Consider the following 55,095-nt stretch of genomic DNA (forward strand, 5'->3'; position numbering starts at 1 on the left):
GACTGCCCCCAGCTTCACCAGACCGCTGCGACGGCCCGGCGGAGAAGGTCTTCCACCTCCACTCGATTGCGTAGCGCCTCGTGGCGCACACCTGTGACAGCGAACCTTGCCCGGTTGCCACCGAAGATTGACTGACGACGGTTTGTGCCATCGAAGATTGACTGCGCAGGTCAAGGATGCCGCGGCCGGTCTGTTTCGATGACATCCAGTGCGACTACGCCCGGCTGTTCCTCGCCCCTTGGACGCCGTTTTGCCGGAGCGGCAACAGGAGTGGCGTGACCGGGCCACGATGGGTGACGTTGGGCCCGTGACCGACAACATCACAGCGGCATCGCCCGCGTCTGACACTTCCTTGCCTGGCGACGGATACGTCGGAGACCCCGCGGTGCGGGCGGAATGGGACAACCGATATGCCGACCGACAACAGCTGTGGAGCGGCCAGCCCAACGGTGCGCTCGTGGCCGAGGTCGCCGGGCTCACGCCCGGGCGGGTGCTCGACGTCGGCTGCGGCGAGGGCGCGGACGCCGTCTGGCTCGCGCGCGGCGGCTGGGACGTGACCGCGCTCGAGGTCTCGGGCGTGGCACTGGAGCGGGCGGCCGGGCACGCGCGGGACGCAGGCGTCGCCGTTCGCTGGGTACACGCCGCGCTGACGGAAGCGGCGCTCCCGCCAGTCTCCTTCGACCTGGTCTCCGCGCAGTATCCAGCCCTGCGGCGCACCCCCGACGCCGCAGCCGAGCGATCGCTGCTCGCAGCCGTAGCGCCCGGCGGCGTGCTGCTGCTCGTGCACCACGCGGGGATGGACACCCAGCAGGCGCACGACAGCGGCTTCGACCCGGCTGACTACGTCTGGCCCTCGATGGTCGCCGCCCTGCTCACCGACGACTGGAAGGTGGAAGTGAACGAGCAGCGACCACGCGTGGCACCCGACGGCAGCGCCGGCGCGCACCATACCGACGACCTGGTGCTGCGTGCGCGACGACTGCGCTGAGCCCCTCCGCTCACAGCAGGGGGATCGCCGAGGTAGGCCCAGCCGCGGACCGCACGGTGACTCACTAGAATTTCAAGATCATCCCGTGGCCCCTTTTGGGCTTACCTCGGCGATCCCCGCATTAGGGTCGGCGGCATGACGACACCCCTTGCCACCAGCGCCTTCGACTCGCTCCGCCTCGACGCCGTGCCCGACCAGGAGACGCTGCGCCAAACCTACGAACTCCCCAACGACGCGGCCGTGCGCAAGCAGATGGCCGAACTCACCGAACAGACCCGGCGGCTGATCGGCTGCTCATCACTGGTCCTGGTCGCCAGCGCGGACGCCGAGGGCAACTGTGACGTCTCCCCGCGCGGCGGCCCCGCCGGGTTCGTCGCCGTCCTGGACGCACGGACGGTGGCGATACCGGACGCGACTGGCAACAAGCGTCTGGATACCCTGCAGAACGTCATCGCCACCGGACGGGCCGGGCTGCTGTTCCTCATCCCGGGGCGCACCACGACGCTCAGGGTGAACGGCCGGGCCTGCGTCTCCACCCGCCCGGAGCTGCTGTCGCAGCTGACCGCCGTGGGCAAGCCGCCGGCCAGTGCGCTGGTGCTGGGGATCGAGGAGGTCTACCCGCACTGCCCCAAGTCGCTCCTGCGCAGCGGAGCCTGGAAGCCGGAGCAGTGGCTGCCGGCGGACGCCCAGCCGACCTCGGCCGAGGTGACGCTGGCCCAGCTGCGGATGCCGGAGCTGACGATCGCGGACATCGAGCAGGCGGAAGCGGACTCGCTGAAGTACCGGTACGAGTAACGAGCCGACCAGCGATTGCCGAACCACCGGGCCTCCCACCGTGAAGGTGGGCACGCGGTTATTGATCACGCGGCGAGCGTGGGTTTAGCGGTTTGGTGTCGGGGTTCGTATTCGTTGGGGCTGAGGTGGCCGTTGACGGAGCGCCGACGGCGAGTGTTGTAGCCGGTCAGCCAGGCGAAGACGGTCCTGCGGCAGGTGTCGGCATCGCCGTAGTCGTGGGCGCCCTGGAGGGTCTCGCGTTTCGTGTTCCTGCAGACGCCGAGGAGCTTCGCAATCGAGGTGACGGTGTTCTCCGGGCTGGCGAGCAGGTGACGGGCGTGGCGTACCTGCTCCTCCGTCATCGCCGGCGGGCGGCCGAGTCGGGCACCGCGGGCGCGGGCGGCGTCTCTGGCCGAATCTCAGTAGTACGTCGGCGAGGGCCTGGGTCCATGACGCAAACCCTTCCCATAGGTGGCTCTCAAAGAGCGTTTCGTCCCGGTGAGGTTGTTTGGTTCGAGGTTCAGGTGTCGCGCCAGTTCGGGGTGGATTCGCGGGTGAGGCGTCGGCTTATGAGGTCGATCATCGCGACGTGGATTATGGCTTCGGAGCGGTGGGGGTGGGTTTCGTAGTCGCGGGCGAGGCGGCGGTGGTGCATCAGCCATCCGAAGGTCCGCTCGACGACGCAGCGTCGGGGGATGACTTTGAATCCTTTGACGCCGGGGGTGCGTTGGACGACTTCGACGTCGATGTCGAGCGTGGCGCCGTGGTCGATGGCTTTGGTGCGGTAGCCGGAGTCGGCCCATGCTTTGGTCACGCGGGGGTTGGTGGTGGCGATGTGGGACATCAGGTGCATGCCTCCGACGTTGTCGGAGACGCTCGCCGCGGTGACCCAGACGGCCAGGAGCAGTCCGAGGGTGTCCACGCCGATGTGGCGCTTGCGGCCTGCGATTTTCTTGCCGGCATCGATGCCCTGGCCGGCCGCGGGCACGTTCGCGGAGGTCTTCACACTCTGCGCGTCCAGCACGCATGCAGTTGGCTCGCCGTCGCGGCCTTCGGCCTCGCGCACCAGGCGACGCAGGAGACCGTTGAGTTGGTCGAAGACACCTTCTTTCTGCCAGCCGGCGAAGTAGCCGTAGACCGTCTCCCACGGCGCGAAGTCATGTGGCAGATATCGCCAGGGAATGCCGGTGCGATCGACGTAGAGGACGGCATCCATGATGCGGCGCAGGTCATGCTCAGGCGGTCGGCCAATGGTCAGGCCCTTGCCTCTGCGCTCGGCCCGCCAAGTGGAGAGCGTGGGTCCGATCAGTTCCCAACGTGCGTCGGAGAGGTCGCTGGGATACGGACGGCGTCGTGTCATGTTTCGGTAGTAGCGTCGAGTAGGCGGTCTCCCCAGGGCGCAAACGGGTTCAAGCGGGGGCGCGTTGGGATCAGACAGGAGCGACCGGTGAGAATCGGCCCTTCGGGAGATGACACCAGTCCCATACGTCACATCGGACTGGTCCGCCTCATGCGCCTCTCGCCAGCTCGCACCCCGAAGCGCCGCCAAACAACCTTGCCGGGACAAAAGCTCTTTCAGACGTTGTCTCATTTGGTGAGTCGGCGGTAGCAAATGAGGGTGCAGGCGATAGCAGTGAAGGCCAGGAAGTGTCCGGCCTTGCGCTCGTAGCAGCGGTGGAGTAGCCGGCAGCCGGCGAGCCAGGCCATGGTGCGCTCGACCGTCCAGCGGTGGCGGCCCTGTCGTGTGGAAGATTTGATGGGGATTCTTGGAAACGACCGGTGTTACTCCTTGCCTCACTTGATCCAGTTCTCAACGACTGGGGAGGGTTGGCAGTTTCACGCCAGCGACAAGCCGGTGCCGCGAGGCTGGTCAGGTGCAGCCCGTGCTCGCGGCCCTGCTCAAGGCTGTACGAGGCTCTTCCGGGCGGACTTACGCCTCTTCCGCGGGAATGGTCGGCCGTGCCGCGTAGCGGCTGCGCATCGCGTCGCTGGCTGCGGGGCCCGCGGTGAAGACATAGGCAGCGCTGTCGTCGAGTCGGCGGCCGGTTTTGGCGTCGACGACGACGGGCTCAACTTCCTCGCCGCTGTGCGCGTCGACGAGGATCATGCTGCGCTCCGTCGGCGTGAGGCGGGCATTGCCCCACGCGGCCAGAGCGACGATCACCGGGCGCAGCGAGCGCCCGAGTTCGGTCAGGACGTACTCATGCCGGACAGGGTTGGTCTGGTAGGGCCGGCGCTCCAGCAGACCGTCGGCGACCAGGGTCTTCAGCCGGGTGGTGAGCATGCTGGAGGAGATGCCCAGGCTCTCCTGGAACTGGTCGAAGCGGGTGTAGCCGTCGAAGGCGTCGTGGAGGATCAGCAGTGTCCACCACTCGCCGACGTGTTCCACCGTCGTGGACAGCGGGCACTCCCGGTCCTCCAGCCTGATCCGGCTTGCCACGGCGACCATCCCCTCAGTTACTGCTAAAGTCGAAGTTAGTAGCTTCTATTTTAGCAGCCAAGACGGGAGCGGCGCCTCGCATACCCGCGCCCGGGAACGGAGCACAACGTGACCACATCCATCAGCGAATCCCTCGAAGGCCGACGCGCTCTCGTCACCGGCGGCACCAAGGGCACCGGAGCCGCGATCGCCCGACGGCTCGCCGAGGCCGGCGCGACCGTGCTGGTCACCGCCCGCAGCCGCCCCGACGACGTCGAGGAGAAGACGTTCATCGCCGCCGACCTGTCCACCGTCCAGGGCGCCGCCCACGTCGCCTCCGAGGTGGACGCCCGCGTGGGAGGCGTCGACATCCTGGTCAACACCCTCGGCGGCTCCGAGGCACCGGCAGGAGGATTCGCCGCGCTCGGCGAGGACGACTGGGCCAGGGAGCTGAACACGAATCTGCTGGCCGCCGTCCGCCTGGACCGCGCCCTCCTCCCATACATGATCGCCAAAGGCAGGGGGGCGGTCGTACACGTCACCTCGATCCAGCGCCGCATGCCGCTGTGGAACGGAACTCTGGCCTACGCCGCCGCCAAGGCCGCCCTGACGACCTACAGCAAGGGCCTGGCCAACGAGGTCGCCCCCCCACGGCGTCCGCGTCAACACCGTCTCACCCGGCTTCGTCCAGACCTCGGCCGCTGACAACCTCGTCGCCCGGATCGCCCACGACGCCGGTATCACCCAGGAAGCGGCGCTGGGCCGGCTCATGGACTCCCTGGGAGGCATCCCGCTCGGCCGTCCCAACCAGCCCGAGGAAGTTGCCGAGCTCGTCGCCTTCCTCGTTTCCGACCGCGCCTCGGCCATCGTCGGCGCCGAACACGTCATCGACGGCGGCACCACCCCCACCGTCTGAACCCGCCACCACCATCAGGAGCGTCATGCACGACAACCAGCCCCGGACCATCACCCCGGACGACCTGCCCGAGGTGATCACCCGCTACCTCACAGCCCACCGCGCCCACGACACCGCCACCGCGGTCACGACGTTCACCGACGACGCCACAGTGATCGACGACGGCAACACCTACCAGGGCAGCGCCGCGATTGAGCGGTGGTTGGACCGATCCGCCACCGAATTCACCTACACCATCCACCTCACGAAAGCTCAGGAGACCGGCAAGGCCCACTACATCGCCACACACCACCTCGAAGGCAACTTCCCCGGCGGCACCATTGATCTCCGCTATCGGTTCACGCTGCGCGACGACCTCATCGAACACCTCGCCATCGAACCCTGAGCCCGCTCCCACACCACCTGTTGCCCACGAGAAAGACCCCACCCACCCCAGGCCGCCCCCTCCCAGCCCTCGTGCCCACCCAGCTACCCGACCAAGAGCCAGCCCTCAAGTTCGGCATCCACCCGCAGATCAGCACTTGCGGGACTGTAAGAAGAACGGCCCTGTCTCATATTCGGTGGTGACGGATCGTGTCGCTATCCGAGGAGGATGCGGTGGCGGAGCAGGGTGAAGCCTGCTCGTCCGTGCATCTGGCGTGCGATCCGCTTGGTCTTGGTGTTGACGCCCTCGGTGGGGCCGTTGCTGTACGGAAGCGTGAGCGCGGCGATCACGGCGTCGCGGTCTCGATCCAGACCGCGGGTGAAAGCGTGCAGATGAGGCAGATCGGCTGTGCGGACCTGGGTGATCCAGGGATCGAGCTGGGCGGCATGTTCTGGGCGAGGAGTCAGGAGTTCGGCGAAGTCGCCGATGCAGGCGGCCAGTTCTGTCATTTCATGGCAGGCGGCGGTGAGCCGGGCCAGAAGATCGCGATACTCGGTCTTGAGGTTGTCCGGCCGGGTGAGGATCATCCGAGCGAGGCGGCGCGGGGAGATGTGGCTGCGGTCGGCGTCCGCACGGCCCTGGTTGATGTACTTGTGCAGGAGGTTGAGGCAGCCGCTGAACCCGAGGGCCTTGATCTCTTCGAAGAGGTGCTGGACGGGGACGCCGGGGTCCTCGGCCCGGCGTTTACGCAGGTGCTCACGGTAGGGATCGACGAGGCTGGCGCGATACTTGGGGACGCGGAGCATGCGCTCGGGCCGATCGGCTCGCGCGTAGCGTTTGACGGTGTTCAGGGCCAGTTCCAGGCGGCGGGCGCATTCGAGCAGGCCCACGCCTTGATCGAGCAGGCCGTGGACCTGGTGCCAGCGTTCCAGGGTCGTCTGCGCGCGGGGTCCCTCGTAGATGGGCGTGCCCAGTATGGTGGCCCAGCAGGTGCTGTGTGCCTTGACCTCGCTCAAGACGGCTTCGCACAGGTTGTGCCACAGATGCCACCGATCACCGACCTGCGTCGCACGGGGCAGGGCACGGCGGATGGCCTCGGCGTAGGTCGCGGAGCCGTCGCGGCACACGACGTCGATGCCCGGATGTTCCCGTAGCCACGCCTCCAGGGTGTCTGCCGTGCGGTCAGGCAGCACGTCTATCCGCTCATGCGTCTCGGCATCGATGATCACGGTGGCGTAGCGGTGACGCCGGCGCAGAGCGAAGTCGTCGACGCCGATCACACGCGGCGTCCGCCCTGCGGGCAGCGGGATGCGCAACAGGGCACGCAGAGCCGTGTGCCGCGAGACGCCCGCCGCGAGTATCGCCAGCAAGCGTGCCCCCGCCCGGCCCGCTAACTCCTTGACCACTGCCTTGACTTGCCTGGTCAGGCGGGTGGTGCGTCGCTGGTATCGGTCCAGGACTCCGGCCACCTGCTCGCGGAAAGTATGTCGGCAGCCGCGAGTGGGGCACACCAGACGCCGCACCCGCACACGGACCACCACCCGTCGGCTGTCGACCGGTACGTCGGCCACCGTCCGCCAGTGGTAGCCGTGCACGCGCCCCGACGACGCCCCGCACACCGGGCAGACCGCCGTGTCCTGCGGCGTTCGTGCCCGCACCACGATCCGCTCGCCCTCGTCACCACATCCTCGATGACCAGCGGGGACAGGCCCGAAAACACCATCTGGACAAGCTCGTTGGCATCCTTCACGTGACTATCAACGACCTTCACGACTCTGCGTCACCACCGAATGTGAGACAGGGCCGTTGATTGGACAGTCCCGAAGCCGCTGGGGTAGTCACAGGGCCGAGGCCGAGGCTGACGGAGCGGAGGACTCTGCACCCCGGCGGTATTCGGCGTTGATGCGCTGGGCTTCTTCGAGCTGGTCTTCGAGGATGACGATGCGGCAGGCGGCCTCGATGGGAGTGCCCTGGTCGACGAGTTCCCGGGCGCGGGCGGCGATGCGCAGCTGGTAGCGGGAGTAGCGCCGGTGTCCGCCCTCGGAACGCAGCGGGGTGATCAGGCGGGCTTCGCCGATGGCACGGAGGAAACCCTGGGTGGTGCCAAGCATCGCGGCGGCCCGGCCCATCGTGTAGGCGGGGTAGTCGTCGTCATCGAGACGGTCGAACGAGTCGTCTGCTGTCATTTGCACCTCTCTGTGGAACACGCTTGAGGGGCCCTGGCGCCATATTGGCACCAAGGCCCCGAAGGAACATCTACACCATCTGCCGACCCTGGAACTGCGTCGGCCTTCTGTGTCCGCCGGCCCGACCTGGAAGTTGTCGGGCTTGCGGGGATCGCGGTTGCTTGACCGGAGACCACCTCACTATCGATGTCCTGCGGTACCCGGGCTCAACACTCCGCCCGGGCGATCCTGATGGCGCTCGTTCCTCCGTTCTTCCCTCGGTATTCGGCTACTTACTAAACGGGGGGACTTGATACTGCTGGTACTGCTCTGCTGCGTGCTGCTCAGTGGCCTGTGACAGCGCCACTGTTCGGCAGCCAGCCCCGTCGCCCATCGTGCATCTGCTCTGGCTTAGAACCCCACTGCCGAACCTCCCGTGCGCGCGCCCGCAGCCGACGCCTTCACCGAGGTACCGCTCACTTAACTTCACTGCTGGGTACGACCAACTGCACTCACGGGAACCGCCCCTGCTGACCGCGGTCCCGCCGGCGGCCCCTGATCACTGCGGGCCACCCGGCCCGGTCGTCAGTCCCGTCGCCGTCCTGCAACGCTCTGGCTTCGGAACTCCACCACCGCACCGTCCTACGCACTGCAACTTCCATACCACTCCCGGCAGTTCGTGCCCGCCGGGCCCTGCTGACTTCTGGCTACGAGAGAAACCATAACCACGCCGCCACCCAATGTCTACTCTGGCCAACACAGATTTTCGCGTGTCTGACGGTGAGGTATTCGTCCCCGAGTAGCGAAGGAGCGAGAGCAAGGCAGTCACCTGCACTGACGACCAAGCTCTTCACACCGATGGCTGCACTGCCGGCCCCGCCCCCGTGGGGGCCTGATCGGAAGCGGCCCGCTCCGCCAGATCCTGGATCACGAAGCACTGCCCGGCCGTAGCCCAAGGCGGGCGCGGTCACGGTGTGCCGATCCGGTCCAGGATTGATGCTCAGGAAGACCCCGGCCGGTCTGGGAGCAATCCGCAGGCACGCCACGCTATGGGTAGCGGGTCAGGCAGGCCGGGGCCGCCGGGCGGAGGTACCCGCCGAGCCCGGCAACGTCATCGCACGCTCCCTCACCTATTCAAACAGCACTGAGCCGCGACGGCGGTCCCCGCGCATTTCCCCTGGACCGGGCAGGGTCAGATGGTCTGGGTGAGATCGGCGCGGCCGAACAGCAGGGCGTATCCGGGCGGGAGTTGGGTGAGGATGCGGTCCAGGAGGGAGGGGCCGGCCAGGTCGCCGATGACGGTGAGCACGACGCCGGTGTCCCAGCGGGCGGTCGCGGGGGTGGCCTCGGTGCGGGCGGACAGGTCCTTGACGAAGCCCCAGCCGGTGAGTGGCTGACACTCGGGGATCTGTCCGGCGAAGACGCGGGCTGCCTCCCCGGGGAGGCAGGCGGCGAGCTCGACGCGTTCGTCGCCGATGAGCTGGCGCCCCAGAACCGTCAGCACGGCACGCATGACGTCCTCGGCCCGCTCCCGGGTGGGATAGGCGCCTTCGTAACGAATCCTCTCCAGCATCTGGCGAAACGTCGCGCCGGGCCGGGCGGCCGGTTCCTGCAGCGGCAGCATGAGGCTGTTGCCTTTCTCGTCCGGGGATCTCAGGGATCTCAGGTGTGCTCGGGGTGGCCGAAGAGGAGGTCGTAGCCCGGGGGCAGTTGGAGCAGGATGCGGTGGGTAAGGTCCTCGCCGGCCGCATCGGCGGCCACGCTCAGCACGGCACTGACGTCCCAGGCCGCGGTCTGTTCGGTGGCTCCCTCGATCCACGCCGCGGTCGCCCGCACGAACCGCTCCGGTGAAAGCGGCTCGGTGGCCTGCAGCGGGTTGAGCAGGATCACGGCGAACGTCTCCGGGAGCCGGGCGGCCAGCTCGGCCCGGACCTCACCCACCAGATGGGCGCCCAGCAGCGCCAGAACGGTGCGCGCAGACCGCTCCGCTTCCCGGGGTGTGGCGTACTGGCCGCGTTCTTGCCCCTGCTCGAGGAATGCGTCCCATCGCATGGCCGCTCAGCCTCTTCTGTCTTGCGAAGTACGGAGGGTGCGGAGGACGGGCCGGGAGGGGGAGATCGACACCCGTCCTCCGCCGTCGGCACGGGCCGGGGAACTGGTTAGGTCACCGCAGCGGCCAAGGGCACCCACGGCGGACGGCCGAAGGTCATCGACGACGACATGCTCACCTTCGCCGTCGCACTCAAGGACAAGGGCGTCCCCGTCCCCGAGATCGCGAAGAAGCTGGTCATCAAGACAGGGAAGAACGCGGGCAAGAACCCCCCGGTCGCCTCGCTCTACCGAGCGCTGGCCGAAGCCGAGGAGGCTGCGGCGGACGACAGCCTGCCGCTGAGGCCCAAGCCCGTCCGCAACCGTCTCCAGGCCCAGTCCCGCCCGAACACGGAGATCCGCAGCTAGACCCCGTGATCAATCTCAGCGCCAACGGCTGTACCGATGTTCCCCAAGGCCGGAGGTGAACATGCGGACCGCCTCATGGGCGATTTCGAAGCGGAGAGCCGCCTTGCGCCGCTGAGCGAGGAGTGGCCTGGTATCCGCCTCCACCGTCCTCCGCCCGCGGTCCGGGAATGGCGTCTCACGCGCGCTCGCTCCACCACCTTCTGTCGGTTGCGCAGCATAGCGAAGACGTCTGGAACTGACGCATGCAGACGTCTTGTCAGTGAATGACACGTCAACTTACTCTGCCGTAAGTAACCAGCGGGTAACCACAGTTCTCCCGTCGCTATTTGGCATGAACGCATCAAGTATGCAGCTCCACACCACGGCTCACGTTCGTAGGTCCTCTTACCTCGTCCCCCCGACCGGCAGGGTCCGGGACGGTCGGCCGCCGATCGGACGGCGGCATCTCCCCCTCCCTTGAAGGAGTTACGCATGCCCACGCCCAGCAGGCGCGCCCTGCTCGCCGGCGCCGCCGGACTCGCAGCCGCCGGCGCCATGTCGCCGACGGCCGCATCACCCGCCTCCGCCGCGCCGACCCGTGTCCGGCTGACCGAAGAAGACCACCGAGTCGTCGTGATCGGATCCGGCTTCGGGGGTGGCGTGGCAGCCCTCCGGCTGGCACAGGCCGGTGTGCAGGTGACCGTCCTGGAACGCGGCCGCCGCTGGCCGACGGGACCGAACGCCGAGACGTTCCCGCATGTCTCTGGGCTCGACAAACGGATGCTCTGGTACGGCACCCTCCCGGCGGCCGTCAGGCCGCTCGCGCGGCTGATCGGCACCCCGCTCGACTTCACTCCCTACACAGGGCTCCTGGAACCCGTGCTCGGCGACAACATCCTGAGCGTCTGCGCGGCCGGGGTCGGCGGTGGATCGCTCGTCTATCAGGGCATGACCCTCCAGCCCTCGGAGCCGGTGTTCAACACCTGGCTGCCCGAACAGCTCGACTACCGGCGCATGGACCGGATCCACTATCCGCGGGTCGCCGCCGTGCTCCGGGTGGCGACAGCGCCCGAGGAACTGATCAGCACCTCCACCTACTACGCGGCCCGGGTGTTCGCCGAGCGGGTGCGCAAGGCCGGATACGACGTCTCGAAGATCCCGATGCCGATCGACTGGGACTACGCCCTGGCCGAACTGCGCGGCGAGATGAAGCCCTCGTACACGAACGGCGACTGCGCACTCGGCGTCAACAACGGCGGCAAGCACTCCGTCGACGTGACCTACCTCCGTCAGGCCGAGGCCACCGGCAAGGTCACCGTGGCGACCCACCACAACGTCACATCCGTGGCGCAGGCCTCCGACGGCCGCTGGGAGGTGCATGTCGATCGCACCGACGACTCGGGACGTGTGCTGGAGCAGAAGATCCTCTCCACCCGTGCCCTGATCATGGCGGCAGGAAGTATCAACACCAGCAAGCTCCTCGTCCGCGCTGGAGCCACTGGCGCCATCCCCGATCTGCCCGACGGGCTCGGTGAGGGCTGGGGCACCAACGGCGACCGGATCTACGCGTGGTCGAACCTTCAGGAGGACTTCGGGAGCGAACAGGGCGGCCCGGTGGTCTTCGGCAGCAAGGCATGGGAGGACCCGGCCACCGCGAACACCGTCATCCAGGCGTCACTCCCGCCGCTGGGCCTCGACACCAGGACGACGATGCTCGTCGGCTTCGGTGTCAGCCCCGACCGCGGCCGGTTCCTGTACAACCCCGCCACCGACACCGTGTCGCTGCACTGGCCCCGAAACGGCGACACCGGCAGTCACCGCACGATCCAGCAGCGGGTTGCCGACATCTCCAAGGGGATCGGTGTGCTGACCGACACGAACTCCCTCGTCAACAGCACCTGGCACCCCCTGGGCGGTGCGCCGATGGGCACGGTGTGCGACCTGGAGGGCCGCGTGCGGGGCCAACGCGGCCTGTACGTGCTCGACGGTGCGCTGATCCCGGGCACGACGGGAGCGTGCAACCCGTCCATGACCATCGCCGCGGTCGCGGAACGGGCGATGGACGCCATCACCGCGCACGACATCGACACATTCATCTGAACTCTCGACGACGAGCGAGGAGCACGCCATGAACCGCAGAGAAGCCCGTTCCCGTTCCGCCCGCACCATCCGCCCCGCCACCCCGTCGACAACACCTCCCACCTGCCGCGGCGTTCCGGCTCGCGTGAGCCTGCTGGCCGGCGTCGTAGCAGGCGCCGTGTGCGTGGGCCTGTCGACGGCACCGGCCTCGGCATCCACCGCGGAGCCCGTCGTGTCCCGCGGCGTCACCATCCCCACGTTCTACAACCCGCCGACCGAACTGCCCGCCGCCAACGGCACGTTGATCCGTACCGAGTCGATGCCGCTCGGGCTCAGCATTCCCGGCCTGGACGGCCGCCCCATGCCGGGCACCGCGACCCGCTTGATGTACAAGTCCACCGACTCCGCCGGGCAGCCCGTCGCGGTGACCGGGGCCTACATCGAGCCCTCGACCACCTGGAAGAAGCCCGGGCCGCGCCCCCTGGTGGCCGTGGCCTCGGGCACCATGGGCCAGGGTGACCAGTGCGCGCCCTCGTTCGCGCTGCAACATCCGCTGACCCTCAACGGCAACACCGTGTCCGTGGGCTACGAGGCCCTCGCCATCTACCGGATCCTGGCCACCGGGGCAGCAGTGGTCATCACCGACTACGTCGGCCTAGGCGCCACCGACCGCCTTCACACCTACGTCAACCGGCTCGACCAGGGGCACGCCCTGTTGGACGCGGCCCGCGCAGCCCGTGTCGTCCCCGGGGCGTCAGTCACCACGGACTCCCCGACCGGCCTGTACGGCTACAGCCAGGGCGGCGGCGCCAGCGCGGCCGCCGCCGAACTCCAGCCCTCCTACGCCCCCGACGTACAACTTGCCGGAACCTACGCCGGCGCTCCACCCGCGAACCTGACGTCAGTCATCAAGGGCATCGACGGCAGCGCACTGGCCGGGGCGCTGGCCTGGTCGATCAACGGCTTCGCCCAAGCCGACCCCGACCTGCGAACCGTCGTGGAAGCCAACGTCAGCGACGCGGGCAGGGCCGCGCTCGAGGACGCGTCAACCATGTGTGTCGGCGACGCGCTGTTCGGCCTCGGCTTCACGCGCAGCAGCACCTGGACCAGCAACGGCAAGTCCATCGGGGACATCATCGCCACAGACCCCCGAGCGAAGGCCGCCCTGGACAAGCAGCGCATCGGCACACATGAGCCGGCCGGACCGGTGCGGGTGGCCACCGGTGTCCAGGACGACATCGTGCCCCACTCGCAGGTCCGACAACTGGCCGTGGACTGGTGCGCCAAGGGTGCCGACGTGACCTACGAGGCCATCAATCTTCCCAACCTCGGCGACAAGATCCTCACCAACCACCTCGTGCCTCTCATCACCGACCAGGGTGACGCGATCTCCTGGCTGACGGACCGGCTCTCCGGCAAGCCGGCCACCTCCAACTGCCAAACGTTGCCCCTCCAGCCCTGACGCGCCCCCCTTCTGCCGGGACAGCGGCCTCCGGCGGAAGGGGGCCTCCCCACAACGAACCGTATGGGGAAGCCCACGCTGCGGATGTCGGCAGCAGAGGCCACATCGACCTCACCGAGTGGCCGGGCACCATCATCGCGCCCCACTGGCAACGCGCCACCGCCGGCCACCAGAATCACGTCATGGACGCAGGACTTGCAGGACGACGCGCGTCTTCGGGCTCGGCATGGTGACGGCGGCCGACCTGAGTGGCGTCGTACCCCACACCCCCGCAGCCGGCTGGACCGTGGCTGCGGCCACGATTGCGACGCTGCTTCGAGGCTGCATCCGCTGGGGCAGGTAGCGATGCCCAGTGGGGGCGCGTAAGGTCCGGCCGCCCCCACCTGCCCCGCCCAAGGTCTTGGGTTCGGGTGGGGCGGGCGTGTTCACCTCATTGGGAGGCCGGGCCGGTCAGCCGTCGGTTCCTGCAACGTCGCCGCCCCCGGTGCCGCCGCAGGGCGAATCCGTCGGCTGCTCCGTCGGCTGCTCCGTCGGCTGCTCCACGGGCGGCGCGGTGGACTCGATCGGCACCTCGGTCGGCATGCCGGGATAGTTCGTGTCGCCCTCGGAGCGCATGCCTGCTCGGAAGCAGGACGGAGGCGACGTCGGCGGCTGACTCGTCGGCGGGCGGGACGTCGGCGGGGGACTCGTCGGGCCGGAGCTGCCACTGCTGCCGAACACGGGGTGCCGTTAACGACCGTGTCACCAGCCCCAAACGAGCTCACGGCCTCTCGGCAGCTGTGATGCGGGTGGCGTAGACCCGGTGAGCCTTGCGCTCGGCGGAACCGGCGGTATCAGCAGCGAGGGCGGCGGCCTGCTGCAGCGCGGTGCGGTGGAGTTCGAGCGGTGCGGTGATCCGGAGGGAGTGGCCCTGGCCGCGGCGGATGGTCCGGCCGGAGGCGAGCGCAGTGCGGACGGTCTCGTCGCCGTCGGCGAGTAGGTGGTCGGCGAGCAGGCCGGGCAGGTCGAGGTGATCCCCGGATCCGGCTGCTGTCAGGCGGCCGGGTCCGGGAGGACGTCGAGCTGCTCGGGCAGTTCACGGGCTCCGGCGGCGTCCAGGACGCGGCGGATCGTCTTCGGGTCGACTTGGTGCTGCCGGGCGAGGGCCGGCTCGCCGCGCTCGCCCCGCTGGACTACCGGCGCGGCTTCCACGGACCTCCCTACCTGAGCCTGGTCGGGCCCGCTCCCGCACCAACCCTTCTCCTGGAGCACGTCCCAGAACCAAAGCAGGCCAAGAACCGCATGCACCTTGACCTCGACTTTGGCACCGCAGACCTGGCGTCCGAGGTCAATCGCCTCGAACGGCTCGGCGCTGCGAATCTCTCTGAAGAACTCAGCGGACACGGCTTTCGTTGGATCGTCGTTGCCGACCCGGAGGACAACGAGTTCTGCGTATTCAATCCCCCGAACAGCACGAACGTTGCGGAGTAGTTACGAGGTCGGGCTGAGGTTCCAATAGCAAGAAGCCCGGGATCGTCACGTGGTCTGCCGCGACTCCCTGCGCGAGCAGCTCGGGGGCGCGTCGGCGGCGGCCAGGGCCTCGGCGGCCGCGGCCGGGTCGGTGCAGGCGGCCCGGGCGAGCGGCGCCCACGCCTGGGTGGTGGGCGAGGCGATGAACCCCGCGGAGGGCGTCCCGTAGATCGAGGCGGCGAGCGCGATCAGGGTCCGCCGCTGCTCGGTGCGGAGCTTCGACGGCCGCCAACGCCGTCCACCGGCATGACCTCACCACTCCAGCAACCGCCGGCCAAGATGCCGACAACGCAGGGCAGCCCAGAGTCCGTCCGCCAGGCGGGAGATGGGCTGGCTTCGTAACCGAGAACCGACACCATGTGTTGACGGGTTTGGGCAGCACTTGTTGATCACAGGGCCGGGAAATGTCGGTGAGAAGTGACACCGCTGCCGGGGTGGGCGGGGCCTGATCCTCGACAGGACAGGATCAGGCCCTCCGGCGCGTCTCTGCATATGTCACCGGCGGACACAGACATCTTCTCGCTCACGGTGTGGACGCCCCCTTGACACCCCGAGTGCCCCATAGGCAAGGTCTTGATCATGAATGCTTCCGCTGATCGCCCGTGCGCGTCCTCCGCGCTGGTGGAGCGGCGCCATGTCGATCTGTGCCGGCAGTCCAGCGCCATCTGTCGCTGATCCCGCAGATCTCTCTCGTCTTTCTGGCCTTTCGCAGGCTCCTCCTGCTTCGTGCCGCGCGCCTACGTACTTATGCGCGTCCGCGCGCACTGACGGGTCGGCCTCCACCCTCGCGCGCTCCACCTACGTTCTCAAGGAACACTAATGTCCTATATGCCGCGCATACCTGACACCTCCCCCTTGTCCTCCGAAGCCATCACGCCCGCCGACGCCCGTGACGGCATCTCCCGGCGCCTGTTCGGCGGGCTCGTCGGCGGTGGCGCCCTGACCGCTGTGGCCGCACCGGCTGCGGCTGCGTCGGGCACGACCGAGACAGGCACAGCCGTGTCCGGCACGACCACCTCCGGCGCCACCGAGGAGAAGCCCTTCCGGGCCCGCGCGGGCGCAGGGCACGGCCGCCGGCCGAACCTGCTGGTCATCCTCGGCGACGACCTCGGCTGGGCCGACCTGTCGTCGTACGGCGCACCGCACATCAAGACCCCCAACCTGGACCGCCTCGCCCGGGAGGGTGTGCGTTTCACCGACTCGTACTCGGGCTCGGCGACCTGCTCCCCGACCCGGTTCAGCCTGTACACCGGCCGCTACCCGGGCCGTACGAAGGGTGGACTCGCCGAACCTGTCGGCGACAAGTCCCAGGGGCTCGACCCCAACCACCCCACTCTCGCCTCCCTGTTGAAGGCGGCGGACTACTCGACCGCGCTCATCGGCAAGTGGCACTGCGGCTGGCTGCCGGACTACAGCCCCACCAAGTCCGGTTGGGACGAGTTCTTCGGCAACTTCGGCGGCGCACTGGAGTACTTTTCCAAGCTCGGGCAGCTCGGCGACTACGACCTCTACGAGGGCGACGCGACCTACAAGGACCTGCGCTACTACACGACGGTCCTGACCGAGCGGGCCGTGGAGTACGTCAGCCGCGACCACGACAAGCCGTGGCTGCTCAACCTCAACTTCACCACCCCGCACTGGCCCTGGCTCGCCGAGGACGACGCGAAGACCGCGGCGGAGATCGCCGCGAAGATACGCGCGGCGAGCAACCAGGGGCAGGTCCTGAGCGCGCTGCTCCACAACGACGGCGGTTCTGTCGAGAAATACGCGGAGATGGTCGAGAGCCTCGACGCCGCGGTCGGCGAAGTGCTGGCGGCGCTGCGGCGTTCCGGGCAGGAGGAGAACACGCTGGTGCTGTTCGCCAGTGACAACGGGGGCGAGCGCTTCTCCCACAACTGGCCGCTCAGCGGCAACAAGTCCCAGCTGCTGGAGGGCGGCATCCGCGTGCCGGCCATCGTGCGCTGGCCTGCTCGGATCGACACGCACCAGGTCAGCCACGAGCCCAACTTCTCCCCCGACTGGACCGCCACCTTCCTCGAACTGGCCGGCGCCCGGCCCCACCCCGCGTACCCGCTGGACGGCACGAGCCTCGCCGGCTACCTGCTGCGGGGCGAGGAGCTGCCCGAGCGCGAGCTGTTCTGGCGCGTACGGGCCAACCGGGCGCTGCGGCGTGGCGACTGGAAGTACTACCAGGACGCGAGCGGCAAGGACCACCTGTACAACCTCGCCCAGGACTCCCGTGAGCAGGCCGATCTGGCACCGGACCGGCCGGAGCTGCTCGCGGAGCTCAAGACGTCCTGGGAGAAGACGGCCGCGGAGCTGCTTCCGTATCCAGCGGCAGGATGACGCCGTCTTCTCGGGCTCGATGGGACCGGTCAGGCATCTGGCCGCTCCCCCGATGCGACATCTCGGATCACGGGGGGGGTTCCTCCAGGACGCACAGCACGTTCCCGGCAAAATCGGTGAACCATGCGATCAGCGGGAGCGGCCGCCGCCTCCACCTGCGCCCCGCCCAGCCAGCTGAACAGCAGCCCCCAACCACCCACAACCCGAGGAACCTTGGAGAACCCGACCACCGCGCCGGGCTCTCACCCATGCCCACCCACCAGCACCATCCCAAACGCACCCGCCCAGTTACTCAGCAGCAGCAAGTGAAACGGCGAGGTTAGCGCCTCGCGGTCGACCCGCCATCCGCCCGCCTCACCATCAACAAGTACCAAGAACTTCGCCCTGGCAGGTATCTCTCACCCGGCTCCGCCAGTCAGCCCGGCATCGTCGGACTGAGGTTGGAAAAGGCTGTGTCCTGCCCGTCAGGAGCCTCGCGAATACGCAACACCTCAACATGCGCGCCTACCAGTCCCGGGGCCAGTGGAGCGCGAACGTTTTCGGTGCTGCGATCTGGGCTTCGCGAAGGGGTGCCATCAATTGGGGTCGGTCGGCCACCGATGGGCCCACGGCGCCGCCCGCTCGAACGCGGCGGCCACGCCCAGGACTTGGGCGTCCGCCAGATGCCGTCCGACGATGTGCAGGCCGACCGGCAGCCCGTCCCGGGTCCAGCCTGCGGGAACACTCACCGCGGGCTGGCCCGTCAGGTTGGCGGGGAAGGTGAAGCCGGTCCAGGCCGTGTCGGGGACCTTCCGGCCGTCGATGACTGTCGGGCCCTGGATACCCACCTCGAACGCCGGCACCGCCGTCGTCGGTGTGACCAGCACGTCGTACGTCGACATGAGGCGTGCCGTCCGGTTGACGACAGCCTTGCGGACCATGTTGGCGTCGGTGAACTCCTCGGCCGTCCAACGTCGTTGCATCATCGTCACCAGGTGCGGCGACATGCGTGCGCCGTGTTCCCCGATCAGGCGACGCATACCGGTCAGGTCGGTCTCGGCGGCGATGAGGGCAGCGAACGCCTCGGCAGGGTCGCCCCACCCGGGGTCGACCGCCTCCACACGGCAGCCCAGATCCTTCTCCAGGACTCCCACCGCCTCGCCCACCACACGGCGTACCTCGGGGTCGACCGCGAGGTACCCCAGGTCGGCGCTGTAGGCGACGCGCAGCCCGGCCACGCCGCCGTCCGCAGGAACCTCGGTCCAGTCCACGTCACCGCACGGGATCGAGTGCCGGTCACGCGGATCCGGCCCCGCCAGGACCGACATCATCAGCGCCGCGTCGGCGACCGTGCGGGTCAGCGGGCCGATGTGCTCCAAGGATTCCCAGCCCGACACCCCAGCGAAGCGCTCGTCCCGGCAGCCCGGCCACACCGGCACCCGCCCCATCGCCGCCTTGAACCCCACCAGACCGCAGTGCGCGGCAGGCACCCGCACCGACCCGCCCCCGTCCGAACCCAACGCCACCGGCCCCAGCGCCGCCGCCACCGCCGCCGCAGAACCCGCACTCGAACCCCCCGGCGTGAGCTGGATGTTCCACGGATTACGCGTCGCCGGAAACAACGGATTGTGCCCCACCGCGCTGTAACCGAACTCGGTGGCATTCGTCTTGCCCAGCACCACCGCCCCCGCCGCCACCACCCGCTCGACCACCACATCGTCCTCGTCCGGCACGAAGTCCTCGTACGCCGGCGAACCCGACGTCGTACGAATCCCCCGCGTCGTAATCAGGTCCTTCACTCCGACCGGCACACCCGCCAGCGGACCCACGTCCTCACCTCGCGCCAACCGCTCACCGATGCGACGGGCGCTGTCGCGGGCGAGGTCGGGGACGGGTGTGCAATAGGCGTTCAGAGTCGCGTCGACGTCTCCCATACGATCGAGTACCGCGTCGACGGCCTCGAGCGGGGAGACCTCCAGCTTCCTGATGCGGATGGCGAGTTCAGTGGCGGGAAGGCGGCAGAGTTCGTCGCGGGCTGCGCGATCCATGCGAGTGTCCTCCTCAAGTGGGTTGCAGGGTCTTCGGGTGGGTGCGAATTACGCCGCCTGGGCGACGGGTGCCGGTGCCGGGCGCTCCACGGCCATGTAGACCCCGCAGGCGATGACCATGCCGATGACCGCGTCGACGGAGCCCGGCAGCAGGTGGTGTGCCAGTGTCGCGGCGCCGGCGCCTGCCGCCCAGGCAACGAGTGCGGACATGCGGTAGGCGCGCGAGGCGCGGCCGGCCGTACGGCGGCGCAGGAACACCTGATCGGTGATGAGGACGGCGCCGATGGGCGGCACGAAGATCCCGAGCAGGTTCAGCCAGTCGAGAAACAGGCTCCACACTCCGGTCAGCGCTGCCGCGAGACCGAGCACACTGAGGGCGATCGCGAGCGGGCGCATGCGGAGCGGGGTGATCGCCGACCAGCCCACGGCGCCGTTGTACAGGCAGTGCGAGGCGACCGAGCCGAGGTTGACGAAGACGAACAGGACCGCGACGGCGGTCAGCAGCGGTCCGTGGCCGGTGAGCAGGCCGAGGAACCCGCCGCCGTTGACCGCGGGGTCGACGGCTCCGCCGACCGCCACGACGAGCCCGCCGATCAGATACGAGACGCTGTTGGCGAAGGGGAACGCGCAGCTCGCCGCGGCGACCGCGGCCCGCCCGCTCTTGGCCCAGCGGGTGAAGTCGGCGGTCATCGTGCCCGAGTCGGAGAATCCGGCGACGACGATGCTGGTCGCGGCGGCGAAGGACAAGGTGTGCCCGACGCCTTCGTACGAGAGGGCGGAGCCCAGCGAGGCGCCGCCGTCGCCGAGCGCGAACCAGACAGCGACGCCCGCCAGGACGACAAAGAGTGGCGTGGCGACGAGTCCGATCAGCGACAGGGCACGGATCCCGATCACGGTCAGGACCGTATAGAACACACCTCCGACGAGGGCCCCGAGCAACGGCGTCCATCCCAGGGCCTCTTGGAGCGTGGTCCCGCTCAGGCCGATCTGGAAGGAATACCAGCCGATGACGACGGTGGAGAGGAATCCCGCCGGGATGCGGGCGCCGAGCGTGCCGAACGTGCGGGCCGCCTGGTGCGAGAAGTTCTCGCCGGTGCGCCCCGCGAGCCAGCTGAGCGCACCGACGTAACCGAAGAGCACCAGGTTGCCGAGGAGAATCGCGGCCGCGCCCGTGAGAAAGCCGAGGTTGTAGACGATAACGCCGCCGAAGACGGCGTTGCCGAGGTTCATCGGGAAGCCGAACCAGACGGAGGAGACGGAAAGCAATCCGCGCCGCGCGTGCGTGGGCACCGGCTCGTGCTCGTACTCCTCGCCCAGCGGTCCGGTCTCGATGTGCTGCTGCTTCCGGTCTGTGCTGCTCGTGGTCGTGGTCACAGGCCCTCCCAGATTTTGGTATACCGTCGCGTGGCTTGGACGGTAGGTTCCGGGTGTTTCGGCCGAAGACACAGTGCGTTACGGGAACGGGACGCGACAGGCGGACATCCCGCCCCGTCCGTGCACGGGGTCAGTGCCCCGCGCGCGGCTGCCTGCGGCCGCCCTCACCCCGTCGCCCCAAACAGGCGTGGGGCAACGGGCTGCCGTCGCCGGGGCGCTGAGCAGGCGGTCCTCGGCCGCTTCTATGCGGCAGGGGCCGCCCCAGCGCTGGATAGTGGGAGCCTAGGGGGCCTGTATGGAGACGTCGCAGCAGCCTTAAACCGCTACCCTCCCATCGCCGAACACGGCCTGGTTGGCCACCTGCAGACCGCCGCGCTCGTCTCGTCGCAGGGCGTCGTCGACTGATTCGCCGCTCCCCGGTTCGACTCGCCCAGCATCTTCGCCGCCCTGCTCGAACACCACGGCGGCGGGTACAAGCGGTTGTCCCCCGAGCACCCCGACACGACCTGCCAGCAGCTCTGCTACCCCGAAACCGCCTTTCTGGTGACTCGGTTCCTGCCGGAGGACGACGTGGGCGAAGTGCACAACTTCATGCCTCCGGACCCCAGACCCGCACGGCCACCGCCTGCGCGGGCCGACTGGGTGAACTCACCCGCTTTCTCAGTTGGTTGGGGAGTCATGGACTCGCCAGTCTGGAACAGATCGATACGCGGCTTTGTACCCGGCCCACCGTCGCTACGTGCTCGACGAGCACGGCGCTGTCGTCGGCGAGCGGAACCACGGAACCAGACGCGCTTCCGCGCAGATCGTCGTCGACGTGGTCAGTTACCGCGAGAGAAGCCGTCTGGGGTCGGCCGCCAGGAGCCGGCGAACCCGGTGTCGCACCCCCGCGATGCACTCTCAGGGAGCCCTGTGAGGGGCCCTGACCCTCGGCAGCTGGAATGCCGAGGGACAGGGCGTTGCCGCGGGTGGGTGGCTACCCCACCTTGGTGGCGAGTCCGACGGACAAGTAGGTCGGCCGGTCGAGCACATCGCCCGGCAGGCCGCCGCGGGGACGGACCCGGGGCCGGCGGGGACGCACTCCCGTCGTGACGGTCAGCGGCCGGCATTCGGGACGGCCCCGTGTCCAGGATTCGGGGTCAAGGTCCGTAGATGCCCCGCAGTCGTACACAGAAACCAGCGGGTTCGCAGAATCCTGAAGGTTGAAGCAACGGGAACCTGTTGCCGGGAGGGTGTCCAGCACTGGATGGCACGTGGGTTCAGTGCGGCAATTGCGTTGTCGATCTAGTGAGGCTGAGGCAGCATTCCGGTCATGGAACAGCCTGCTGACGTACTTCGTTTTGACCAGGTCGAACTGCGCCGATGGCGTCTCGACGACATCGATGCCCTGCATCGGGTGATCACCGAGTCGCGTGATCACCTGCTGCCGTGGATGCCGTTTGCGGCCACCCACGACCGGAAGCAGGGGGAAGGGTTCCTGGCTCACTGCGAGGAGCAGTGGGCCTCGGGGCAGGAATACAACTACGCGGTCACCTCGGGTGGAACGGTGGTGGGCAGCTGCGGCTTGCATCGCCGGATCGGACCTGGCGGTCTGGACATCGGCTATTGGCTCCATCACGGGTGGACAGGGAAGGGGCTGGCCACTATGGCCGCGGCTGCCCTCGTTCAAGCAGGACGCGAGCTTCCGAGTATTGATCGCATCGAAATCCACCACGACGAGGCCAATTCCGCGAGTGGCGCCATCGCCCGCCGCTTGGGCTTCACTGAAGTTGAGCGTGTCGGGGTGTCGGATGGGCCGGGAGCACCCGCCGAGACGGGCGTCCATGTGAGATGGCGCCTTCAGATACGGGCCGAACAAGACCAGGGGTGAGCAACGCCAAGCGGCGGCGACTTCCTGAATCCCGTATAGCCTCGCAAGTTGCGGGCAGAACTCATCACCCTGATGACCCGGAGGATCACCCGCAGCGGTCCTCGCAAGGACTGGTCGAAAAGGGACTCACCGGCATAAGAGCTCGCAGAGGATGCTTGGGCCTGAAGAGCGGCAGCACCACCTCGGGTGCTGCCAAAAAATAGATCGCCAGGACGGACCAAGCCTTCTACCGTTCCGCCATGCAAATTGTTGTGACGCTGGACTGTGTCGACACCGAAGCGCAAGCGAACTTCTGGCTCGCCGCGCTCGCCCCGCTGGACTACCGGCGCGGCTTCCACGGACCTCCCTACCTGAGCCTGGTCGGGCCCGCTCCCGCACCAACCCTTCTCCTGCAGCACGTCCCAGAACCAAAGCAGGCCAAGAACCGCATGCACCTTGACCTCGACTTTGGCACCGCAGACCTGGCGTCCGAGGTCAATCGCCTCGAACGGCTCGGCGCTGCGAATCTCTCTGAAGAACTCAGCGAACACGGCTTCCGCTGGATCGTCGTTGCCGACCCGGAAGGCAACGAGTTCTGCGTATTCAATCCCCCGAACAACATCAACGTTGCGCGGTAGTTACGTGGTCGGGCCGAGGTTCCACCATGGCCTGGGAAGCCTGTCCGTCGATTACCGCCACTTGCAGAGGGCCTGGGCCTCTAGCGCCGGTGTCCCGCCTTTCCAGACACTCACTCAGCAGGCACGGACCACTGCCCGCCCACTGGCGCGTACCCGGCAGGCCCGCAGGCGACGTCGACGCGAAAGCCGCGGCCGACGGAGACAGCGAGGGTCAGGAGCAGCGCGACCAGGACGACGAGGACGCGGGGCGCTGAGGGGTTGTGCTGCGCGCTCTGCGGTGCGGGCTGTGACGAAGCGCTCTGGTGTGCTGGCCCGCATCGCAACCATCCCTCTCAGCTCTGCTCCTGGCCGGTGTGCCGGGCCTGTCACTCTCGGCGCGCGGCGTCGAGGTCGCGGCGCTGGCGTTGTTCGTCGGCGAGAACGGCCCGCAGGACGTCGCGGTCGGTGTGCTGGTCGACAACGTCGAGGACCAGTCGGTGTAGCACGTCGGGATCCAGTGCTTCTACCTCCCACTGGACCGGGGCGGCCGGGTCGAGGATGGCGCCGGGCAAAGGCCGGCCACCGCGGATCGCTTACCTTGCCCACCGCCGCGGGCAGTTCAGCAGCTCGGGCCTGATCGACGGTGAGCGCGACGTGCACCACCTGGTCCCAGCAGTTCGTGCGGGCGATCCAGTCCAGCATCGCGTCTTGGCCGCTCGCGTCGGCGTCGCCGCAGTAGGCCAGAACCTTCGGGCGCTGCTCGGTGAGGACGCGTTCGCGCACGGTGCGAATGTAGGACTCACTGCCGTATCCGCGGGAGACGAGGACGGGGATGCCGAGGTCGCTCACCCACTGCTCGAACAACACCGCAGCGAGTCCTTCTCCGAACACAGGTAGAGGCCCACCGGCTGGTTGCGGGTACGGTCGAGGCGGAATATGCGCACTGTGTCGCCGAGGGCGGCGCCAGCGTCCGGCCAACAGGTCAGTACGTGGACATGGCGGGTCAGGTCGACCAACTCAGGACCCTCACCCGCACGCACCACGGCAGCCAACTTCGCCGACAGTTTCCGGTACGCGGCCGGACGGTTCGGGATCACCCCCGCCGCGCGCAACCGGTGGAACAGCCCCGGGTGCTGGCGCAGCGTCACCCGCGACTCGTACTGAGCCGCGATCCGCCGCGCCTGCTCCACCACCCCCACCCACACCAACGCCATACGGGTACTTGTACCCGCGCCGCGGGCCGCGCCCCCTTCTCGCGTCGTCCTGGTGAGGCACGCGAGGCCACGCGGTGACGCGGCATGTGGCACCGTGGCGCCGCGCCAGGACCCCCGTCCTGAAAAGGGGCGCTGCTGCGCGTCGCAGACCATACGCCGTAGGTTGAGGGGCCCTGTCGAGATCATGACCACAAGGAGAGGGCCGCATGGGAGACTGGATGCGGTGCTGAAGGCCGCATTGCACAAGGCCTGGTATGGAGCATCAACCGAGGGAACAAGGCTGCAGGACAGCATTTTCGGCACGGCAACCGCTCGCGCCACACTCGTCTATGACGTCGTCAGGTTCTTCTACGACGAGGCGAAATTCCGCACCCCGGGCCCCTTTGAGGAACGCGACGAACTCGGCACCATCGTCAGTGCCGCGAGCGGCTACGAGGACCGCATGCACGAGCTGATGCGCACCTGGGCCGAGGTCTCCCGCAGCTGACCGCCGAGACAGACCCAGGGGTGGCTTTGTACGCGGGAACGGACAGCGCAGGTCCGTCAGTTTGGGAGGCAGCCGGCATCCGTCGGCGAGTCGAAAAGTTCACGAGTTTCGACAGCGCTGTCGGCGGCGTCTGATGGGTCTTCAGGCAGGCGCGAGCGCGTGCCCGGATCCGTCGCCGTCAGCCGGTGCGCCGGGCGCGGGTCAGTGCCAGGCCGCCAAGAGCCGTGCCGATCAGCCCTAGTGCCAGGGCCATGGCGCCGGCGATTACTCCGTTGCCGGTGCCGGGGCCACCGTCGGCGACGGCCAGGTTCACTACGCCCATGGCCAGGCCGGCCAGTCCCGCCGCCAGGGCCATGATGGCCCTGTTTCGCCTGTTGCCGATGCCGGGACGATCGGTGGAGCGGGCCAGAGCCAGTCCGCCGATGACCACGCCGGCCAGTGCCACGACGGCGGCCGTGGTGCCCACCAGTCGTCCGGAGGTCAGGCCGGTGGTGGCAGCCGACTGGACTGCGATGTGCGCGGCTGCCGGTGCGGCAAGCACGGATTGGACTGCCATGAGAGGTCCCCTTGTCTCCTGCAATTCGATGTCGCCTCAGCGCGATTCGATGTCGGCCCAGCATGTGCGTCGGCCCCGCCGTCCGTCGTCCAGCGGACGCAGACAATTCGCGCTGCTGCCGGTGGTTCATGCGCCTGCTGCGGGTGCGGCAGACGACGCGCGGGTACTGCGGGGGCGGTAGTCGGCCGCTCGTTCGTGAGCCGGACTCGCCCGTGGTGGCGTCCGGCTAGGGTGCGCGTATGGACAGAGGACGGTTCGGTGTCCCGGCCGGTTTCTGGGACTGGGCGGTCGCCGTCGGTGTGGCGGCGCTGCTGGTGGGCACCGGGCTGTCCAGCGAGAGTTCCACGGCGAACAGCGACCTGCTCGGCTTTGCGCTGCTGGCGGGCGGCGGGCTGGCGCTGGCCGCCGGCAGCCGGGCTCCGCTTCTGGTCCTGGCCGTTACCGGACTGTGTGCGGTGGGGTATCAGGCGGCCGGTTTCGACGTGCTCGCCGTCTCGTATCTGGTTGCGGTGTACGGCGCGGTGCGGGCCGGGCACCGCGCCGTCACCGTGGCGGCGTCCGTCGCCATGCTGGTCGCTCTCCACCTCACGGCGCTGGTCTTCCACGCCGAGCCGGTGCGCGAGGCGTTCGGGCGGGGCGGGGGCGTGCTCGAGATCGCCTGGCTGATCGCCGCCTTCGCCGCAGGGGAGGCTGTGCGGCAGGCCGAGCAGCGGGCGGGGGAGGCCGAGCGGACCCGGGAGGAGACCGCGCGGCGTCGCGCCGATGAGGAGCGGCTGCGTATCGCGCGCGAGCTGCACGATTCGCTCACGCATCAGATCTCGGTCATCAAGCTGCAGGCCGAAGTCGCGGTCCACGTGGCCCGCAGACTGGGCGAACAGGTGCCGGAAGCGCTGCTGGCGATCCAGGAGGCCGGACGCGAGGCCAGCCGGGAACTGCGGGCCACGCTGGAGGCGTTGCGCAACGACGAGACGTCTCCGCCGCGCGGGATCGACGACGTCCCGGAACTGGTGGAAAAATCCCGGACGTTGGGCCTGGACGCCACGCTGACGATCGACGGGCAGCAGCACGACGTACCGGCCGCGGTGGACCGGACCGTCTACCGGATCGTGCAGGAGGCGCTCACCAACGTCGCCCGGCATGCCGACGCCACCACCGCGGCGGTCCGCATCGACTGCCTCCCGGATTCCCTCGCCATACGCATCGACAACGACGGCAAGGCGACGCCGGCCACCGCCCCGCTGCCGGGCCTGGGGCTGCTCGGCATGCGCGAACGCGTCACCGCCCTCGGCGGCCGGCTACGCGCCGAACCATGTGACGAGGGCGGCTTCACCGTCCAGGCCGAACTCCCCGTGGAGCGGACCTCATGATCCGTGTCCTGCTCGTCGACGACCAGCCCCTCATTCGCAGTGGGTTCCGCGCCCTCCTCGACCTCGAGGACGACATCGAGGTGGTGGCCGAGGCCGCCGACGGCAGCGAGGGCCTGGAACTCGTCAAGGAGCACCTGCCCGACGTCGCGCTCATCGACATCCAGATGCCGGTCATCGACGGCATCGAGGCAACCCGGCGCATCACCGCGGACCCGGCCCTGGACGGCGTGCACGTGGTCATCCTGACCAACTACGGCCTGGACGAGTACGTCTTCGACGCCCTGCACGCCGGTGCTGCCAGTTTCCTGGTCAAGGACGTGGTGCCGGAGGACTTCCTGCACGCCGTCCGCGTCGCTGCTCGTGGCGATGCCCTGCTGGCGCCCTCGATCACCCGCAAGCTGATCAACCGGTACGTCAACCAGCCGCTCCCCACCGACACCGGCAAGGGGCTGGAGGAGCTGACCAGCCGCGAACGCGAGGCCGTTGCCCTGGTCGCGCAGGGTCTGTCCAACGACGAGATCGCCGACCGCATGGTGATCAGCCCGCTGACCGCGAAAACCCACATCAATCGGGCCATGACAAAGCTCCAGGCCCGTGACCGCGCCCAACTCGTGGTCTTCGCCTACGAGTCCGGCCTGGTGGCCCCACACAACCTATGACTGTGCGCCACGCAACCGTTTCGCATGGTTGGCAGGGGGCGCTCACGGTTGGCAGGGGGTGCTCAACGTCTTCGTCCTGGCCGGGTGCTGTCGTTTCACGTGAACATCGAACACGGTGGAGTTCGAGTGCCTCCCGAAGAGCTGAACATCCGCTGTCGCTACTCGTGAACAGAGCCACCCAGAGGGTCTTTCTACTTTCCGTCGGCCTCCGCGAGCGTGTGGGCGACAAGAGCATTGGCGTGGCCGTGCCCCAGGCCGTGTTCGGCCTTGAGCCAGCCGACCAGCTCCATGTGCTTGGACAGCGGTGACGTACGGATGAGGTTCTTCCACTCGGCTATGGGCCGGCCGTACTTCTTCTCGATCGACGGAAAGTAGCTGGCCGGGCCCTTCACAGGTTCAGTCATGACCGCAGCATGTCACCCACCACTGACAACGCAGTCTGCCCGCCCGTCACAGAACGTCACAGATCAGTAGATCTGACACAGCTTCTCAGCTTGTTCTTTATGGTCTGACCTCGAACGATGCGCCGAACGTGCTCGCTCGAACGAGGATTCCGGGGACGTGAACACGGCCTTCGTCTGATCCTGTGCTCCGACGAAGGATGCACTTGACCAGTACGAAGGCCGTGAGGGGATGATTCTGCTGCATCACGATGTCCGGCGGGATGCGTTCGCGGTGGCGTCACACTTCCGAGACGACTTCTTCGACTCCCTGACCGTGCGCGGGGACACGCTGTTCGAGCTCGCCGACGCCCTGTTGTGTGCGGACGGGCCGGTGAAGACGCCGGTCGACCTCACGCTGACCGCCGAACACCGGCGCGGGCACGGAGCGATGTACGCAGCCTTGAACAAGGAGTTCCGCTTCGCCAAGCCGGATTCCTGGGGAGATCCGGACGCGGAGACCATGCAGGTCACCGACCGCTACGGCACCGCCCCCCCCGGACCCTTGCCACCGCCTTCGGACCCGCCCAGCAGGCAAGGGAACACGCCGCAGTATGAGCGAGCGGGACTTCATCGCACTCATCGACGGCGTTCACCAGTTAGTCAAAGCGCCGATCGTGCTGGTCTGGGACCGCCTGAACACCCATGTCTCCCGCAGGATGCGGGACCTCGTGGCTGAGCGCGAGTGGCTGACAGTCTTCCTGCTGTGGTCACGTCCGCTGGAGTGGTGTATCGACGGCCACTCGGTGATCTCGTTTTGAGGCCATGCGGTGAGTTCGGTGGGCAGAACGGTCTCGTCGGTTTCTGACTCGATGGGGTGGCGGCGGGCCTTGGCGAGTAGGTCGAGTCCCATGTAGCGACGGGCCTCGGTCCATTCGTCGTTTTGCTCGGCCAGGACCGCGCCGACCAGGCGGATCACGGCGGCGCGGTCGGGGAAGATGCCGACCACGTCGGTGCGGCGCCGGATTTCCTTGGTCAGCCGCTCCTGCGGATTGTTCGACCAGATCTGCCGCCAGATCTCACGCGGGAACGCGGTGAATGCCAGGAGATCGTGCTGAGCGCCGTCCAAGTGGGCTGCTGCCTTGGAGAACTTGGCCTCCAGCGCGTCCAGGACGTGTCGCAACTGAGCCTGGACGGCGTCAGTGTCGGGCTGCTCGAACACCGTCCGCAGCAGCGTGGCCACCCACGGCTGAGCCGACTTCGGAACCTGGCTCAGCAGATTTCGGGCGTAATGCGTGCGGCATCGTTGCCACGAAGCTCCGGGCAGGACCGCGCCGATCGCGGCGACGAGGCCGGTGTGGGCGTCGGAGACGACCAGTTGGACGCCGGACAGGCCGCGAGCGGTCAGGGAGCGCAGGAAGGCGAGCCAGCCCGCACCGTCCTCGGCCGTGGCGACGTCGATGCCGAGGATCTCGCGGTGTCCGTCCATGGCCTGCCCGTATTCGGTGTTGCAGATGGCATCAGCCTCGGCAGACATGAGCGCGTCGGCGAACGTTTTGACCATCGCGCGCAGCAGATCGGGACTCGCCGCGGCGAGGTTGTCTTCTGCGAGGGCATGCAGGGGCAGACTGTCTGGTGCGGACATCGTGCTGATCTCCTTCGAGGCTTCGACACTTCGAAGATCAGCCGGTGGCCGTTCGACTATGCGGATCTGATTCCGATGCCGGAGCAAACCCCCGGATCAGGTCGAGCCCGTACACCACTTCCCTGGACGCAACCGGGCGGTGGCGATGGACGCTTAAGGCATGAGGGCCCTGTGGTCCGGCGTGATCCAGTTCGGGCTGGTCGTGCTGCCCGTGAAGCTGTTCTCTGCGCCCGAGGAGCACCACGTCCGGCTGCGGGAGATCAGCGCTCTACATCGCCCTCGCGCGAGAACCCCAGCCAGCCGAGTCCGGCGAAAATCAGTAGCTCTTCAGGGCCAGCTGCACCGGTTCTCGGCCGGGCCCACCACGAGATCGGGAAGTCAGAACAGAAGGTGCCTGTACAGACGCTCGGATGTGGGAGACCGGTCCACCGCCGTCAGCCGAGGGCGTCGAGCAACTCGCGCTCGCGCTGCGCGCTGAGGCCTGCGCGCCTTTCCCGGTCCAGCCCCTGCTCGCGTTCCCAGTGCAGTGTGTCGGCCAGCATCTGCGCCGGGGGCCGGTGGCGCAGCCCCGCGGCGCGCGCCGCGGACCCGTCCCGGGCCGACCACCCTTCCCAGCCCGGCTCAACCAGCCACATGGCCAGCGATTCGGGCCCCATGTACTGGGCCACGCCGTTGGCGAGCAGCCACGCCGATTCGGCGGTGACCACCGGACCGGTGTGCCCGCCGACGGCGCGGGACAGCTCGATCCACTCCTCGAACGGAACGACCGGGCCGACGGCGTTGTACGTGCCGGTCATCCCCGTCTCCGCGGAGTCGAGCAGCCAGGAGGTGAGGTCCCGCACGTCGACCACCTGGGTGGGCCTGGCGGGTGTGTCGGGGACCAGCATCGGCCCTCGCGGATCGCGTGCGGCGCGGGCGACCCAGTAACCGGAGCGCCCGCTGTGATCGCCCGGGCCGCCGATGAGCCCGGCTCGTGCGATGAGGAGGCGGTCGCCCACCGCGGCCGTCAACGCCTGCTCGCAGGCGACCTTCGCTTCGCCGTACAACTCGCGGTCGACCTCGCTCCTGTCGGTCGGGGCGAGCAGGGCCGCGGACTCGTCCGCCCCGAGCGTGGCGTGGGAGGCGTAGGCGTTGCCGGACGAGACATACACCCAGTGCCCGGCCTTGCTGCCCAGCGCGTCGAGCGCTCCACGAACGAAGCCCGGCTGCCATGACACCTCGACGACCGCGTCCCATACCCGGTCGAGCAGGGGCTCGTACGCCAACGGGTCGCGCCGGTCGGCGGCGACCAGTGTCGCTCCGTCCGCGACTTCTCCGCTCTCACCACGCGCGAGGCAGGTCACCCGATGGCCGCGTTCGATCGCCTGCCGCGACAGCTCCCGAGCCACCCATGCCGTTCCGCCCAGAACCAGGATCTCCATACCGACACACAAGCACCGAGATCACCGCCGGCCCATGCGAATTCGCTGACAGCAGACGGTCAGCCGTCAGATCGACCTCAACCCTTGAGCAATAACGTCGACATCGTTTGGCTCAGCGCCCCGCGCGCGTACGCCCCGAAGACGTACACCTCATCGACCAGGCCCAGCGGCCGACCACCGTCCGATCGCCGGGCGAGTGCCCGGCGTGTGCTTCCCTATACATCGCAAGGCACAGCGGCAGGGCCCGGAAGCTGGTCGGGGTTGGGCTGAAGGGCGGCCAGCTCCTCGATGACCAGGTCGTTGGCGATGCGCTGGGGCTTCCCCTACTTCGCGGAAGTCTTGCGGCAGGCAGGCGTCACCAGGATCAAGATGGTGGTGCCCTCGAACGCAGAGCTCGACCACACTGCCGCACGGCGTCGACCAGCGGTTCGCCCGCGTCACGTACAGCCGCGTCGGTGGTGTGCACACCCTGACCACGACGGTCAGTCTGGCGGCATGGGCCGCGGACACGGAGGCAGGGCGCAAAGGGAGCCGTAGGCCCGCGACGGAGCGAGGCCGGGGCAGCGGGCCTCCAGCGTCAGGACTCCGGCTTCGTTGCCGGCAACGAACAGATGCCCTCGGTCCGGGGATTGTGGGCATCACGAGGGCATCTGCCAGCCACTCCAATGGGAGCGCTTGGAGTTGACCCGGCCAATGTGCCCGCCCGGACGAGAGCATCAGCGCTTCTGGCGCGGCGCGTCTCGGATGTGGCCATGCGAGGGGCGAGCACGATTCGGTGGGCGGCTTCGGTTACAGGCCGCAGGAGCCGCGGTCCAGGTGGAAGTAGCGGGCATTGACCCAGCGGCACAGTCGGATACCGACGATGACGCCGACGATGGTGACAAGCGCGGGCACGTAACCGCTGGCAACCTGGATGATCGGGATCGCCGGGCACCCGCCCGAGATCGCCCAGCCGGTTCCGAACAGCACGGCGCCGGGGATCACGCCCGCGTGGATGCGCCCCGGAGTGCGGCGGATCCGCAGCAGAGCGAACGCGCAGATGATGATCCCGACGGCACCCGCGAAGGAGAAGAACATCCGCAGGTCCTGGAAGGTGAACATGCGGTTCAGCTCGGTGTAGTCGCCGAAGCCGATACGGGAGACGGTGTAACCGAGAGCCAGTCCCGTGATGATGTTGGCCAGCAGAATCGCGCCTCGGGTACGCATCAGATCACCCTCCACAGAAGGAACGAGACCGCGACGGCGGTGCCGAAGAACACGGCGGTCGCGACCAGGCTGACCGGGCGCAGACGGCCGCAGCCGTTGAGCCCGTGGCCGGAACTGCAGCCACCGGCCAGCCGAGTTCCGAAGCCGACCAGCACGCCGCCGATGAACAGCAGGACGATCATGGTGATCGGATTCGTGGTGACCACGTCCCGGAATCCGGGGCCCATGTCGAAGCGGAGGTGGAACTTCCCGGAGGTGACCGCAGCGATCAACCCGCCGAGGAAGATCGACACCAGCAGGGCAGCCTGGGTGACCAGCGGGGCCGGGGCTAGGGCCGAGGTGTCCTCATTCACCGTTGGTTCGACGTCCGTCTGGACCGGCTGTGACGTGCCGGACGGAACCGGCGGCACGGTGGGCGCGGCGTAGTCGGTGCCGAAGTGCTCCGCCGTCGCTACGGCGAGAGCCTCGGCGAGCGCTCGCTCGTCGGTGAACTCCTCGTCCATGCGCTCGAGCCGACGCTCCCTGCGCCAGTGCAGGACGCGATCCCACGCGGACGACACCCCGAACGACCGATCCGTGGTGAGGGCGTAGTTGATGGTGATCAGAGCGAGCCCGGCAGCGCCGGCCCACCAGGGCCAGTAGCCACTCATGCGGGGCCTCCCATCCATTCGGTGAATCGAGCCCAGAGGCCGCGTTTCGGTCCGGAGCTCTGCCCAGCGCGTCTGGACGGACGGTCTGCGGGCCGGGGAGCCCGTGCGGACGATGACGGCGTGTAATGCGACGCCGAGATCGTCGGGGACGCCGGCCCGAACTGAGCCGCACCATCCGATGCCGTGGTCACAGGTTCTGACGACTCTGCCGGCCAAGCCGGTGCCGGCTGCGACCAGGACGGGTTCTCCTGCCGCCAAGGATTGGGCTGAGGGGGACGAGCCTGCTGGGACCCCTGCTCAGGTCCGGCGGCGCTGGGCCGGTCCGCGCCCTCGCCCATTTCTTCAAGGTGGCGTGCGCGGGCTCCATTGGGCAGCAGGCTGATCGGCACGCGCTCGCCGGTGAGTGACACCTGGTAGCGCGCACAGCCGAGCCATTGATCCTCGCTGTCGCAGTAATAGTCGCGCCACCCCTGCAAACTCGCCTTAAGCAAGGGGAAAAGGGGGCATCCTGCGGTATGCGAGCAACCCACGTCGCTCCCTTCTGACCGGCGCACACCACCCGTTTTATGAGGGGCGCTGCCGTTCTCGGTCTCTTGCCCCGACGCGCCCACATCGACGATGCCGAACGCGCGTTGATGGCCTGTCACAGTGCAAAGCAGTGCCTTCCTGCCTCGACCGGGCGTGATGCAACCACTGTTTCGGTATCGCAGGCAATTCCGGACACGGCCGGACCCGCTTGACATCGATGAGCGCGAAATGTCACGCAATATCGGGCGTGACACGCCCACATGGTCGGCCTTTCTGCGTGCAGAAGTAATTCTTCCGTGGAGGCTGTGCACACATGGGCTTCACTTATGGCGAAAGCATGAATTGGGCTGTGACGAAACTGTTGATATTACTGGTCGTTAACGAGGCCGCGAAGGAAGGAGACCCATGTGCCAACGTGCTGTCTGCCAGTCATGCCGGAAGGTGACCTACGAGGGCTGCGGAGGGCACGTGGAGCAAGTACTCGCCGGCGTGCCGACACCGCAGCGGTGCACGTGTGAGCCAGGGAAGCGCAAACCGGTACCCGCACGGGAGCTGATGACTCCGCCGGGGCCGAATCCGGGCAGGCGGCAGGAAGGCCGGTGGGCCCGGCTCATAGCGTGGATGAAAAGCGCTGCCTAACTTGCCGCGACGAGCTCCTGCTCGCGGTCCGGCGTCTTGACCTTGGGCTTCTTGTTCGGCAGCGAGAGGCGGAAGACCTTGTGCCACGCGGAGAACACCTGCTTGGGCAGCGGCCCGGTGACGTACTCCAGCTCGTACTTCTCGAACAGCGCGCGCACCTTCACCGCGACCTCGGCGTACCGGTTGCTCGGCAGGTCCGGGAACAGGTGGTGCTCGATCTGGTGCGAGAGGTTGCCGGTCATGAAGTGCATGGCCTTGCTGCCGCTGATGTTCGCCGAGCCCATCATCTGGCGCAGGTACCACTGGCCGCGCGTCTCGCCCTTGATCGACCGGCGCTCGAAGACCTGCACGCCCTCGGGGAAGTGCCCGCACATGATCACCGAGTGGGTCCAGATGTTGCGGACCAGGTTTGCGGTGAACGTGGCGGCGAGCGTGGGGAGGAACGACGGGCCCGACAGCAGCGGGTGGATCACGTAGTCCTTGAGCACCTGCTTGCGGATCTTGCGGCCCACGGCCTTGGCCCGCGCGCGGAACTCCGGGTTCTTGCGGCGGCGCTTGTGCAGGTTCTTGCCGAGCTCCAGGTCGTAGGCTGCGATGCCGTACTCGAAGAAGCAGGCGTTGAGGAAGTTCCACAGCGGCTGGCCGAGGTGGAAGCGGTGCCACTTCTGGTCCTCGTCGACGCGCATGATGCCGTAGCCGAGGTCGTTGTCCTTGCCGATCACGTTGGTGTACGTGTGGTGCAGCTCGTTGTGCGAGTGCTTCCACTGCTCGGACGGCGAGACGTGATCCCACTCCCAGGTGGTGGAGTGGATCTTCGGGTCTCGCATCCAGTCCCACTGGCCGTGCAGGATGTTGTGGCCGATCTCCATGTTGTCCATGATCTTCGCCACGGACAGCCCGGCGGTGCCGATCAGCCACGCGGGCGGGAAGATCGAGAACAGCAGCACGCCCCTGCTGACCAGCTCGAGCTTGCGCTGCGCTGAGATGACCTTACGGATGTAGGCGGCGTCTTTCTCGCCGCGGCCGGCGATCACTTCGTCGCGGATCGCGTCCAGCTCGCGGCCGAGCTCCTCGATCTGCTCCGCGGTCAGGTGTGCCGTGGGGTCGATGGCGGTCAAGGTGTTCCTACCGTTCGATGTCGCAGGGGCCCGCCGCGGCGGACACGCAGGTCTGGATGAGGACGCCCGGCTCGGCCTCGGTGATCTCGCCGGTGCGCAGGTCGCGGACTGCGCCCGCCTTGAGCGGCGTGACGCAGCCGAAGCAGATGCCCATGCGGCACCCGGACGGCATGAGCACGCCGGCCTCCTCGCCGACGTCCAGCAACGGCGTGGCGCCGTCCGCCTCGACGGTCCTGCCGGTGGCGCTGAACGTGACCTCACCGCCGTCGCCGGCGGCGACGATGCTGGGGCGGAAGCGTTCGGTGTGCAGGCGCTCTTGGACGCCGTGTTCGCTCCAGTGCTTTTCGGCGGCGTCGAGCAGGCCCGCGGGCCCGCAGGCCCAGGTCTCGCGCTCGGCCCAGTCGGGCACGAGTTCGTCGAGACGGGCGATGTCGAGCATGCCGCCTGTGTCGGTGTGCACCTCGGTGAGCCGCAGCTTCTTGTCCGCGACCAGGTCGTGCAGTTCATCGCGGAAGATCACGTCTTGCGGCTGTGGCGCGCAGTGGACCATGACGACGTCGTCGAACTCGGTGTCGCGCAGCATGCCCATCACGGGCGTGATGCCGCTGCCGGCCGTCAGGTAGAGCACCTTGGCGGGCTTGGCCTGCGGCAGCACGAAGTCACCGGTCGGTTGGTCGAGCTGGATCAGCGTGCCCGGTGTCGCCCTGCGGACCAGGTGGTTGCTGACCTTGCCGTCCGGGATCGCCTTCACGGTGATCGTGACGCGGCCGTCCTGGCGGTTTGTCGGCGAGGTGATGGAGTAGGCACGCCACAGGCGCACCCCGTCGACGTCGACCCCGATCCGCACGTACTGACCGGCCGTGTGGCCGCGCCAGCCCCGTCCCGGCCTGATCACGATGGTCGCCGCGTCACCCGTCTCGGGGTGCACGGCCTCGATGCGCCCACGCAGGTCAGCGCCCGCACGCAGCGGGCTGACCAGGTCGAGGTAGTCCGACGGCAGCAGCGGCGTCGTGACCATCTCCAGCAGTTTCCACGCCCTGCTGCGGAGGGCTGCACTCGTCATGGCTCCAGCTTGATGCGCCTCAGGGCGTAAAGTCCTGACCGCAAGACGTAAATCTGGTCGGCCGAATTGTTCGCAGGGAACAAAAACGTGAGCCATGCAATCAGGAGGGCCAGCGAACTGGCCCTGGATGAGACGACGGTCACCGCACTTCGGGCCGCGCTGAAGACCACCGCCGACGAGGTCGTCCAGGCGATCATCGACGAGGTCCCTCCCTACGCCAACGCCCTTTCGGGCCGCATGGGCGGCACCATCCGCCGAGCCGTCCGCACCGCCCTGGGTCACTACCTGGACCTCGCGAGCGGGAACGCCACAGGCGGCGACGCCGGTGACGCAGCCTACGAGCTGGGCCGAGGCGAGGTCCGCGACGGCCGTTCGATGGACGCCCTGCTCAGCGCCTACCGCGTCGGCGCCCGCGTGGCCTGGCGATGCCTGGCAGCGGGTGCCGTACCCGCAGGTCTACCCGCCGCCGAGGTCGCCAAGTTCGCCGAGCTGACCTTCGCCTACATCGACGAGCTCTCCGCCGCGAGCGCCGCGGGCCACGCCGACGAACTGGCCGCCCGGGGCAGGGCCCACGAGCGCCACCTGGAACACCTGGCCCGCGACCTCCTCGCCGGCGCGAGCCCGGACGTGCTGCTGGCCTCTGCTCAACGCGCCGGGTGGCAGCCTCCGGCTTCGCTGACCGCGGTCCTGCTGCCCGCCGACCAGGCCCGGCCTGCCTACCGCACGCTCGACCCGAGCACCCTCGTCCTCGACGATCAGCCGGACGCCACCGGTGTGCTGCTCGTCCCCGACGCCGACCGATCACATCTCTTGCGGCAGCTGACCGACCGCACCGCCGTGGTCGGCCCGGCCCGGCCATGGGCTCGTGCGTCCGCCTCGTACGCACGGGCCGCACGCGCGCGCTCCCTCTCCTCTGATATCCGCGACACCGAGGACCACCTGCCCGAGCTGGTGCTGAGCGCCGACGTGGACGCGTTCGCAGACCTGCGTGCCCGAGCCCTCGCACCGTTGCGGACCTTGCCTGTCGCGACCGCACGGCGGCTGGAGGAGACGTTGCGGGCGTGGCTGCTGCACCAGGGCAGGCGGGAGGAGGTGGCGGCGGCGTTGTTCGTCCATCCCCAGACGGTCCGGTACCGGATGTCGCAGCTGCGGGAGCTGTTTCCGGATCTCGCATCGCCACACCGGGTCCTTGAACTGACGCTGGCGGTCGGCCTTCGGGGCAGCTGACGCGTACTTCGCCCGTCCACGACCGCGTCCGCGAGCGGTCCAGGAATCGCGCCTCGTCCTCGGTGCCATCAGCCAGCTCATGCGGCCCCGGGAAGAGCGGTATGAGCCAGCTGAGACCGGGGGGTGATGTTGAAGACCAGACAAGGCCTCGGGAAGCCCGTCGGGGGCGCTGTCTCTGAGAAGCGCGGTGGCGGATACGGCTCGACTGGATCCGGTGGACGATGCGCACCGGCCCGCTCGTCGACGCGCTCATCGAGCAGCTGGTCGGCGATCTGGGCCGCTACGCCCTGGAAAACGGCTTTCATGTCGCCGTGGAGGGCGCTGTCCTGGCACGAGCTGACCCACAGGCGCGCGGCGGGCTGCAGCTGGGTGACCGGCGGGGCGGCCAGGCCGGGTCACCAGGGGCGGGGGCCGGGCCGCTTGCGCCGGGGACCACCGCGGTTCCGCGACGGCCTCGCGCCTGCCTTCCGACAGGTCAACCGGACGACCGACCGGGCCGGCCTGGCACACCGCGCGAGGGATGATGGGGATGGAATGACGGAACGTGAGGTCAGGAGCTTTCATGGCGAAGCGGGTTCACCGACCCCGTGAGGACGCGGAGTTCAATTTCATCCTCGGGATGAGCGGAGTTCCGGTCCTCGCATACTTCACCGGGACATGGCCCAAGGCAATCGAGCCCTGCCGGGTGATGGACATCGTCGTGGGTGGCATCGCCGACGACTACACGGGCCGCCTGACGGCCGTTCGCGCCGACATCACGCGTTGTCCGGCCGCAACCGAGCGATACGGGATCACCGGAGCCCCGTCCTACGTCCTGCTGAAGGACGGAGAGGCGGTGGCGCACGGCACGGGGTCATGACCATCGCCGAGGTACGGAAGTTCCTGGACGGCCACCTCTGAGCGGCCGCTGCGGCACGTGGCCGCGACGCCCGTCACATCTCGTCTATGTGAGGTGCGCCGCCTGAGACACCTTGAGGCTGAGACACCCCCAAAGGTCACATAACTCCGTCGAGGACCGTGCCAGGCGGCAGCCGCATCTTCTCTGGGGTTCTGGGCTGTGGCGTTAGTGAGTGGTTCACGTTGGTGCAGCTCAGCGCCATTGATCGAGAGTCTAGCCACTGCGACAGGTGTGGTGCTGTAGCCCGAAGGGGCTGTTGGGCGGCCGTCTCGTTGACGGGGCTGCCGCGGAGCCCAGGTGGCACTGCGGGGCCGTGCGTGTCGCGAGAGTGTCCACGTCGTTTGCCATAAGACGATCTTGGACACCCTCAGCATGGACCACGCGTCGAGAACGACACGCGCGCCACCAGGCACCGACCGGCCCCATGCGCACCAGCGGCGCCTGAGACCCGTATCCCGGACGCCGCTGAAGACTGCCGCTTGACAGACCGGCCCCACATATCAGTGCTGTGACCGCATAGGCCGGCCGGTTCGGTGCCTTACAGGTTGTTCGCATAGAAGCTGGCGAGTCGTTCGACGGCGGCGTCGACGTATGCGGGTTCGTCGTACATCTCGTAGTGGCCAGCGCCGTCGATCACCATGAGGTCGACTGGGTTGGGGGCCAGCTTCCACAGTTGCATGCCCATGTCGTAGGAGCCGGTGTTGCCGATGCGTCCGGCGAGGATGACCTGCAGGGGCTGGGTCATGAGCTGATCGGCCAAGTGGAAGGCGTCGTAGCCCAGCAGGAGGGAGTCGCTGCGCAGGAGGCGCCGGTTCGTGGAGTGTTCGTTACCGCCGCGCTCGGTGCGGTAGTAGGTGATGGCCTGAGTGGTGTCGATGTCGGTCAGGCCCGCTGCCGCGGCGTCCTTAGGGGTGTCGGGCAGCCAGTTCACTCGGGTCATCTCGCCGGAGCGGGCCTCTTCGGTACGTGCGTCCGCGAGGGCGTCGAGTGCTGCGGCCGGACCGTCGGGAGAGAAGCTGCGGAACGCGTTGCCGATGTTGACGGGGACGACCGTGCCGACCGCTTTGATGCGGTGGTCCGTGCGGGCGGTGTGCACGGCATAGCCGCCACCGGCGCAGATGCCGAGGACGCCGATGCGCTGCGGGTCGATGCCGGGGGTCGTGGTGAGCACGTCGAGCGCGTAGGAGATGTCCTCACCGCGGCGGTAGGGGTCTTCGAGGTCGCGGGGCTCGCCCTCACTCTGGCCCTGATGGGCGGGGTCGAGGACGAGCGCCGCGATCCCGCGGGCGGCGAGACGGGAGGCGTAGTTGGCGCCGATCTGCTCCTTGACGCTGCTGCCTGGGGTGGAGAGCACCACGGCGGGCAGCGGTCCGCTGCTGTCGGCATTGTCGGGCAGGTGGAGGTCTGCGGCGAGGTTGATGGGACCGCGCGGGATCGTGAGGTGCTGGATCATGCGTGGCTTCCTTTGTGAGAGGGTTGTTCCATAGGAGTCCAGTACAAAATAATATCTTGTACAATCTGGAACTAATACGAAACTGTACCACCTGGATGGAGGCTCGCATGTCGGTTGACGGGGCGCAGCTGTGGACGCTGAACCAGCGGCTGCTGGGCGTCGTGATGGATGCCTGCACGGAGGAACTGGCCGAGCTCGGGTTGGAGACGAAGGAGTTCTTCGTCCTGGCCGAGGTGGAGGCATCGCCGTACCCGGCCGAGATCGCGACGGCGCTGCTGCTGCCCAAGGCGAGCGTGACGGTCTACGTGCGCAACCTCGTCGCCAAGGGCTTTATCCGCCGCGAGATCGACGAGGCGGACCTGCGGCGTCACCGGCTCGTACTGACCGCCGAGGGCACGCAGGCGCGCGATCGAGCACTCGCAGCCCTCGCGGCGGAGTACGACCGCAGGTTGGCGAGGGTTACCCCCCAGGACCGCGTCGAGCTGCAACGCATCCTCAACGCGATGCTCGCCTCGCCCGCGTCAGGCCGTATGCGCGAGTGATCGTCTGATGAGCCTGTATGCCGTGGTCTTTCCGATCTTCGCCACCTGTCCGGTCGTCGCCAAGGCTCTCAGCCGCTGGGGCCACATTCTGCTGCCGCTGGTGCTGATCGCGATCGGTCTGCTCATCCTGATCGAGGGCGGGGGCCTTCGGGCTGTAGGCGGGCCCGTTCCCTCCGGCGTGTGGCTCAGCGCCCGGGTCAGTTCACGGTTTGCGGCGCTTGCCGCGTCCAGGCCCTCGGTTCGTTCGTCCAACTGTCCTTGCACGTCGGCGAGTTGTTGTTGGCCAGCCCATCCTCAACAACAGCAGCGTCAACCGGTCCCGTGCCGAACGGCAGGACCGGAACATCGCGACGACCTCCTCGTCGCTGGCCCGGTCCACTTCGCTCTCCGGCTCCTGGAGCCGATGCCGGGCCCGCAGCCGGTAACGCAGCCCCCCGCTCTCGCCCCTGGCCTCCACGGGCAGGTCGCGATCGTCGCCGAGCTCGTAGACTTGCTCCAGCACCCAGGCCGGCGCCTCCTTGTTGACCACGGCGTGGACCAGGAACATCCGAACCGCCGTGAGCACCTTGTTGATCCGGCCGTCGCCCCGCACCGGCCGGGCTCCCGGGCCCGGAACGACCGTCCGGCGCTGGCCTCCGTTCCCCGGCGTCCAGCGCAGCCAGAGCATGAACAGTCCCATGTCACGGGCGGCGGTCCGCCAGTCCCGACCGCTCCTGTCACACCAGCGCAGGAACAGCGACAGGCCCTCCGCGTACGCCTTCGTCGTCGTCTCCGCCCGCCCCCGCGCCAACCGAGTCTCTCTCAGGAAGCGATCGGGAGCCTCAACCACCCGTACCGCGTCGTCCACCACCGTCCAGTACCGGACACCCGAGGGCATCCGGACAGGAAAAGCACGCACTTGTACCCCTGCTCCACGAGTCGACCGCAACGATCCACCGCAGAGCCACACCCCCTGAGAACCGCTGCCGCAACCTCAACGAGGGCACGGCGTACGACGTCACACCACGCTCAGAGAACCCCCAGAGAATCCATCCCGGCCCCACCGGCGCAGCCGCCCGCTATCCCCCAACCCTCGCCCGATCCGTCGCCGGAGCCGACCGACCCGGTTGGCTGACGCGCACCCGCCTGGTGTCGCACGTCTACACCGGCGACCTGGCGGCCGGCCTGAGGGTGTCCGAGGCACTGGAGGCAGGCATGGTGGGCCTGAACCGGCCGGTGGTGTCGGACCCGGCGGCACCCTTCGGCTGCGTCAAGCAGTCCGGTCTCGGCCGTGAGGGCGGCCATGACGGCCTGCTGGAGTTCACCGAGAGCAAGTACATCGCCGTGGACTGGTGACCCTCAGTGTCGATCAGCCCCCCTCGGGAATGATTCAAATGTCGATGAAGTTTCAACGAATATCACTCGAGGCTCATCGGCTCTTTGCACCCAGGGGCACCTCGGGCGCCAGGCGCCTGCACAGCTGAACGGATGCTCGCGCAGTGAACGGAGAACGTGATGGTCGGCATACAGGGAGTGACCCGGAACGAGCGGTTTCACCATGCACGCCGTCTCTTCACATCCCAGCATTACCGCGCGGCTTCCCGGGTTCTCGCGGACCTGGTTGCCGCGGAGCCCCGCAGCCCGGACCTCCGGATGCTCCTCGCCTGTGCGTACTACAACACGGCGCAGCTGACCTTGGCTGAGGCGGAACTGCGACAGGTCCTGCATGCCGAGCCCGGCCACGCCTCTGCCCACCTCGCCCTCGCCCGCGTCCTGGAGCGCCGGCACCGCTGGACCGAAGCCGCTCCGCACATGAGGACTGCGGACTCGATGACCGCACGCGATCTCCTTGCCCTCAGGCACCCCGTCGGTTCACCGCCCCGACTGGCTGCTTGAGGCTGCCCCTGTCCGCCGGACAGGCCGGTATGCCACTCGCATCGCGTGGAGGCCCGCCCGGCTGCTTCCGCGCACCGCCCCCTCGCTGCCGCGGAAACCCATGCGAACAGGAGCTCCGCCGGACCGAGCCAGAAGGAGTCACAACCATGACAGAGCTGAGCCTGGCCGACACCAGCGGAGTGCTCCGGCAGCCGACAGTGAATCTGCGGCGCAACAGCTCAGGGCTCGGTTGGTCACATCTGTACCTCTCCACCCAGGAAGAGCAGCCGTATCGCGCGGAGTTCGACGCCACCGCGACCCATATGCTGGTCCTACATCTCAACGGCCCGGTCACGGTGAGCCGTGGCCGGGGTCGGTCGGCGCAAACCCGGCGAGTGCCCACCGGAGGGCTCTTCCTCCATCCGGCCGGCCGCAGGCTGACGGTGGAGCTCGGCGGCCGACTCGACACGGTTCACGCCTACCTCACGGATCGTGCCCTGCAGGATGCCAACAACGGCAGCCCGGTGGAACTGTCCGAGGAGCTCGGTACTGCGGACCCTCTGATCGAGCAGCTCCTGCTGGCGCTGGAGAGTCTGGTACAGCAGTGGGAGCCCTCCGCGCGCACCTATGCGGACCACCTGACCGGCATGCTCGCTGCCCAACTCGCGCGTCGACACCGCGCCAACCGTGCTGAGCCGACGCCGAGCAGGATTCCGTCCGGACTGTCGTCTCGGCAGCTGTCCGCAGTGCGGGACCTCATGGAAGAGCGGCTCGCTGAACCACTGCCGATTGCGGATCTTGCGGCCGCCGCGTCGCTCAGCGTCAGTCAGTTCGCACGCCAGTTCAAGGCGAGCACAGGCGAGTCGCCGCACCAGTTTCTCCTGCGGCTGCGCCTGGAGCAGGCATGCCGTCTCTTGCGCACCGGCACAACCGCCATCGGCGAGGTGGCGGTGGACTGCGGCTTCTCTCATCAAGAACATCTCACACGGGTGATGCGCGCCAAGCTGGATACCACCCCGGGCGCCGTCCGCCGCCCCGGCTGACGTCCGATTTCGCTGCCTGCGGGCCCGTCGCGTCATGCACGTTGCAGCCTCGGTGAACGCGTCTTTCGTGCAGAAGGAACGAGCCGAACGTGCAGGCCGAAACGTCTGTGAAACACGAATACTCCAAATCCACGCAGCCAACGCAACACGACGGCGATGCAAAGGCGGAGTTCCATGAGAAGTCTGGTCTACAACTCCCGCCCTTCCCGGGTGGTCTTCGGAGTCGGCACGGTTGACCGACTTCAGGCGGAGGTCGAGCAACTCGACTGCTCTCGCGTGCTGTTGCTGTCCAGTCCCACTGTGACCGAGACCTCCGCGAGAGTCCGCAAGGCGCTCGGCCAGCTGATGGTGGCGGAGTTCGACGGCGCAGCGATGCACACACCCGTAGAGGTGACCGAACGAGCCCTCCGGGTCCTCCAGGACTCATCCGCCGACTGCATAGTGGCCGTCGGCGGCGGCTCGACCACAGGACTGTCCAAGGCACTGGCACTGCGCACCGATCTTCAGCAGGTGATCCTGCCGACCACCTACGCCGGCTCCGAGGTGACGCCCGTGCTGGGCGAAACACGCGACGGGCGCAAGGTCACACAGTCGTCCCTCGCGATCCTGCCCGAGACCGTCATCTACGACGTGGATTTCACCCGCACCTTGCCCGTGGACATGTCGGTCACCAGCGGCATCAACGCACTCGCGCATGCCGTGGAAGCGCTGTATTCCAGCGACGCGAACCCGATCACCGACCACCTGGCGCTCGACGCGATCTCCCGCATCAGCCGCGCACTCCCTCTGCTCGGCATCGACTCCCAGGACACGGGCGCGCGAGCCGACCTGCTGTACGCGGCCTGGCTGGCCGGAACCTGTCTCGCCTCGGTCGGCATGGGCCTGCACCACAAGCTGTGCCACACCCTGGGCGGCAGTTTCGACCTGCCGCACGCGCAGACGCACACGGTGATGCTGCCGCACGCCATGGCCTACAACGCGCCGGCGGCGAAAGATGTCATGAACCGAATCGCCCAGGCGCTCGGCGTCGACGATGCCCCGACCGGGGTGTTCGACCTGATCGCGTCGTTGCACGGGCCGACCTCGCTGCGCGAGCTCGGTATGGCGGAAGCCGAGCTGCCGCGCGCCGTCGAGCTGGCCTTGTCCACGGCGTACCCCAACCCCCGCAAGATTACCGCCGAGGGCATCGACGGCCTGCTGAGCGACGCCTGGCACGGACGGCGCCCGGCGGCCGTTCCGCAACCCGCGAGGCCCGTGGTCGCGGCCACCGACCCGCAGGTGGATCAGCTGACCGAGCAGGTGGTGGCGAGCTTCGCAGGCAGTCCGGATCCGCGGGTACGGCAGCTGCTCAGTGACCTGGTGAGGCGTCTGCACCAGTTCGTGAGGAGCAACGACGTCACCGACTCCGAGTGGCAGTACGCGATCGACTTCCTCACCCGCACCGGTCAGATCTGCAGCCCCACCCGGCAGGAGTTCGTCCTGCTGTCGGACACCCTCGGTGTGTCCAGCGTGGTGGACCTGCTGACCAACTCGCGGACGCCCGGCACCACACCGTCAGCAGTCCTGGGCCCCTTCTACCTCGAGGGACCTCCCGAGATTGCGCACGGCTCCGACATCGCCCAAGGCCTGGCCGGCACTCCGCTCTGGGCGGACATCCTGATCACGGACACCGACGGAGCACCCGTGCCGGACGCCGTGGTGGACGTGTGGCAATCCAACGAGGACGGGTTCTACGACCTCCAACTGCCTGATCTGGACGGCCCTGTGCTCCGGGCCCGGCTGCGCAGCGACCAGCAGGGCCGGCTGTCCTTCTGGTCCATCCTTCCCTCGCACTACCCGATCCCCGGTGACGGCCCGGTGGGCAAGATGCTCGCTGCCGTCGGCCGCCACCCCAACCGTGCGCCCCATCTGCACTTCATGATCACGGCGCCCGGTTACCGCCGCCTGGTCACCCAGTTGTTCGTTGCGGGTGGCGCCTACCTGGACAGCGACAGCGTGTTCGGCGTCAAGGACGAGCTGATCGTCGATTTCGTACCGCAACACGGCCCCACCCCCGACGGCCGCAGCCTGGACGGAGAGTGGAGACGACTGGACTTCACCTTCCGTGTCGCCCCCCTGACCCACTGACCGAGGACAGCATCATGACGCCTACTGAGCATTACGACACGGATGTCATCGTCGTCGGCAGTGGACCTGCCGGCGGGTCCGCCGCCCTTCTCCTGGCCACCTACGGGGTGCGGACCCTCCTGGTGACAAAGTACGGCTGGCTGGCCAACACCCCGCGGGCGCACATAACCAATCAGCGGACCATGGAAGTCCTGCGGGACCTCGGCGTGGAGGACGAGGCCCTGGCAGCAGGCAGCCCCTCCGAGCTGATGGGCGATACGGTGCTGTGCACGGCACTGGCCGGAGAGGAGATCGGCCGGATCCGCAGCTGGGGAACCGGTCACGGCTCGGCCACCGAGTACGGTGCGAAAAGCCCGTCCCAGATGATCGACCTGCCCCAGACGTACCTGGAGCCGATCCTGCTGAAGAACGCCGCAGCCCGCGGCGCCAAAGTCCGCTTCGATACCGAGTTCCTCAGCCTGACCCAGGACGAGCACGGGGTCACGGCCCTGCTGCGCGACCGGATCCGGGGAGACGAGTTCACTGTCCGGGCCCGTTACCTGATCGGTGCGGACGGCGGCCGCAGCATCGTTGCCGAGCAGATCGGCCTTCCGATCGACGGGCAGATGGGCAAGGCCGGCAGCATGAATGTCGTGTTCAAGGCCGATCTGTCCAGCTACGTTGCACACCGTCCGAGCGTCCTGTACTGGGTGATGCAACCCGGCGCAGAAACTGGCGGCATCGGCATGGGGCTGGTGCGCATGGTGCGGCCGTGGAACGAGTGGCTGCTGGTCTGGGGATATGACATCGAGCAGCCGCCCCCGCAGATGGACCATGAGGCCGCCCGCCAGATCGTGCGCGCCCTCATCGGTGACCCCACCATCCCCGTGGAGATCACCTCGACTTCGCTGTGGACCGTCAATCACAGCTACGCCTCCGCATACTCCTCCGGACGGGTCTTCTGTGCAGGCGATGCCGTCCACCGGCACCCCCCGTCCAACGGGCTCGGCTCGAACACCTCGATCCAGGACTCGTACAACCTCGCCTGGAAGCTGGCCATGGTCGTACGTGGCGAGGCCGGTCCCGCTCTGCTGGACAGCTACACCGCCGAGCGCGCCCCCGTCGGCAAGCAGATCGTCGAGCGGGCCAATCTCAGCCGCGACCAGTTCGGCCCGATCTTCGAAGCTCTCGGAGTGGGCGGGGGAAGCAACGCAGCAGGAATCCACAAGGGACTTTCGGCGACGCGTGCCGAGACGCCCGAGGGCGTGAAGCGGCGGCTTGCCCTCGACGAAGCCATCCAGCTGAAGAACTACGAGTTCAACGCGCACGGTGTGGAGATGAACCAGCGTTACGTCTCCGGCGCGGTGCTGGACGACGGCAGCCCCGCCGAAGTCTGGGAGCAGGACCGCGAGCTGTTCCACCAGCAGACGACCCGGCCCGGCGCCAAACTGCCGCATGCCTGGCTGGTCGATGCCCAAGGGCAGAGGGTGTCCACCCTGGATGTCGTCGGCAAGGGCGTCTTCACGCTGCTGACCGGACTGTCGGGGGGCGCGTGGGAGACAGCCGCCGCCGAGTGCCAAGACGCTCTCGGGGTGCCGCTGAACGTCGTGCGGATCGGCGCCGTGGACAGTCGGGATGCCTACGGGGAATGGAGCCGGCTCTCGGAGATCGCCGACGAAGGGGCACTGCTCGTCCGCCCGGACGGATATGTCGCCTGGCGCCGGGCGACCGCTCCCGAGAGCGACTTGGCAACCAAGGAAGAACTGCTCGGGGCACTGCGGAGCGTATTGCAGCGCTGAGCGGTACCGGCAGCCGCCCGGCTGCCGGGGCCAAGACGCAGCACAGGATTACCACGCGGGCGGCCCTGCAGCCCCAGAACGGAGGACGGCACAGATGGACAAGGTGGTGGCTTCTGCCGAGTTGGCACTGGCAGATGTGAAAGACGGGGCGTCTGTCGCCGTCGGTGGTTTCGGCCTCAGCGGAGTGCCGAACGTGCTCATCCAGGCTCTGTACGAGAACCGCGTCGGTGGCCTTGGTGTGGTCTCCAACAACTGCGGTGTCGACGGCGGTGGTCTGGGCATCCTGCTCGCCGCGAACCGGATCGTCCGGGTCACCGGCTCCTACGTGGGCGAGAACAAGGAGTTCGCCCGCCAGTATCTGTCCGGGGAACTGGAGGTGGAGCTGATCCCGCAGGGCACCCTCGCCGAGAGACTGCGGGCCGGCGGCTGTGGAATCCCGGCGTTCTTCACCCCAGCCGGAGTAGGCACCCAGGTGGCCGAGGGCGGCCTGCCGTGGCGCTACCACAGCGACGGGTCCGTGGCGTTGGCTTCACCGCCCAAGGAGATCCGGGAGTTCGACGGCCGCCCCTATGTGCTGGAGCGCGGTATCACCACCGACTTCGCACTGGTCCGTGCCGCCCGCGGCGACCGCCACGGCAATCTGGTCTTCAACAAGTCGGCGCGCAACTTCAATCCGCTGGCTGCCATGGCCGGGCGTATCACCGTCGCCGAGGTCGAAGAACTGGTGGAGCCCGGCGTGCTCGAACCGGACGGCATCCACCTACCGGGGGTCTTCGTCCAGCGGGTAGTGGAACTGACCCCTGAGCAGGTGACCGACAAGCAGGTCGAGAAGAGGACGTGGCGACGCTGATGGCATGGACCAGGAACGACATGGCGGCTCGCGCCGCGGCCGAGCTGCGCGATGGCGATTACGTCAACCTCGGCATCGGTCTGCCGACGCTGGTACCCGAGTTCGTGCCGGCCGGTGTGCACGTGGTGCTCCAGTCGGAGAACGGCATCATGGGTGTTGGTCCGTATCCGGCAGAGACCGAGGTCGACGCCGACCTGATCAACGCGGGCAAGGAGACCGTCACGGTGATACCCGGCGCCTCGTTCTTCGACTCCGCGCTCTCCTTCGGCATGATCAGGGGCGGCCACATCGACGCCGCGATTCTGGGCGCCATGCAGGTCTCGGCCCAGGGCGACCTGGCGAACTGGATGGTTCCCGGCAAGATGGTCAAAGGCATGGGCGGTGCAATGGATCTCGTGCACGGCGCCCGCCGCGTCGTCGTGGTGATGGAGCACACCGCCAAGGACGGCAGCCCCAAAATCGTTGCCGAATGCAGCCTGCCGCTCACCGGACGTGCCTGCGTGCATCGCATCATCACCGACCTGGGTGTCCTCGACATCACTGCGAACGGCCTCGTCCTGGTCGAAACCGCACCTGGCGTCAGCACCCAGGAGATCCTGGACCGCACCGCCGCCCCGGTGCGGGTACCGGCGCCCGCCACCGGCAGGCTCACCTCCCCGCCGCCACAATCTCCCGCTGGTCAGGTGTCCCTGGACAGCCCTCGGCCCAGCGGGGAACCCACCCTGAGCCATGACCTCCCCGGGAACCACCGGCCCCCCACCCCCACGAGGAACCGCGATGACCGACCGAGTGCGTGATGTGTACGTTGTCGACGCCGTACGGACCCCGATCGGCCGCTACGGCGGAGCCCTGTCCGGGGTGCGGCCCGACGATCTCGCCGCCGGGGTACTGCGTGCCCTGGTCGACCGCAGCCCCGCCCTGGACCCCTCCCGTATCGACGACGTGATCTTCGGCAACGCCAACGGCGCAGGTGAGGACAACCGGGACGTGGCCCGGATGGCCGTGCTACTGGCAGGGCTTCCGGTGACGGTGCCCGGCGCCACCGTCAACCGGCTGTGCGGCTCGGGCATGGAGGCCGTCGTCCAGGCCGCCCGCTCCGTTGCCCTCGGCGATGCCAGCGTGGCCGTGGCCGGCGGCGTGGAGTCCATGACGCGTGCACCATGGGTGCTGCCCAAGCCTGATCGCGCTTTCCCTGCCGGTCACCAGGAGCTGCACTCCACCACCCTGGGCTGGCGGATGGTCAACCCCCGTATGCCGGCGCAGTGGACCATCCCGCTCGGCGAGAGCGCCGAGTTGATCGCCGACAAGTACCACATCACCCGCCAGGAGCAGGACGCCTTCGCCCTGGCCAGCCACCAAAAGGCCGCCGGCGCCTGGAAGGCCGGTGCCTACGATGCCGAGGTCGTACCGGTGGACGGCGTGGAGCTGACCCGTGACGAGGGCATTCGGGACAACACCTCCCTGGAAGCACTGGCCCGTCTCAAGCCCGTCTTCCGACAGGGCGGCACAGCGACGGCCGGCAACTCCTCGCCTCTCAACGACGGCGCCGCAGCGCTGCTGCTGGCAGACGAGGCAGGACTGGCCGCCATAGGCCGCGAACCACTGGCACGCATCCGAGCCTCCGCTGTCACCGGCATCGAGCCCCAGTACTTCGGCCTCGCCCCGGTCGAGGCCATCCGCAAAGTTCTGGCGAAGGCCGAGCGGGACTTCGGCGACCTTCACACAGTCGAACTCAACGAAGCCTACGCCGCCCAGGCGCTGGGCTGCCTTGCCGGACTCCCCGAGCTGGACCCAGCTGTCGTCAACCCCCGGGGTGGCGCCATCGCCCTGGGCCACCCATTGGGCGCGTCCGGCGCCCGCATCACCGGCTCAATCGCCCACCAACTCGCCGCCGCCGGCTCCGGCACCGGCCTCGCCGCGCTCTGCATCGGCGTGGGACAGGGCATCGCCCTTGTCCTCGAACGCTGACTCCCCTCCCGGTACCGCGAAACGGGGTGGGCCGCGCGAGGACCATCAAGATCATGCCGCCCGGGAGTGAACCGCGGAGCCCGGTTGTGCTATTTCGACTGCAGATCAAGGTCGAGGCGACCATCGGCATGGGCGCAGGCGCCCAGCTGCCTCAGAAGCGCGAGGGCCTTCTTGCAGCGCGCGTCCTCGATCAGCTGCGGCTGACGTAGGTAGTCGCCGCCGAAGACGTCCCCGAGGCGGTTGGCCTCAGCTTCGATGCCACGGCTGCGGCCGGCACCTTGGAGGACGGAGCGAAGCTGTGACCGGGTGAGCCGTGCAGCCTGGGCTGGGGTGGAGGCGAGCATCAGCAGTTCGCGGGCTTCGGCGCGGCACAAACCGTTCTGCCAGCCGGAGAAGGCGATGGGTGAGGCCCTTCGCGGACAGCGAGAGCACCATGGGAGCACGTCCTGGCCCGGCACGACATGACGTTCCAGCAACAGATCGCCCTGCGCGCCGCCGACGCCGCCGACGCCCCGCAGACGCCGGACGAGCTCGTCACCCAGGTCCGGGACTCCCTCAAGGCCGACCCGGCCGACATCCACGCCACTCTCGACGAGCTACTGGCCAAGCAGCTGCTCGCCGCGGACGGCACGCACCTTCACTCCACGGACGCAGGGCGCGAGCTGCTCGCAGCCGTCGGCGCGGAGACCGCACCCATCTCCAACCGCATCTGGGGCGGGATACCCGCCGAGGACCTGGCCGCCGCCGGCCGCGTCCTCGCCCTGGTCAGCGAGCGCGCCAACGCAGAACTTGCGGCCCTGACCGCCTGACCGACCGAGCCGATGTTGGCGAACCATGACTTGAGCGATGCAGGTCGGGGGCGCGTGGAGAATTCTTGTTGGCGGATCTTGAGAGGGTTGCAACGTGGTGCGCGATTGAGGGCGGGGCGTGCTGGCCTGGCGAGTCGTCGGGTGGTGATCACCTCTCAGGTGCGCGGTCGGAGACCAGACCGGCGATGGCCGAGCGAGTCTCGTCGTAGTACTCGCGGAGTCCGATCCAGCGTTGCAGGGGCCGCCACTGCTTGTGCTCGGTGTTGCCGTGCTCGACGCAGATTCGCCGGTGGCGGTCTTGATCATCGGAGGACGGTCCTCATCAAAGGGGCAGGGCGAACCGGCGGCAGACATGGATGCGCGAGAACTCGTCCCTCAACTGCTGTTCTTCATGGAGGCTGGCGTGCAGAAGGCCGCCATCGGTTTCAGTCCCCGTCGCCGGCTTCCTATGGCTCGGTCCGGTTCCCCGGGCTCGGTGTAGTAGTTGGCGTAGACGTGCAGGTAGTGGTTGCTCTCGGTGAATCCCATGCCTCGATACCAGCGCAGGCTGTCAGGGAGGTCCAGGCGTCGAGCGTGTTCAGGCTCAGGGCGCGTGCGCGAGTTTGAGCTTCTGCGAGGAGAGCCCGGCCATGCCCTTGGTGCTGATGGTCGGGATGGACGGCAACCGTGTCGATGGTGGCTAGGTCGCTGTCGACCGTCACGTCCATGGCGCCGAGCACGGTCCCCGAGTCGTCGGTGGCGACCAACTCGAAGCCTGGTGCAGATATCTCTGGCCTTGTCTGGCGAACGTCGTCGAAGTAGGGGGTGTTGAGGAAGGAGAGCACCCGGCAGCGGAGCCCGAGTTCTCCGACCGATATGCCGGGACCAACCTGGGCAAACGCGAGCTGCGCGCGCTGGTTGCCAATCCCCGCCTCCAGGTCCGGGAAGACCCGAAAGCGTTCCTCACCTGCAACCTCGACGCGTTCACCGCCCTGTGCAACCCCCGACCGCGACCGAGCGCGCGACGGCGGCAGCCATACCCCGTACCACTCCCGCTGCCATCCGGCGTGCGCGAACTTCAGCCGCACTGACAGCCAGGTCGCCGCCCTACGGGCCGAGGTCGCGCGGATCGACGCGGACGCCGCAGAGATCAGAGCCATCACAGACGCCATGGTGCGCCTGCTGATCGGCGCCCCACTGCACTCCGACGGCTAGCTGACCATCGTCTCCAGCACACTGGCCTACGCTCTGGTCAGGGTCCGCGCCCCCTCACCGAGACCGTGCCCGAGTCGGCGCGAGCCCGCGCGGACAAGCAGCAGGACCTGACCCGGGTCCGCGCCGAACGCGACGATCTGCGGAGCCAGGCGCAGCTCTTGGCGCGACCGTCCAGGTCCTGGAGATCGAGAACCACCAGCTCAAAGAGGCCAACATGAATCTGCGCGGGCAGTTGGCCGCCCAGGGAGCAGTCCGCGACCTGACCCAGCGACGTCGAACCTGACTCCGCGCGACGAGACGCAGGGGCAAACCCTTCGCTGGATTCGACGCCTTTGCGTGCGAAATATGCCCCCGCCCGGTATCCCCCGGGCGGGGGCATGGCACGGCCGGACCACATTACGGTCCGCGACAATTGACGGTTACCGCGTTGCGGTGGCCAGTGCCGTGCGGATGGCGTCCTCGCCGACCGGCTGGCCCTTCTCGTTCGAGTACGGCCCGTACGGTGTTCCCCACACCGGCGTGCCCGTCGCCTGCCGCCAGCTGTCGGCCAGCGTTCCCGCGTCCACCACGCTGTAGCCGATGGAGTCGATGAATTCGGTCACCGCCGCCTTCGCCGGTGCGGAGTCCCCGGCGATCGGCAGGTAGGAGCGGCTCGCCGCCCCTACCGGGCGGGCGAGTGACAGCAGGTGCTTGAAGAAAATGTTGTTGAACGCCTTTACGAGCAGGGCGTCCGGGACGTACCGCAGAAGCAGCTCGCTTGAGGTGAGGGACTTGCTGTCGAGCTCGGGGATGTGCCCGTCACGCTCGGGGCCGTAGTTGCAAGTGTCGATGACCGTCTTCCCGGCCAGTGGCGCGGCCGGCACGTGGGGGAAGGCGCTGACCGGCACCGTGACCACGACAATGTCACCGGCCGCTGCGGCCTCTTCGCTCGTCGCCGCGGACGCCCGCGGCCCCAGTTCCCCGGCCGTGTCCACGAGCGTTTCGGGACCGCGCGAGTTGCTGAGCACCACCTGGTGCCCGGCCCCGACAGCGAGGCGCGCGAGGGTCCTGCCGATGCTTCCGCTTCCGATGAATCCCACAGTCGTCATAATCTCAACGTCCTTCAGAAGAGCCGAACTTGCCGGTTGCCGTGCCCATTGCGATCCGGGTTCCCGCCGTCAGCCGGCGGGGAAGTAGTGGCCGTTGTCCAGATCGGCGAGCAGGCCGGGCCGGGCGGGTTCCCAGCTGAGGGCCCGGCGGGTGATGAGGTTGGACGCCGGGTAGCTCTGCGTGACGATATTCGTGAGGAACCCGAAGTACCCCGGCGTCATCAGGGCATCGTTGGGAACGCTCACTGCAGGCAGGCCCAGGCGGCTGGCGATGGCCTCGGCGATGTCGCGGAACGTGATGCCCCCGTCCTCGACCGCGTGCCAGTATTTGCCGGCCGGCCCCTTCTCCAGCGCCAGACGGAACAAGGTGGCGGCATCTCGGACGTGCACGGCGTTCCACAGGTTCGCGCCGTCGCCGTGGTAGCCGACGAACCCCTTTTCCTTCGCGAGCGCGATCAGCGTGGGGAGGAAGCCGGCACGATCGGTCGTGCTGTGCGCGATGTTGGCGATCCGCACGACCGAAGACCGCACCCCCTGCTCGGCGAGGTCGACAACGGCCCTTTCCACGACGTTGCGGACCCGCAGGGTGCCCTTGTGCTCCTCGACGGCGGGGAGGGCCGGGTCCTCCTCGGTGGCCGGCCGGTCCAGGTTCCCGGGCGAGCCGATGCTTCCCGCTGTGACCAGCGGCTTTCCGGTTCCCGCGAGTGCCTCGCCGTACGCGAGCATGATCGGGAGCTCCGCAGCGGCCACGGCGTCCATCCCGCCGGAGGGCAGCAGATCCTGCCTGTGGGCGACGTGGATGACGCCATCGGAGCCCGAGGCTGCCTCCTTGAGCCCGTCGAGATCCTGAAGGTCGCCGCGACGCACCTTCGCGCCGAGCGCGGACAGGGTCGCCGCGGAAGCGTCCGACCGGGCCAGGCCGGTGACCTCGTGCCCGGCGGCGATGAGCTCGGGGATGATGTACGAACCGGAATGGCCGGTCCCCCCAGCGACGAATACGCGCATCTAACTGTCCTTGTGAGGGTAGGTGCAGGGTCTTCCCGTGCCGTAAGTGAACTGGCGTAATGCGGCACGAGAGGTACGAGAGGTAGTGGTAGGGGTGCGCTCAGCCGAGCAGGGTGATGCCGAGGGAGAAATTGGCGTGCTTGACGGAGTGGTTCATGAGGCCCAGCTCCAGCAGGCCGACGTTCTCCAGTGCCCGCGCCATGAACAGTTCCCCGGTGTCCCAGGGGCGCAGCCCCAGGCTCTCGACGAACGCCGACACGCGTGCCTTCGCCTGCGCGTCGTCTCCGGCGATGAACACGTCCAGAGGGCGGTCCTCGGCCGGGCCAGCCGCCAGAACGTGGGAGAACACGGTGTTGAACGCCTTGACGACATGCGCGCCGTCGGGAGCCGCCTTGGCGATCTCCTGTGCGCCGGAACTGTCGTCGGGGACGACGAAGCCCCGCAGGTCGGGGGCTACGGGGTTGGTGATGTCGACGATGATCTTGCTGCGCAGTGCGTCCCCGTACTCCCTCACCACCGCCGCCGCGCCGGCGTACGGCGCGGCGAGGATCACGATGTCCCCGGTCGGGGCGGCCCCGGCCGTCCCGACCGTGGCGCCGCCGAGCGTGGCGGCCAATTCCTTGGCCTTGACCTGGTCGCGGCCGATGATCTCGACGGCGTTACCGCCGGCGAGCGCCCGGCCGGCCAAAGCACGGGCCATGTTTCCCAGTCCGATAATGCTGATGCTGCTCATCGGTGTTCCTGCTTTCCGGGCTTTGGCCCTGCTGTCAAATTCCAGTGTCGAATTCTTTTACCGAATTCACTTCGACGCCCTTAAGCGCCTGTTTTTCATGCTGCCATTTGGTCTGAGTGGCGTCCAAGACCTATTGAAGCCGTGGTGATACCCTGGAGGTATCACGGGCTGGGGGTTCTATGGATCTGGATCTGCGCAAACTGCGTTACTTCGTCACCGTGGCCGAACGGCTGCATTTCGGCCGGGCCGCCGATGAGCTTCACATCGC

General features: G+C 68.1%; 52 protein-coding genes and 9 pseudogenes (1 of these 61 only partly in view). 33 read left to right on the forward strand and 28 right to left on the reverse strand.

Annotated elements, in window-relative coordinates:
* Positions 1-307 precede the first annotated feature (307 nt).
* Together ACWIGU_RS37705 and ACWIGU_RS37710 are read left to right on the forward strand one after the other, a co-directional pair.
* The gene (locus tag ACWIGU_RS37705; protein ID WP_454406194.1) at positions 308-988 is read left to right on the forward strand and encodes a class I SAM-dependent methyltransferase; all 681 of its coding nucleotides are present in this window, start codon (positions 308-310) and stop codon (positions 986-988) included.
* Positions 989-1,123: 135 nt separating this feature from the next.
* Positions 1,124-1,783: an MSMEG_1061 family FMN-dependent PPOX-type flavoprotein gene (locus tag ACWIGU_RS37710; protein WP_454406195.1), complete on the forward strand. Its 660-nt coding sequence runs from the start codon at positions 1,124-1,126 to the stop codon at positions 1,781-1,783.
* A gap of 65 nt (positions 1,784-1,848) precedes the next feature.
* Here ACWIGU_RS37710 and ACWIGU_RS37715 read toward each other — a convergent pair whose 3' ends face one another.
* The 4 genes and pseudogenes from ACWIGU_RS37715 to ACWIGU_RS37730 form a co-directional block, all read right to left on the reverse strand.
* Positions 1,849-2,124, reverse strand: a complete 276-nt coding sequence (locus ACWIGU_RS37715) for a hypothetical protein (protein ID WP_454406197.1) — start codon at positions 2,122-2,124, stop codon at positions 1,849-1,851.
* 158 nt (positions 2,125-2,282) lie between these two features.
* A complete protein-coding gene (locus ACWIGU_RS37720) occupies positions 2,283-3,122 on the reverse strand; it encodes an IS5 family transposase (RefSeq protein ID WP_454406198.1) in 840 nt (279 codons plus the stop codon).
* 227 nt (positions 3,123-3,349) lie between these two features.
* Positions 3,350-3,541, reverse strand: a pseudogene (locus ACWIGU_RS37725) (transposase); the annotation flags it as partial.
* A 151-nt stretch (positions 3,542-3,692) separates the two neighbouring features.
* Positions 3,693-4,211: a winged helix-turn-helix transcriptional regulator gene (locus ACWIGU_RS37730; RefSeq protein WP_454406199.1), complete on the reverse strand. Its 519-nt coding sequence runs from the start codon at positions 4,209-4,211 to the stop codon at positions 3,693-3,695.
* 99 nt (positions 4,212-4,310) lie between these two features.
* Here ACWIGU_RS37730 and ACWIGU_RS37735 point away from each other — a divergent pair.
* Together ACWIGU_RS37735 and ACWIGU_RS37740 are read left to right on the forward strand one after the other, a co-directional pair.
* Positions 4,311-5,097, forward strand: a pseudogene (locus ACWIGU_RS37735) (SDR family oxidoreductase).
* Between the two features lie 25 nt (positions 5,098-5,122).
* A complete protein-coding gene (locus ACWIGU_RS37740; RefSeq protein ID WP_454406200.1) occupies positions 5,123-5,482 on the forward strand; it encodes a nuclear transport factor 2 family protein in 360 nt (119 codons plus the stop codon).
* A 194-nt stretch (positions 5,483-5,676) separates the two neighbouring features.
* On the opposite strand, the pseudogene ACWIGU_RS37745 reads toward ACWIGU_RS37740, so the two are convergent.
* The 4 genes and pseudogenes from ACWIGU_RS37745 to ACWIGU_RS37760 all read right to left on the reverse strand — a co-directional run bounded on the left by ACWIGU_RS37745 (position 5,677) and on the right by ACWIGU_RS37760 (position 9,678).
* Positions 5,677-7,184 (reverse strand): annotated as a pseudogene (locus ACWIGU_RS37745) (ISL3 family transposase).
* Positions 7,185-7,299: 115 nt separating this feature from the next.
* Positions 7,300-7,647 (reverse strand): MerR family transcriptional regulator, encoded by a 348-nt coding sequence (locus tag ACWIGU_RS37750; RefSeq protein ID WP_454406201.1) that lies wholly within the window; start codon positions 7,645-7,647, stop codon positions 7,300-7,302.
* A gap of 1,171 nt (positions 7,648-8,818) precedes the next feature.
* The gene (locus tag ACWIGU_RS37755; RefSeq protein WP_454406202.1) at positions 8,819-9,250 is read right to left on the reverse strand and encodes a DUF2267 domain-containing protein; all 432 of its coding nucleotides are present in this window, start codon (positions 9,248-9,250) and stop codon (positions 8,819-8,821) included.
* Positions 9,251-9,288: 38 nt separating this feature from the next.
* Entirely contained in the window at positions 9,289-9,678 is a 390-nt protein-coding gene (locus tag ACWIGU_RS37760; protein WP_454406204.1) for a DUF2267 domain-containing protein, read from the reverse strand.
* A 168-nt stretch (positions 9,679-9,846) separates the two neighbouring features.
* Here ACWIGU_RS37760 and ACWIGU_RS37765 point away from each other — a divergent pair, with 168 nt between their 5' ends.
* From ACWIGU_RS37765 to ACWIGU_RS37775, 3 genes are all read left to right on the forward strand, one after another.
* Positions 9,847-10,083: a hypothetical protein gene (locus ACWIGU_RS37765; protein WP_454406205.1), complete on the forward strand. Its 237-nt coding sequence runs from the start codon at positions 9,847-9,849 to the stop codon at positions 10,081-10,083.
* 471 nt (positions 10,084-10,554) lie between these two features.
* Complete coding sequence (locus ACWIGU_RS37770) at positions 10,555-12,162, forward strand: GMC oxidoreductase (protein ID WP_454406207.1); 1,608 nt, start codon at positions 10,555-10,557, stop codon at positions 12,160-12,162.
* Between the two features lie 28 nt (positions 12,163-12,190).
* Positions 12,191-13,603, forward strand: a complete 1,413-nt coding sequence (locus ACWIGU_RS37775) for a lipase family protein (RefSeq protein WP_454406209.1) — start codon at positions 12,191-12,193, stop codon at positions 13,601-13,603.
* A gap of 450 nt (positions 13,604-14,053) precedes the next feature.
* On the opposite strand, the gene ACWIGU_RS37780 is transcribed toward ACWIGU_RS37775, so the two are convergent.
* The gene (locus ACWIGU_RS37780; RefSeq protein ID WP_454406211.1) at positions 14,054-14,218 is read right to left on the reverse strand and encodes a hypothetical protein; all 165 of its coding nucleotides are present in this window, start codon (positions 14,216-14,218) and stop codon (positions 14,054-14,056) included.
* A gap of 187 nt (positions 14,219-14,405) precedes the next feature.
* On the opposite strand from ACWIGU_RS37780, the gene ACWIGU_RS37785 reads away from it, so the two are divergent.
* Positions 14,406-14,582 carry a hypothetical protein gene (locus ACWIGU_RS37785; RefSeq protein WP_454406212.1) on the forward strand — a complete coding sequence of 59 codons (177 nt, stop codon included), beginning with the start codon at positions 14,406-14,408 and terminating at the stop codon, positions 14,580-14,582.
* 53 nt (positions 14,583-14,635) lie between these two features.
* Here ACWIGU_RS37785 and ACWIGU_RS37790 read toward each other — a convergent pair whose 3' ends face one another.
* Positions 14,636-14,794 (reverse strand): hypothetical protein, encoded by a 159-nt coding sequence (locus ACWIGU_RS37790; RefSeq protein ID WP_454406546.1) that lies wholly within the window; start codon positions 14,792-14,794, stop codon positions 14,636-14,638.
* Between ACWIGU_RS37790 and ACWIGU_RS37795 the strand changes: the two genes are divergently transcribed.
* The 4 genes from ACWIGU_RS37795 (at position 14,732) to ACWIGU_RS37810 (ending at position 17,458) form a co-directional block, all read left to right on the forward strand.
* A complete protein-coding gene (locus ACWIGU_RS37795; protein ID WP_454406213.1) occupies positions 14,732-15,073 on the forward strand; it encodes a VOC family protein in 342 nt (113 codons plus the stop codon). The two genes, ACWIGU_RS37790 and ACWIGU_RS37795, sit on opposite strands and share 63 nt — an antisense overlap.
* Positions 15,074-15,122: 49 nt before the next feature.
* Positions 15,123-15,281, forward strand: a complete 159-nt coding sequence (locus tag ACWIGU_RS37800; protein ID WP_454406215.1) for a hypothetical protein — start codon at positions 15,123-15,125, stop codon at positions 15,279-15,281.
* Positions 15,282-15,691: 410 nt separating this feature from the next.
* Positions 15,692-15,787 (forward strand): putative leader peptide, encoded by a 96-nt coding sequence (locus ACWIGU_RS37805; protein WP_385199559.1) that lies wholly within the window; start codon positions 15,692-15,694, stop codon positions 15,785-15,787.
* 153 nt (positions 15,788-15,940) lie between these two features.
* Positions 15,941-17,458, forward strand: coding sequence for a sulfatase family protein (locus tag ACWIGU_RS37810; protein ID WP_454406216.1), 1,518 nt, complete (start codon positions 15,941-15,943; stop codon positions 17,456-17,458).
* Between the two features lie 575 nt (positions 17,459-18,033).
* Here the strand turns inward: ACWIGU_RS37810 and ACWIGU_RS37815 are convergent.
* Positions 18,034-19,485, reverse strand: coding sequence for an amidase (locus ACWIGU_RS37815; RefSeq protein ID WP_454406218.1), 1,452 nt, complete (start codon positions 19,483-19,485; stop codon positions 18,034-18,036).
* A gap of 48 nt (positions 19,486-19,533) precedes the next feature.
* Positions 19,534-20,859, reverse strand: coding sequence for a purine-cytosine permease family protein (locus ACWIGU_RS37820; protein WP_454406220.1), 1,326 nt, complete (start codon positions 20,857-20,859; stop codon positions 19,534-19,536).
* Between the two features lie 1,312 nt (positions 20,860-22,171).
* Between ACWIGU_RS37820 and ACWIGU_RS37825 the strand changes: the two genes are divergently transcribed.
* The 3 genes from ACWIGU_RS37825 (at position 22,172) to ACWIGU_RS37835 (ending at position 23,828) form a co-directional block, all read left to right on the forward strand.
* Positions 22,172-22,729, forward strand: coding sequence for a GNAT family N-acetyltransferase (locus ACWIGU_RS37825; RefSeq protein WP_454406221.1), 558 nt, complete (start codon positions 22,172-22,174; stop codon positions 22,727-22,729).
* Between the two features lie 239 nt (positions 22,730-22,968).
* Positions 22,969-23,346, forward strand: coding sequence for a VOC family protein (locus ACWIGU_RS37830; RefSeq protein WP_454406223.1), 378 nt, complete (start codon positions 22,969-22,971; stop codon positions 23,344-23,346).
* 353 nt (positions 23,347-23,699) lie between these two features.
* Positions 23,700-23,828 (forward strand): hypothetical protein, encoded by a 129-nt coding sequence (locus ACWIGU_RS37835; protein WP_454406224.1) that lies wholly within the window; start codon positions 23,700-23,702, stop codon positions 23,826-23,828.
* Positions 23,829-24,170: 342 nt separating this feature from the next.
* Here the strand turns inward: ACWIGU_RS37835 and ACWIGU_RS37840 are convergent, their stop codons facing one another.
* Positions 24,171-24,539, reverse strand: a complete 369-nt coding sequence (locus ACWIGU_RS37840) for a hypothetical protein (RefSeq protein ID WP_454406225.1) — start codon at positions 24,537-24,539, stop codon at positions 24,171-24,173.
* 223 nt (positions 24,540-24,762) lie between these two features.
* Here ACWIGU_RS37840 and ACWIGU_RS37845 point away from each other — a divergent pair, with 223 nt between their 5' ends.
* Complete coding sequence (locus ACWIGU_RS37845) at positions 24,763-25,026, forward strand: hypothetical protein (RefSeq protein ID WP_454406227.1); 264 nt, start codon at positions 24,763-24,765, stop codon at positions 25,024-25,026.
* Positions 25,027-25,204: 178 nt separating this feature from the next.
* Here ACWIGU_RS37845 and ACWIGU_RS37850 read toward each other — a convergent pair whose 3' ends face one another.
* The gene (locus tag ACWIGU_RS37850; RefSeq protein WP_454406229.1) at positions 25,205-25,582 is read right to left on the reverse strand and encodes a DUF6223 family protein; all 378 of its coding nucleotides are present in this window, start codon (positions 25,580-25,582) and stop codon (positions 25,205-25,207) included.
* Between the two features lie 239 nt (positions 25,583-25,821).
* On the opposite strand from ACWIGU_RS37850, the gene ACWIGU_RS37855 reads away from it, so the two are divergent.
* On the forward strand, positions 25,822-26,949 hold the full coding sequence (locus ACWIGU_RS37855) for a sensor histidine kinase (RefSeq protein ID WP_454406231.1): 1,128 nt from the start codon (positions 25,822-25,824) through the stop codon (positions 26,947-26,949).
* A complete protein-coding gene (locus tag ACWIGU_RS37860; RefSeq protein WP_454406233.1) occupies positions 26,946-27,608 on the forward strand; it encodes a response regulator in 663 nt (220 codons plus the stop codon). The genes ACWIGU_RS37855 and ACWIGU_RS37860 overlap by 4 nt, the downstream gene beginning before the upstream one ends.
* Before the next feature lie 191 nt (positions 27,609-27,799).
* Here the strand turns inward: ACWIGU_RS37860 and ACWIGU_RS37865 are convergent, their stop codons facing one another.
* Complete coding sequence (locus ACWIGU_RS37865; RefSeq protein ID WP_069816356.1) at positions 27,800-28,012, reverse strand: DUF4287 domain-containing protein; 213 nt, start codon at positions 28,010-28,012, stop codon at positions 27,800-27,802.
* Between the two features lie 229 nt (positions 28,013-28,241).
* On the opposite strand from ACWIGU_RS37865, the pseudogene ACWIGU_RS37870 reads away from it, so the two are divergent.
* A pseudogene (locus ACWIGU_RS37870) lies at positions 28,242-28,460 on the forward strand (transposase); the annotation flags it as partial.
* Between the two features lie 94 nt (positions 28,461-28,554).
* Positions 28,555-28,776: pseudogene (locus tag ACWIGU_RS37875) on the forward strand (IS630 family transposase); the annotation flags it as partial.
* Between the two features lie 62 nt (positions 28,777-28,838).
* Here ACWIGU_RS37875 and ACWIGU_RS37880 read toward each other — a convergent pair.
* From ACWIGU_RS37880 to ACWIGU_RS37905, 6 genes and pseudogenes are all read right to left on the reverse strand, one after another.
* Positions 28,839-29,501, reverse strand: a pseudogene (locus ACWIGU_RS37880) (IS256 family transposase); the annotation flags it as partial.
* Positions 29,502-30,067: 566 nt separating this feature from the next.
* Positions 30,068-31,054, reverse strand: a complete 987-nt coding sequence (locus ACWIGU_RS37885) for an oxidoreductase (protein WP_454406235.1) — start codon at positions 31,052-31,054, stop codon at positions 30,068-30,070.
* A 789-nt stretch (positions 31,055-31,843) separates the two neighbouring features.
* Entirely contained in the window at positions 31,844-32,260 is a 417-nt protein-coding gene (locus ACWIGU_RS37890; RefSeq protein WP_454406237.1) for a YeeE/YedE thiosulfate transporter family protein, read from the reverse strand.
* On the reverse strand, positions 32,260-32,910 hold the full coding sequence (locus ACWIGU_RS37895; RefSeq protein WP_454406239.1) for a YeeE/YedE thiosulfate transporter family protein: 651 nt from the start codon (positions 32,908-32,910) through the stop codon (positions 32,260-32,262). Before ACWIGU_RS37895 ends, ACWIGU_RS37890 begins: the two co-directional genes overlap by 1 nt.
* 1,163 nt (positions 32,911-34,073) lie before the next feature.
* Positions 34,074-35,195 (reverse strand): fatty acid desaturase family protein, encoded by a 1,122-nt coding sequence (locus ACWIGU_RS37900; protein ID WP_454406241.1) that lies wholly within the window; start codon positions 35,193-35,195, stop codon positions 34,074-34,076.
* Positions 35,196-35,202: 7 nt separating this feature from the next.
* Complete coding sequence (locus tag ACWIGU_RS37905; protein WP_454406243.1) at positions 35,203-36,258, reverse strand: ferredoxin reductase; 1,056 nt, start codon at positions 36,256-36,258, stop codon at positions 35,203-35,205.
* Positions 36,259-36,345: 87 nt separating this feature from the next.
* On the opposite strand from ACWIGU_RS37905, the gene ACWIGU_RS37910 reads away from it, so the two are divergent.
* On the forward strand, positions 36,346-37,485 hold the full coding sequence (locus ACWIGU_RS37910) for a helix-turn-helix domain-containing protein (protein ID WP_454406245.1): 1,140 nt from the start codon (positions 36,346-36,348) through the stop codon (positions 37,483-37,485).
* Positions 37,486-38,047: 562 nt separating this feature from the next.
* Positions 38,048-38,385 (forward strand): annotated as a pseudogene (locus ACWIGU_RS37915) (thioredoxin family protein).
* Between the two features lie 536 nt (positions 38,386-38,921).
* On the opposite strand, the gene ACWIGU_RS37920 reads toward ACWIGU_RS37915, so the two are convergent.
* Positions 38,922-39,878 carry an alpha/beta hydrolase gene (locus ACWIGU_RS37920; RefSeq protein WP_454406535.1) on the reverse strand — a complete coding sequence of 319 codons (957 nt, stop codon included), beginning with the start codon at positions 39,876-39,878 and terminating at the stop codon, positions 38,922-38,924.
* 65 nt (positions 39,879-39,943) lie between these two features.
* Here ACWIGU_RS37920 and ACWIGU_RS37925 point away from each other — a divergent pair, with 65 nt between their 5' ends.
* Positions 39,944-40,378: a MarR family winged helix-turn-helix transcriptional regulator gene (locus ACWIGU_RS37925; RefSeq protein WP_454406247.1), complete on the forward strand. Its 435-nt coding sequence runs from the start codon at positions 39,944-39,946 to the stop codon at positions 40,376-40,378.
* A 202-nt stretch (positions 40,379-40,580) separates the two neighbouring features.
* On the opposite strand, the gene ACWIGU_RS37930 is transcribed toward ACWIGU_RS37925, so the two are convergent.
* Positions 40,581-41,225 (reverse strand): site-specific integrase, encoded by a 645-nt coding sequence (locus ACWIGU_RS37930; RefSeq protein WP_454406249.1) that lies wholly within the window; start codon positions 41,223-41,225, stop codon positions 40,581-40,583.
* A 281-nt stretch (positions 41,226-41,506) separates the two neighbouring features.
* Between ACWIGU_RS37930 and ACWIGU_RS37935 the strand changes: the two genes are divergently transcribed.
* From ACWIGU_RS37935 to ACWIGU_RS37970, 8 genes and pseudogenes are all read left to right on the forward strand, one after another.
* On the forward strand, positions 41,507-41,713 hold the full coding sequence (locus tag ACWIGU_RS37935) for an aldehyde dehydrogenase family protein (RefSeq protein WP_454406251.1): 207 nt from the start codon (positions 41,507-41,509) through the stop codon (positions 41,711-41,713).
* A 159-nt stretch (positions 41,714-41,872) separates the two neighbouring features.
* On the forward strand, positions 41,873-42,253 hold the full coding sequence (locus tag ACWIGU_RS37940) for a tetratricopeptide repeat protein (RefSeq protein ID WP_454406253.1): 381 nt from the start codon (positions 41,873-41,875) through the stop codon (positions 42,251-42,253).
* Between the two features lie 146 nt (positions 42,254-42,399).
* Complete coding sequence (locus ACWIGU_RS37945; protein WP_454406254.1) at positions 42,400-43,275, forward strand: helix-turn-helix domain-containing protein; 876 nt, start codon at positions 42,400-42,402, stop codon at positions 43,273-43,275.
* 174 nt (positions 43,276-43,449) lie between these two features.
* Positions 43,450-45,402, forward strand: coding sequence for a maleylacetate reductase and hydroxyquinol 1,2-dioxygenase domain-containing protein (locus ACWIGU_RS37950; protein WP_454406256.1), 1,953 nt, complete (start codon positions 43,450-43,452; stop codon positions 45,400-45,402).
* A gap of 14 nt (positions 45,403-45,416) precedes the next feature.
* Positions 45,417-47,180, forward strand: coding sequence for an FAD-dependent oxidoreductase (locus ACWIGU_RS37955; RefSeq protein ID WP_454406258.1), 1,764 nt, complete (start codon positions 45,417-45,419; stop codon positions 47,178-47,180).
* A gap of 94 nt (positions 47,181-47,274) precedes the next feature.
* Positions 47,275-48,030 carry a CoA transferase subunit A gene (locus tag ACWIGU_RS37960; RefSeq protein ID WP_454406260.1) on the forward strand — a complete coding sequence of 252 codons (756 nt, stop codon included), beginning with the start codon at positions 47,275-47,277 and terminating at the stop codon, positions 48,028-48,030.
* A pseudogene (locus ACWIGU_RS37965) lies at positions 48,030-48,659 on the forward strand (CoA transferase subunit B); the annotation flags it as partial. The gene ACWIGU_RS37960 and the pseudogene ACWIGU_RS37965, both read left to right, overlap by 1 nt.
* A gap of 148 nt (positions 48,660-48,807) precedes the next feature.
* On the forward strand, positions 48,808-49,998 hold the full coding sequence (locus ACWIGU_RS37970; protein ID WP_454406262.1) for an acetyl-CoA C-acyltransferase: 1,191 nt from the start codon (positions 48,808-48,810) through the stop codon (positions 49,996-49,998).
* Between the two features lie 89 nt (positions 49,999-50,087).
* Here the strand turns inward: ACWIGU_RS37970 and ACWIGU_RS37975 are convergent, their stop codons facing one another.
* Entirely contained in the window at positions 50,088-50,456 is a 369-nt protein-coding gene (locus ACWIGU_RS37975; RefSeq protein ID WP_454406264.1) for a hypothetical protein, read from the reverse strand.
* On the opposite strand from ACWIGU_RS37975, the pseudogene ACWIGU_RS37980 reads away from it, so the two are divergent.
* Positions 50,421-50,807, forward strand: a pseudogene (locus ACWIGU_RS37980) (MarR family transcriptional regulator); the annotation flags it as partial. The gene ACWIGU_RS37975 and the pseudogene ACWIGU_RS37980 sit on opposite strands and share 36 nt — an antisense overlap.
* 446 nt (positions 50,808-51,253) lie before the next feature.
* Here ACWIGU_RS37980 and ACWIGU_RS37985 read toward each other — a convergent pair.
* From ACWIGU_RS37985 to ACWIGU_RS38000, 4 genes are all read right to left on the reverse strand, one after another.
* Positions 51,254-51,958, reverse strand: coding sequence for a GNAT family N-acetyltransferase (locus ACWIGU_RS37985; protein ID WP_454406266.1), 705 nt, complete (start codon positions 51,956-51,958; stop codon positions 51,254-51,256).
* 462 nt (positions 51,959-52,420) lie between these two features.
* A complete protein-coding gene (locus ACWIGU_RS37990) occupies positions 52,421-53,080 on the reverse strand; it encodes an NADPH-dependent F420 reductase (RefSeq protein WP_454406536.1) in 660 nt (219 codons plus the stop codon).
* Between the two features lie 78 nt (positions 53,081-53,158).
* A complete protein-coding gene (locus ACWIGU_RS37995; RefSeq protein ID WP_454406267.1) occupies positions 53,159-54,094 on the reverse strand; it encodes an SDR family oxidoreductase in 936 nt (311 codons plus the stop codon).
* Between the two features lie 100 nt (positions 54,095-54,194).
* Positions 54,195-54,827 (reverse strand): NADPH-dependent F420 reductase, encoded by a 633-nt coding sequence (locus ACWIGU_RS38000; RefSeq protein ID WP_454406269.1) that lies wholly within the window; start codon positions 54,825-54,827, stop codon positions 54,195-54,197.
* A 179-nt stretch (positions 54,828-55,006) separates the two neighbouring features.
* Between ACWIGU_RS38000 and ACWIGU_RS38005 the strand changes: the two genes are divergently transcribed.
* Positions 55,007-55,095, forward strand: the start of a protein-coding gene (locus tag ACWIGU_RS38005) for a LysR family transcriptional regulator (protein ID WP_454406271.1). Its footprint extends 823 nt past the window's final position; only the first 89 of its 912 coding nucleotides appear in the window; the start codon lies at positions 55,007-55,009; the stop codon falls past the right edge of the window.

This window comes from Streptomyces sp. NPDC055400, from assembly GCF_053644375.1.

What these genes read in the sequence shown, in the direction of transcription:
- ACWIGU_RS37710 (WP_454406195.1), top strand. Translation starts at nt 1,124, where the DNA reads ATGACGACACCCCTTGCCACCAGCGCCTTCGACTCGCTCCGCCTCGAC.
- ACWIGU_RS37715 (WP_454406197.1), bottom strand. Translation starts at nt 2,124, where the DNA reads ATGACGGAGGAGCAGGTACGCCACGCCCGTCACCTGCTCGCCAGCCCG.
- ACWIGU_RS37720 (WP_454406198.1), bottom strand. Translation starts at nt 3,122, where the DNA reads ATGACACGACGCCGTCCGTATCCCAGCGACCTCTCCGACGCACGTTGG.
- ACWIGU_RS37730 (WP_454406199.1), bottom strand. Translation starts at nt 4,211, where the DNA reads ATGGTCGCCGTGGCAAGCCGGATCAGGCTGGAGGACCGGGAGTGCCCG.
- ACWIGU_RS37740 (WP_454406200.1), top strand. Translation starts at nt 5,123, where the DNA reads ATGCACGACAACCAGCCCCGGACCATCACCCCGGACGACCTGCCCGAG.
- ACWIGU_RS37750 (WP_454406201.1), bottom strand. Translation starts at nt 7,647, where the DNA reads ATGACAGCAGACGACTCGTTCGACCGTCTCGATGACGACGACTACCCC.
- ACWIGU_RS37755 (WP_454406202.1), bottom strand. Translation starts at nt 9,250, where the DNA reads ATGCTGCCGCTGCAGGAACCGGCCGCCCGGCCCGGCGCGACGTTTCGC.
- ACWIGU_RS37760 (WP_454406204.1), bottom strand. Translation starts at nt 9,678, where the DNA reads ATGCGATGGGACGCATTCCTCGAGCAGGGGCAAGAACGCGGCCAGTAC.
- ACWIGU_RS37765 (WP_454406205.1), top strand. Translation starts at nt 9,847, where the DNA reads ATGCTCACCTTCGCCGTCGCACTCAAGGACAAGGGCGTCCCCGTCCCC.
- ACWIGU_RS37770 (WP_454406207.1), top strand. Translation starts at nt 10,555, where the DNA reads ATGCCCACGCCCAGCAGGCGCGCCCTGCTCGCCGGCGCCGCCGGACTC.
- ACWIGU_RS37775 (WP_454406209.1), top strand. Translation starts at nt 12,191, where the DNA reads ATGAACCGCAGAGAAGCCCGTTCCCGTTCCGCCCGCACCATCCGCCCC.
- ACWIGU_RS37780 (WP_454406211.1), bottom strand. Translation starts at nt 14,218, where the DNA reads ATGCGCTCCGAGGGCGACACGAACTATCCCGGCATGCCGACCGAGGTG.
- ACWIGU_RS37805 (WP_385199559.1), top strand. Translation starts at nt 15,692, where the DNA reads ATGAATGCTTCCGCTGATCGCCCGTGCGCGTCCTCCGCGCTGGTGGAG.
- ACWIGU_RS37810 (WP_454406216.1), top strand. Translation starts at nt 15,941, where the DNA reads ATGCCGCGCATACCTGACACCTCCCCCTTGTCCTCCGAAGCCATCACG.
- ACWIGU_RS37815 (WP_454406218.1), bottom strand. Translation starts at nt 19,485, where the DNA reads ATGGATCGCGCAGCCCGCGACGAACTCTGCCGCCTTCCCGCCACTGAA.
- ACWIGU_RS37825 (WP_454406221.1), top strand. Translation starts at nt 22,172, where the DNA reads ATGGAACAGCCTGCTGACGTACTTCGTTTTGACCAGGTCGAACTGCGC.
- ACWIGU_RS37830 (WP_454406223.1), top strand. Translation starts at nt 22,969, where the DNA reads ATGCAAATTGTTGTGACGCTGGACTGTGTCGACACCGAAGCGCAAGCG.
- ACWIGU_RS37840 (WP_454406225.1), bottom strand. Translation starts at nt 24,539, where the DNA reads ATGGCGTTGGTGTGGGTGGGGGTGGTGGAGCAGGCGCGGCGGATCGCG.
- ACWIGU_RS37850 (WP_454406229.1), bottom strand. Translation starts at nt 25,582, where the DNA reads ATGGCAGTCCAATCCGTGCTTGCCGCACCGGCAGCCGCGCACATCGCA.
- ACWIGU_RS37855 (WP_454406231.1), top strand. Translation starts at nt 25,822, where the DNA reads ATGGACAGAGGACGGTTCGGTGTCCCGGCCGGTTTCTGGGACTGGGCG.
- ACWIGU_RS37860 (WP_454406233.1), top strand. Translation starts at nt 26,946, where the DNA reads ATGATCCGTGTCCTGCTCGTCGACGACCAGCCCCTCATTCGCAGTGGG.
- ACWIGU_RS37865 (WP_069816356.1), bottom strand. Translation starts at nt 28,012, where the DNA reads ATGACTGAACCTGTGAAGGGCCCGGCCAGCTACTTTCCGTCGATCGAG.
- ACWIGU_RS37885 (WP_454406235.1), bottom strand. Translation starts at nt 31,054, where the DNA reads ATGGAGATCCTGGTTCTGGGCGGAACGGCATGGGTGGCTCGGGAGCTG.
- ACWIGU_RS37890 (WP_454406237.1), bottom strand. Translation starts at nt 32,260, where the DNA reads ATGCGTACCCGAGGCGCGATTCTGCTGGCCAACATCATCACGGGACTG.
- ACWIGU_RS37895 (WP_454406239.1), bottom strand. Translation starts at nt 32,910, where the DNA reads ATGAGTGGCTACTGGCCCTGGTGGGCCGGCGCTGCCGGGCTCGCTCTG.
- ACWIGU_RS37905 (WP_454406243.1), bottom strand. Translation starts at nt 36,258, where the DNA reads ATGACGAGTGCAGCCCTCCGCAGCAGGGCGTGGAAACTGCTGGAGATG.
- ACWIGU_RS37925 (WP_454406247.1), top strand. Translation starts at nt 39,944, where the DNA reads ATGTCGGTTGACGGGGCGCAGCTGTGGACGCTGAACCAGCGGCTGCTG.
- ACWIGU_RS37940 (WP_454406253.1), top strand. Translation starts at nt 41,873, where the DNA reads ATGGTCGGCATACAGGGAGTGACCCGGAACGAGCGGTTTCACCATGCA.
- ACWIGU_RS37945 (WP_454406254.1), top strand. Translation starts at nt 42,400, where the DNA reads ATGACAGAGCTGAGCCTGGCCGACACCAGCGGAGTGCTCCGGCAGCCG.
- ACWIGU_RS37950 (WP_454406256.1), top strand. Translation starts at nt 43,450, where the DNA reads ATGAGAAGTCTGGTCTACAACTCCCGCCCTTCCCGGGTGGTCTTCGGA.
- ACWIGU_RS37955 (WP_454406258.1), top strand. Translation starts at nt 45,417, where the DNA reads ATGACGCCTACTGAGCATTACGACACGGATGTCATCGTCGTCGGCAGT.
- ACWIGU_RS37960 (WP_454406260.1), top strand. Translation starts at nt 47,275, where the DNA reads ATGGACAAGGTGGTGGCTTCTGCCGAGTTGGCACTGGCAGATGTGAAA.
- ACWIGU_RS37970 (WP_454406262.1), top strand. Translation starts at nt 48,808, where the DNA reads ATGACCGACCGAGTGCGTGATGTGTACGTTGTCGACGCCGTACGGACC.
- ACWIGU_RS37985 (WP_454406266.1), bottom strand. Translation starts at nt 51,958, where the DNA reads ATGGCGTCTGTGATGGCTCTGATCTCTGCGGCGTCCGCGTCGATCCGC.
- ACWIGU_RS37995 (WP_454406267.1), bottom strand. Translation starts at nt 54,094, where the DNA reads ATGCGCGTATTCGTCGCTGGGGGGACCGGCCATTCCGGTTCGTACATC.
- ACWIGU_RS38000 (WP_454406269.1), bottom strand. Translation starts at nt 54,827, where the DNA reads ATGAGCAGCATCAGCATTATCGGACTGGGAAACATGGCCCGTGCTTTG.